General features: G+C 70.7%; 57 protein-coding genes and 9 pseudogenes (2 of these 66 only partly in view). 39 read left to right on the top strand and 27 right to left on the bottom strand.

Annotated elements, in window-relative coordinates; translation table 11 throughout:
- The 3 genes in view from MTP03_RS03610 to MTP03_RS03600 are tightly spaced (at most 1 nt apart) and all read right to left on the bottom strand, a layout consistent with a single transcriptional unit that may run on beyond the window.
- Positions 1-90, bottom strand: partial view of a molybdenum cofactor biosynthesis protein B gene (locus tag MTP03_RS03610; RefSeq protein ID WP_248490774.1) — the start only. The gene continues 411 nt to the left of window position 1, outside the view; the window shows 90 of its 501 coding nt (coding positions 1-90); its start codon is at positions 88-90; its stop codon lies beyond the left edge, outside the window.
- A complete protein-coding gene (gene moaC, locus MTP03_RS03605) occupies positions 83-553 on the bottom strand; it encodes a cyclic pyranopterin monophosphate synthase MoaC (RefSeq protein WP_248490773.1) in 471 nt (156 codons plus the stop codon). The genes MTP03_RS03610 and moaC overlap by 8 nt, the downstream gene beginning before the upstream one ends.
- Before the next feature lies 1 nt (position 554).
- Positions 555-749, bottom strand: a complete 195-nt coding sequence (locus tag MTP03_RS03600; RefSeq protein ID WP_248490772.1) for a hypothetical protein — start codon at positions 747-749, stop codon at positions 555-557.
- Between the two features lie 40 nt (positions 750-789).
- On the opposite strand from MTP03_RS03600, the gene MTP03_RS03595 reads away from it, so the two are divergent.
- Together MTP03_RS03595 and MTP03_RS03590 are read left to right on the top strand one after the other, a co-directional pair.
- Positions 790-2,772 carry a helicase-associated domain-containing protein gene (locus MTP03_RS03595; RefSeq protein WP_248490771.1) on the top strand — a complete coding sequence of 661 codons (1,983 nt, stop codon included), beginning with the start codon at positions 790-792 and terminating at the stop codon, positions 2,770-2,772.
- A complete protein-coding gene (locus tag MTP03_RS03590; protein ID WP_248490770.1) occupies positions 2,772-2,963 on the top strand; it encodes a hypothetical protein in 192 nt (63 codons plus the stop codon). Before MTP03_RS03595 ends, MTP03_RS03590 begins: the two co-directional genes overlap by 1 nt.
- 2 nt (positions 2,964-2,965) lie before the next feature.
- Here MTP03_RS03590 and MTP03_RS03585 read toward each other — a convergent pair whose 3' ends face one another.
- Positions 2,966-4,213 carry an RNA polymerase sigma factor gene (locus MTP03_RS03585; protein WP_248490769.1) on the bottom strand — a complete coding sequence of 416 codons (1,248 nt, stop codon included), beginning with the start codon at positions 4,211-4,213 and terminating at the stop codon, positions 2,966-2,968.
- A complete protein-coding gene (locus tag MTP03_RS03580) occupies positions 4,210-4,572 on the bottom strand; it encodes a YciI family protein (protein ID WP_068524718.1) in 363 nt (120 codons plus the stop codon). The genes MTP03_RS03585 and MTP03_RS03580 overlap by 4 nt, the downstream gene beginning before the upstream one ends.
- A 192-nt stretch (positions 4,573-4,764) precedes the next feature.
- On the opposite strand from MTP03_RS03580, the gene MTP03_RS03575 reads away from it, so the two are divergent.
- Genes MTP03_RS03575 through MTP03_RS03560 form a run of 4 tightly spaced genes read left to right on the top strand, consistent with a single transcriptional unit; the run spans position 4,765 to position 8,158 of the window.
- Entirely contained in the window at positions 4,765-5,184 is a 420-nt protein-coding gene (locus MTP03_RS03575) for a DUF6069 family protein (protein WP_248490768.1), read from the top strand.
- 35 nt (positions 5,185-5,219) lie between these two features.
- A complete protein-coding gene (locus MTP03_RS03570) occupies positions 5,220-5,801 on the top strand; it encodes a TetR/AcrR family transcriptional regulator (RefSeq protein ID WP_248490767.1) in 582 nt (193 codons plus the stop codon).
- Entirely contained in the window at positions 5,798-6,499 is a 702-nt protein-coding gene (locus MTP03_RS03565; RefSeq protein ID WP_248490766.1) for a hypothetical protein, read from the top strand. Before MTP03_RS03570 ends, MTP03_RS03565 begins: the two co-directional genes overlap by 4 nt.
- Positions 6,500-8,158, top strand: coding sequence for a DNA repair helicase XPB (locus MTP03_RS03560; RefSeq protein WP_248490765.1), 1,659 nt, complete (start codon positions 6,500-6,502; stop codon positions 8,156-8,158). It abuts the gene before it with no gap.
- A gap of 4 nt (positions 8,159-8,162) precedes the next feature.
- Here the strand turns inward: MTP03_RS03560 and MTP03_RS03555 are convergent, their stop codons facing one another.
- Positions 8,163-8,423: a hypothetical protein gene (locus MTP03_RS03555; RefSeq protein WP_248490764.1), complete on the bottom strand. Its 261-nt coding sequence runs from the start codon at positions 8,421-8,423 to the stop codon at positions 8,163-8,165.
- A 170-nt stretch (positions 8,424-8,593) separates the two neighbouring features.
- Between MTP03_RS03555 and MTP03_RS03550 the strand changes: the two genes are divergently transcribed.
- Complete coding sequence (locus MTP03_RS03550) at positions 8,594-9,082, top strand: hypothetical protein (protein WP_248490763.1); 489 nt, start codon at positions 8,594-8,596, stop codon at positions 9,080-9,082.
- Between the two features lie 18 nt (positions 9,083-9,100).
- On the opposite strand, the gene MTP03_RS03545 is transcribed toward MTP03_RS03550, so the two are convergent.
- Positions 9,101-10,033 (bottom strand): CdaR family transcriptional regulator, encoded by a 933-nt coding sequence (locus MTP03_RS03545; protein ID WP_248490762.1) that lies wholly within the window; start codon positions 10,031-10,033, stop codon positions 9,101-9,103.
- Positions 9,949-10,617, bottom strand: a complete 669-nt coding sequence (locus tag MTP03_RS03540; RefSeq protein ID WP_248490761.1) for a PucR family transcriptional regulator ligand-binding domain-containing protein — start codon at positions 10,615-10,617, stop codon at positions 9,949-9,951. The genes MTP03_RS03545 and MTP03_RS03540 overlap by 85 nt, the downstream gene beginning before the upstream one ends.
- 113 nt (positions 10,618-10,730) lie before the next feature.
- Between MTP03_RS03540 and gabT the strand changes: the two genes are divergently transcribed.
- Both gabT and MTP03_RS03530 read left to right on the top strand, forming a co-directional pair.
- Positions 10,731-12,095, top strand: coding sequence for a 4-aminobutyrate--2-oxoglutarate transaminase (gene gabT, locus MTP03_RS03535; protein WP_248490760.1), 1,365 nt, complete (start codon positions 10,731-10,733; stop codon positions 12,093-12,095).
- On the top strand, positions 12,092-13,549 hold the full coding sequence (locus MTP03_RS03530; protein WP_248490759.1) for an NAD-dependent succinate-semialdehyde dehydrogenase: 1,458 nt from the start codon (positions 12,092-12,094) through the stop codon (positions 13,547-13,549). Before gabT ends, MTP03_RS03530 begins: the two co-directional genes overlap by 4 nt.
- A 48-nt stretch (positions 13,550-13,597) precedes the next feature.
- On the opposite strand, the gene MTP03_RS03525 is transcribed toward MTP03_RS03530, so the two are convergent.
- The gene (locus MTP03_RS03525; protein WP_248490758.1) at positions 13,598-14,275 is read right to left on the bottom strand and encodes a hypothetical protein; all 678 of its coding nucleotides are present in this window, start codon (positions 14,273-14,275) and stop codon (positions 13,598-13,600) included.
- Positions 14,272-14,904 (bottom strand): NAD(P)/FAD-dependent oxidoreductase, encoded by a 633-nt coding sequence (locus MTP03_RS03520; RefSeq protein WP_248490757.1) that lies wholly within the window; start codon positions 14,902-14,904, stop codon positions 14,272-14,274. Before MTP03_RS03520 ends, MTP03_RS03525 begins: the two co-directional genes overlap by 4 nt.
- A gap of 39 nt (positions 14,905-14,943) precedes the next feature.
- On the opposite strand from MTP03_RS03520, the pseudogene MTP03_RS03515 reads away from it, so the two are divergent.
- Positions 14,944-16,106: pseudogene (locus MTP03_RS03515) on the top strand (pyridoxal phosphate-dependent aminotransferase).
- Positions 16,107-16,161: 55 nt separating this feature from the next.
- Here the strand turns inward: MTP03_RS03515 and MTP03_RS03510 are convergent.
- On the bottom strand, positions 16,162-17,145 hold the full coding sequence (locus MTP03_RS03510; RefSeq protein ID WP_248490756.1) for an LLM class F420-dependent oxidoreductase: 984 nt from the start codon (positions 17,143-17,145) through the stop codon (positions 16,162-16,164).
- Positions 17,146-17,206: 61 nt separating this feature from the next.
- On the opposite strand from MTP03_RS03510, the pseudogene MTP03_RS03505 reads away from it, so the two are divergent.
- Both MTP03_RS03505 and MTP03_RS03500 read left to right on the top strand, forming a co-directional pair.
- Positions 17,207-17,787 (top strand): annotated as a pseudogene (locus tag MTP03_RS03505) (alpha-ketoglutarate-dependent dioxygenase AlkB).
- A 66-nt stretch (positions 17,788-17,853) separates the two neighbouring features.
- Complete coding sequence (locus MTP03_RS03500) at positions 17,854-18,570, top strand: GntR family transcriptional regulator (RefSeq protein ID WP_248490755.1); 717 nt, start codon at positions 17,854-17,856, stop codon at positions 18,568-18,570.
- Here MTP03_RS03500 and MTP03_RS03495 read toward each other — a convergent pair whose 3' ends face one another.
- From MTP03_RS03495 to MTP03_RS03480, 4 genes are all read right to left on the bottom strand, one after another.
- Positions 18,571-19,440 carry an Abi-alpha family protein gene (locus MTP03_RS03495; protein ID WP_248490754.1) on the bottom strand — a complete coding sequence of 290 codons (870 nt, stop codon included), beginning with the start codon at positions 19,438-19,440 and terminating at the stop codon, positions 18,571-18,573.
- A 5-nt stretch (positions 19,441-19,445) separates the two neighbouring features.
- Positions 19,446-20,720 carry a hypothetical protein gene (locus tag MTP03_RS03490; protein ID WP_248490753.1) on the bottom strand — a complete coding sequence of 425 codons (1,275 nt, stop codon included), beginning with the start codon at positions 20,718-20,720 and terminating at the stop codon, positions 19,446-19,448.
- A gap of 201 nt (positions 20,721-20,921) precedes the next feature.
- A complete protein-coding gene (locus tag MTP03_RS03485; protein WP_248490752.1) occupies positions 20,922-21,377 on the bottom strand; it encodes a glucose PTS transporter subunit IIA in 456 nt (151 codons plus the stop codon).
- Positions 21,374-21,601 (bottom strand): PTS transporter subunit EIIB, encoded by a 228-nt coding sequence (locus tag MTP03_RS03480; RefSeq protein WP_248490751.1) that lies wholly within the window; start codon positions 21,599-21,601, stop codon positions 21,374-21,376. Before MTP03_RS03480 ends, MTP03_RS03485 begins: the two co-directional genes overlap by 4 nt.
- Positions 21,602-21,784: 183 nt before the next feature.
- On the opposite strand from MTP03_RS03480, the gene MTP03_RS03475 reads away from it, so the two are divergent.
- Both MTP03_RS03475 and nagA read left to right on the top strand, forming a co-directional pair.
- Complete coding sequence (locus tag MTP03_RS03475; RefSeq protein WP_248490750.1) at positions 21,785-22,942, top strand: PTS transporter subunit EIIC; 1,158 nt, start codon at positions 21,785-21,787, stop codon at positions 22,940-22,942.
- 5 nt (positions 22,943-22,947) lie between these two features.
- Positions 22,948-24,093, top strand: a complete 1,146-nt coding sequence (gene nagA / locus MTP03_RS03470) for an N-acetylglucosamine-6-phosphate deacetylase (protein WP_371820954.1) — start codon at positions 22,948-22,950, stop codon at positions 24,091-24,093.
- A 70-nt stretch (positions 24,094-24,163) separates the two neighbouring features.
- Here the strand turns inward: nagA and MTP03_RS03465 are convergent, their stop codons facing one another.
- Entirely contained in the window at positions 24,164-24,919 is a 756-nt protein-coding gene (locus MTP03_RS03465; protein ID WP_305852782.1) for an amino acid ABC transporter ATP-binding protein, read from the bottom strand.
- On the bottom strand, positions 24,916-26,382 hold the full coding sequence (locus MTP03_RS03460; protein WP_248490748.1) for an ABC transporter substrate-binding protein/permease: 1,467 nt from the start codon (positions 26,380-26,382) through the stop codon (positions 24,916-24,918). Before MTP03_RS03460 ends, MTP03_RS03465 begins: the two co-directional genes overlap by 4 nt.
- Before the next feature lie 161 nt (positions 26,383-26,543).
- Here MTP03_RS03460 and MTP03_RS03455 point away from each other — a divergent pair, with 161 nt between their 5' ends.
- Genes MTP03_RS03455 through MTP03_RS23325 form a run of 5 tightly spaced genes read left to right on the top strand, consistent with a single transcriptional unit; the run spans position 26,544 to position 29,802 of the window.
- Positions 26,544-26,888: a helix-turn-helix transcriptional regulator gene (locus MTP03_RS03455; protein WP_248492027.1), complete on the top strand. Its 345-nt coding sequence runs from the start codon at positions 26,544-26,546 to the stop codon at positions 26,886-26,888.
- Positions 26,885-27,370 carry an SRPBCC family protein gene (locus MTP03_RS03450; protein WP_248490747.1) on the top strand — a complete coding sequence of 162 codons (486 nt, stop codon included), beginning with the start codon at positions 26,885-26,887 and terminating at the stop codon, positions 27,368-27,370. Before MTP03_RS03455 ends, MTP03_RS03450 begins: the two co-directional genes overlap by 4 nt.
- A gap of 16 nt (positions 27,371-27,386) precedes the next feature.
- Positions 27,387-28,157: an enoyl-CoA hydratase gene (locus MTP03_RS03445; RefSeq protein WP_248490746.1), complete on the top strand. Its 771-nt coding sequence runs from the start codon at positions 27,387-27,389 to the stop codon at positions 28,155-28,157.
- A gap of 20 nt (positions 28,158-28,177) precedes the next feature.
- On the top strand, positions 28,178-29,497 hold the full coding sequence (locus MTP03_RS03440) for an adenylate/guanylate cyclase domain-containing protein (RefSeq protein ID WP_371820876.1): 1,320 nt from the start codon (positions 28,178-28,180) through the stop codon (positions 29,495-29,497).
- On the top strand, positions 29,482-29,802 hold the full coding sequence (locus MTP03_RS23325) for a hypothetical protein (protein WP_371820875.1): 321 nt from the start codon (positions 29,482-29,484) through the stop codon (positions 29,800-29,802). The genes MTP03_RS03440 and MTP03_RS23325 overlap by 16 nt, the downstream gene beginning before the upstream one ends.
- Here MTP03_RS23325 and MTP03_RS03435 read toward each other — a convergent pair.
- Positions 29,697-30,227 carry a GNAT family N-acetyltransferase gene (locus MTP03_RS03435; protein ID WP_248490745.1) on the bottom strand — a complete coding sequence of 177 codons (531 nt, stop codon included), beginning with the start codon at positions 30,225-30,227 and terminating at the stop codon, positions 29,697-29,699. The genes MTP03_RS23325 and MTP03_RS03435 overlap by 106 nt on opposite strands.
- Before the next feature lie 90 nt (positions 30,228-30,317).
- Between MTP03_RS03435 and MTP03_RS03430 the strand changes: the two genes are divergently transcribed.
- Positions 30,318-31,010 (top strand): GntR family transcriptional regulator, encoded by a 693-nt coding sequence (locus MTP03_RS03430; RefSeq protein ID WP_248490744.1) that lies wholly within the window; start codon positions 30,318-30,320, stop codon positions 31,008-31,010.
- A gap of 67 nt (positions 31,011-31,077) precedes the next feature.
- On the opposite strand, the gene MTP03_RS03425 is transcribed toward MTP03_RS03430, so the two are convergent.
- Entirely contained in the window at positions 31,078-31,974 is an 897-nt protein-coding gene (locus MTP03_RS03425) for a CoA ester lyase (protein WP_371820874.1), read from the bottom strand.
- Positions 31,975-32,369: 395 nt separating this feature from the next.
- Between MTP03_RS03425 and MTP03_RS03420 the strand changes: the two genes are divergently transcribed.
- From MTP03_RS03420 to MTP03_RS03410, 3 genes are read left to right on the top strand one after another with little or no spacing between them, the layout of a single operon-like run.
- Positions 32,370-32,561 carry a hypothetical protein gene (locus MTP03_RS03420; protein ID WP_248490743.1) on the top strand — a complete coding sequence of 64 codons (192 nt, stop codon included), beginning with the start codon at positions 32,370-32,372 and terminating at the stop codon, positions 32,559-32,561.
- A 2-nt stretch (positions 32,562-32,563) separates the two neighbouring features.
- Positions 32,564-32,914, top strand: coding sequence for a hypothetical protein (locus tag MTP03_RS03415; protein WP_248490742.1), 351 nt, complete (start codon positions 32,564-32,566; stop codon positions 32,912-32,914).
- 5 nt (positions 32,915-32,919) lie between these two features.
- Complete coding sequence (locus MTP03_RS03410) at positions 32,920-33,108, top strand: hypothetical protein (RefSeq protein WP_248490741.1); 189 nt, start codon at positions 32,920-32,922, stop codon at positions 33,106-33,108.
- Here the strand turns inward: MTP03_RS03410 and MTP03_RS03405 are convergent.
- Positions 33,091-33,446: pseudogene (locus MTP03_RS03405) on the bottom strand (RNA-binding S4 domain-containing protein). The gene MTP03_RS03410 and the pseudogene MTP03_RS03405 overlap by 18 nt on opposite strands.
- A 3-nt stretch (positions 33,447-33,449) precedes the next feature.
- Entirely contained in the window at positions 33,450-33,659 is a 210-nt protein-coding gene (locus tag MTP03_RS03400) for a hypothetical protein (protein ID WP_248490740.1), read from the bottom strand.
- Between the two features lie 41 nt (positions 33,660-33,700).
- Here MTP03_RS03400 and MTP03_RS03395 point away from each other — a divergent pair, with 41 nt between their 5' ends.
- From MTP03_RS03395 to MTP03_RS03385, 3 genes and pseudogenes are all read left to right on the top strand, one after another.
- Positions 33,701-34,153, top strand: coding sequence for a histidine phosphatase family protein (locus MTP03_RS03395; RefSeq protein ID WP_248490739.1), 453 nt, complete (start codon positions 33,701-33,703; stop codon positions 34,151-34,153).
- Position 34,154: 1 nt separating this feature from the next.
- Positions 34,155-34,331, top strand: a pseudogene (locus MTP03_RS03390) (histidine phosphatase family protein); the annotation flags it as partial.
- A 273-nt stretch (positions 34,332-34,604) separates the two neighbouring features.
- Positions 34,605-36,237 (top strand): annotated as a pseudogene (locus MTP03_RS03385) (dihydroxyacetone kinase family protein).
- Here MTP03_RS03385 and MTP03_RS03380 read toward each other — a convergent pair.
- The 3 genes and pseudogenes from MTP03_RS03380 to MTP03_RS03375 form a co-directional block, all read right to left on the bottom strand.
- A complete protein-coding gene (locus MTP03_RS03380) occupies positions 36,225-37,133 on the bottom strand; it encodes a CoA transferase (RefSeq protein ID WP_256465215.1) in 909 nt (302 codons plus the stop codon). The pseudogene MTP03_RS03385 and the gene MTP03_RS03380 sit on opposite strands and share 13 nt — an antisense overlap.
- Before the next feature lie 124 nt (positions 37,134-37,257).
- Positions 37,258-37,365, bottom strand: a pseudogene (locus MTP03_RS22565) (hypothetical protein); the annotation flags it as partial.
- 74 nt (positions 37,366-37,439) lie between these two features.
- A pseudogene (locus tag MTP03_RS03375) lies at positions 37,440-38,587 on the bottom strand (CaiB/BaiF CoA transferase family protein).
- 333 nt (positions 38,588-38,920) lie between these two features.
- Here MTP03_RS03375 and MTP03_RS03370 point away from each other — a divergent pair.
- From MTP03_RS03370 to MTP03_RS23315, 7 genes and pseudogenes are all read left to right on the top strand, one after another.
- Positions 38,921-40,399 (top strand): aldehyde dehydrogenase, encoded by a 1,479-nt coding sequence (locus MTP03_RS03370; RefSeq protein ID WP_248490738.1) that lies wholly within the window; start codon positions 38,921-38,923, stop codon positions 40,397-40,399.
- A 20-nt stretch (positions 40,400-40,419) separates the two neighbouring features.
- Positions 40,420-41,095, top strand: a pseudogene (locus tag MTP03_RS23320) (MmgE/PrpD family protein); the annotation flags it as partial.
- Positions 41,078-41,809, top strand: coding sequence for a hypothetical protein (locus tag MTP03_RS03360; protein ID WP_371820953.1), 732 nt, complete (start codon positions 41,078-41,080; stop codon positions 41,807-41,809). The pseudogene MTP03_RS23320 and the gene MTP03_RS03360, both read left to right, overlap by 18 nt.
- A gap of 57 nt (positions 41,810-41,866) precedes the next feature.
- A complete protein-coding gene (locus tag MTP03_RS03355) occupies positions 41,867-42,403 on the top strand; it encodes a cupin domain-containing protein (RefSeq protein WP_248490736.1) in 537 nt (178 codons plus the stop codon).
- Positions 42,403-43,473 carry a zinc-binding dehydrogenase gene (locus MTP03_RS03350; RefSeq protein WP_248490735.1) on the top strand — a complete coding sequence of 357 codons (1,071 nt, stop codon included), beginning with the start codon at positions 42,403-42,405 and terminating at the stop codon, positions 43,471-43,473. The genes MTP03_RS03355 and MTP03_RS03350 overlap by 1 nt, the downstream gene beginning before the upstream one ends.
- 107 nt (positions 43,474-43,580) lie before the next feature.
- A pseudogene (locus MTP03_RS03345) lies at positions 43,581-44,402 on the top strand (MFS transporter); the annotation flags it as partial.
- A gap of 70 nt (positions 44,403-44,472) precedes the next feature.
- A complete protein-coding gene (locus MTP03_RS23315; RefSeq protein ID WP_371820872.1) occupies positions 44,473-44,904 on the top strand; it encodes an MFS transporter in 432 nt (143 codons plus the stop codon).
- Here MTP03_RS23315 and MTP03_RS03340 read toward each other — a convergent pair.
- Both MTP03_RS03340 and MTP03_RS03335 read right to left on the bottom strand, forming a co-directional pair.
- Positions 44,802-46,067, bottom strand: coding sequence for a low temperature requirement protein A (locus MTP03_RS03340; protein ID WP_248490733.1), 1,266 nt, complete (start codon positions 46,065-46,067; stop codon positions 44,802-44,804). The two genes, MTP03_RS23315 and MTP03_RS03340, sit on opposite strands and share 103 nt — an antisense overlap.
- A gap of 90 nt (positions 46,068-46,157) precedes the next feature.
- Positions 46,158-47,141: an AraC family transcriptional regulator gene (locus tag MTP03_RS03335; protein WP_248490732.1), complete on the bottom strand. Its 984-nt coding sequence runs from the start codon at positions 47,139-47,141 to the stop codon at positions 46,158-46,160.
- Positions 47,142-47,337: 196 nt separating this feature from the next.
- On the opposite strand from MTP03_RS03335, the gene MTP03_RS03330 reads away from it, so the two are divergent.
- From MTP03_RS03330 to MTP03_RS03305, 6 genes are read left to right on the top strand one after another with little or no spacing between them, the layout of a single operon-like run.
- The gene (locus MTP03_RS03330) at positions 47,338-47,541 is read left to right on the top strand and encodes a hypothetical protein (protein WP_248490731.1); all 204 of its coding nucleotides are present in this window, start codon (positions 47,338-47,340) and stop codon (positions 47,539-47,541) included.
- A gap of 36 nt (positions 47,542-47,577) precedes the next feature.
- On the top strand, positions 47,578-48,459 hold the full coding sequence (locus MTP03_RS03325) for a hydantoinase/oxoprolinase N-terminal domain-containing protein (RefSeq protein WP_248490730.1): 882 nt from the start codon (positions 47,578-47,580) through the stop codon (positions 48,457-48,459).
- On the top strand, positions 48,396-49,613 hold the full coding sequence (locus MTP03_RS03320; protein ID WP_371820952.1) for a hydantoinase/oxoprolinase family protein: 1,218 nt from the start codon (positions 48,396-48,398) through the stop codon (positions 49,611-49,613). Before MTP03_RS03325 ends, MTP03_RS03320 begins: the two co-directional genes overlap by 64 nt.
- A gap of 4 nt (positions 49,614-49,617) precedes the next feature.
- The gene (locus MTP03_RS03315) at positions 49,618-51,501 is read left to right on the top strand and encodes a hydantoinase B/oxoprolinase family protein (RefSeq protein ID WP_248490729.1); all 1,884 of its coding nucleotides are present in this window, start codon (positions 49,618-49,620) and stop codon (positions 51,499-51,501) included.
- Positions 51,440-52,585, top strand: a complete 1,146-nt coding sequence (locus tag MTP03_RS03310) for an alcohol dehydrogenase catalytic domain-containing protein (RefSeq protein WP_371820871.1) — start codon at positions 51,440-51,442, stop codon at positions 52,583-52,585. Before MTP03_RS03315 ends, MTP03_RS03310 begins: the two co-directional genes overlap by 62 nt.
- Positions 52,586-52,603: 18 nt before the next feature.
- Positions 52,604-54,076: an aldehyde dehydrogenase gene (locus tag MTP03_RS03305; RefSeq protein WP_248490728.1), complete on the top strand. Its 1,473-nt coding sequence runs from the start codon at positions 52,604-52,606 to the stop codon at positions 54,074-54,076.
- Positions 54,077-54,139: 63 nt separating this feature from the next.
- Here MTP03_RS03305 and MTP03_RS03300 read toward each other — a convergent pair whose 3' ends face one another.
- Positions 54,140-54,741, bottom strand: the 3' portion of a protein-coding gene (locus tag MTP03_RS03300; RefSeq protein WP_248490727.1) for an SDR family NAD(P)-dependent oxidoreductase. It continues 289 nt past the right edge of the window; only the last 602 of its 891 coding nucleotides appear in the window; its start codon lies off the right edge, out of view; its stop codon occupies positions 54,140-54,142.

Genomic DNA, 54,741 nt, shown 5'->3' with positions numbered 1-54,741 from the left:
CACGTCCTCGCGTTCGCCGAGCGACGCGCGGGTCGAGGCCACGACGACCGTCGCGGCGCGGTCGCGTGAGGGTCGGACGGGTTCAGTCATCGCGGGACCACCTCCCGGTCTTGCCGCCCTCCTTGGCGAGCACTCGCACGTCCGTCATGACCGCCGCGGGATCGAGCGCCTTGACCATGTCGTGAAGAGTGAGCCCGGCCACGGAGACGGCCGTGAGTGCTTCCATCTCGACGCCGGTGCGGCCCGTGCAGCGCACGGTGGCGGTGATCGCGATCTCCGCGCCGGACGGTTCGAGGTCCACCTGTACGCCGGAGATCGGCAGTGGGTGGCAGAGCGGGATCAGATCGGACGTGCGCTTGACCGCCATGATCCCGGCGATGCGGGCGGTGGCGAGCACATCGCCCTTGGGGACCGCACCGTCGGCGATCGCGGCGATCACCGCCTCGGTGGTGCGAAAGGTCCCGGCCGCTACCGCCGTGCGGGCGGTGACGGCCTTGTCGGACACGTCGACCATGCGGGCCGCGCCCGCGTCGTCGACGTGCGTCAGGCCCACGTCAGCGATTGATCCGCGTGTTCGGGTGGACGTACGGGACGTGCTCCTGGGGGAAGTCGATCTCGCCGAACGGCGACATCGCGCCGACCACCGGGGCCGCCAGCTCGTTCACGGCGTGCGCGGCGTGGCCGTCGTCCACCTGCGGCCAGCCGTTGTCGACGTAGCCGGGCTTGTTCGCATTCGAGGTCTCAGACACGCCGCTATTCTGACATGCCGCGACATCTAGGCTGCACAAGGTGAACAGTATTCCGGCGTCGGCGGCCCTCGCCGACTGGTTGCGCAGCCGGAGCGACGCGGAGATCACCGCCCTCCTGGACGCCCGCCGCGACGTGGCGGCCCCCGTACCCGCGGGCTTTCCCGTCCTCGCGAGCCGCCTACTCACCGCGGCGTCGCTGGGGCGCGCCGCCGAGCGCCTCACGCTGCTCGACCTGGCCCTACTCGAGCTCCTCCTGGCCGAACCGCGCACCGTCGACGCCCTCGCCCGGCACCTGCGCGGCCGCGCCCTGAAGAAGCAGGTCGCGGCCTCGGCCCGGAAACTGCTCGACCTGGGGCTCGCCGTGGGGGAGGACGAGTTGCGCACGTTCCCCCAGATCCGCGAGGCCGTGCCGTGGCGCTCGACGCAGCTGCTCGCACCGCCCGACCTCGACGCCATCGACGCGGCCCTCGCCGCCACCGGACCCGACGAGCGCGCCCTGCTCGATCGCCTGGCGGAGGGCTCCCCGCTGGGCCGCACCGCCGCCGCGGGCCCCGGCACCTCGCCCGAGCATCCCGTGCAGCGCATGCTCGCCTCCGGCCTGCTCGCCCGCGTCGATCACCAGACGGTCGAGCTGCCCTGGGAGGTCCGCGCGCGGCTGCGCGGCGAACTCCCGCTCGGCGCCTCCCTCAAGCCCCCGCAGCCCGACGGTCCGCCCGTCCCCGGCGCCGACGGGGCCGGCGCGGTCGCGGCGCTGGAGCTGCTGCGGCACGCCGACGACGTGCTCGACGTGCTGGGCGCGGTCCCGGCGCAGCGGGTGAAGGCCGGCGGCATCGGCGTCCGCGAGCTGCGTCGCGTCGCCAAGGCCGCGGGCCTGACCGAGGAGCGCGCGGCCCTCCTGCTGGAACTGCTGGCGGCCGCGGGGCTGATCGCCGAGGGCGAGCTCGACGGCGAGGAGGACTCGGTGTTCGCGCCGACCGTCGCGGTCGACGAGTGGCAGCGGTCCGCGCCCGCCGAGCGCTGGGCGCTGCTCGCCCGCACCTGGCTCGAGCTGCGCCGGCAGCCGGCGCTCATCGGCACGCGCGGCGAGGAGGGCATCGTCGGGCCGCTGCACCGGGCGGCGCGCAGCACCGTCGCCCCGCAGGACCGCGCGGCCGTGCTCGACGCTCTGGCCCTCGCCCCGCCCGGCACGGCGCCGCACAGGCAGGACCTGCACGCCGCCGCGCGGTACGCGCATCCGTCCTGGTACCGCCGGCTCACGCTGGAGGCGATCGCCGGCATCGTCGAGCAGGCGCAGATCGTCGGCCTGGTGGCGGGCGGCGCCCTCACCTCCGCCGGCCGCGCGGCCCGCACCACCGACCCCGCACAGGCCATGGCCGCGGCGCTGCCGAAGCCCGTCGAGGAGTTCCTGCTCCAGGCCGATCTCACGCTGACCATCCCCGGTCCCACGACGCACGACTTCGCGGCGGCGGTCGCGCTGGTCGCGGACCTCGAGTCGGCGGGCGGCGCCGCGGTGTACCGCGTGACCGACGCGTCGGTACGGCGCGCACTGGACGCCGGCCGGACGTCGGCGGAGGTGCACGCCTTCTTCGTCGCGCACTCGGTGACGCCGGTGCCGCAGGGCCTGACGTACCTCGTGGACGACGTCGCGCGTCGGCACGGCGCTCTGCGCGCGGGCGTCGCGGCTTCCTTCCTGCGCTCCGACGATCCGGCCCTCATCGCCGCGGTCCTCGCCTCCCCCGCGGCCGAGGCGCTCGCCCTGCGCGCCGTGGCCCCGACGGTGCTGATCGCCCAGGTCCCGTTGTCGGACCTGGTGGCGGGGCTGGCGGCCGCCAGCTTCAACGCCGCCGCGGAGGACTCGCGGGGCGTCGTCGTGGACCTGCGGCCCGCCGCGATCCGGTTGCCGTCGCCGCGCCCCGTCCCCCGGCGGCGCAGCCGACGCTCGAGCAACTCGCCGATGCGGCGGTGCAGATCCGGCGGCAGGACGTCCCGTCGGACGACGGCCCCACGTCCGGCCCGGAGCTGATGGCCCTGCTGCAGGCCGCGGCCGGCGACGGCCGGACGGTACGGCTGGGCTACGTAGACGCGAACGGCGTGTACACCCGGCACGTGGTGGTGCCCGAGTCGGTGCGCCACGGCCAGCTCACCGCCGTCGACGGTGCCGCTCCCCGCCGGTTCGCCCTGCACCGGGTGACCACGGCGGAACTCGCCGACTGACGTCACACCAGCTCACCGCGCTTGCGGGTGAGATAGGCGCGTTCGGCGGTGTTGCCGGTCGCAGCGATCGCAGCGTCGTACTGGGCCTTGGCCTCGGCGGTGCGCCCGAGTTTCCGGAGCAGGTGGGCGCGGGTGGCGTGCCAGGCGTGATACCCCTCAAGCGGGAGCGGATCGACCAGCGCGAGCGCCACCTCCGGCCCGTCGAGTTCGGCGACGGCGATCGCCCGGTTGAGCGCGACGATCGGCGACGGGTCGATGGCGCGCAGCTGGTCGTACAGCGCGACGACCTGCGCGTAGTCGACGGTGTCGGCGCTGGGAGCGTCTGTGTGGACCGCGTTGATCGCCGCGAGGATCTGATACCGCCCCGGCCGGTTCTGCGCCAGGCACTCACGGACCAGACCGTGGCCCTCGGCGATCGCGGCCCGGTCCCAGCCCGCACGGTCCTGTTCATCGAGCGGGACGAGCTGCCCGCCGCGCACCCGCGCCGCACGGCGAGCCTCGGTGAGCAGCATCAACGCGAGCAGCCCGGTGACCTCGGGATCGTCGGGCAGCAACGCCCGGACGAGCCGCGCGAGCCGGATCGCCTCCGCGCTCAGCTCCTCCCGGATCGGCACCCCGCCGCCGCTGGCCAGGTATCCCTCGTTGAAGACGAGGAAGAGCACCGTCAGCACCCCGTCGACCCGGCCGGGCAGGTCGGCGGCCGCCGGCACGCGGTACGGGATGCGGGCGGCGGCGATCTTCTTCTTGGCGCGGGTGATCCGCTGCCCCATCGTGGTCTCGGCGACCAGGAAGGCGCTCGCGATCTCCGGCACCGTCAAGCCACCCAGGAGGCGCAGGGTGAGGGCGACCCGGGCCTCGGGCGCGAGCGCCGGGTGGCAGCAGGTGAAGATCAGCCGCAGCCGGTCGTCCTCGACCGCGCCGGTCGGCTCGGGGCCGGAGTCGTCGTGGATCATCTCGGCCGCCCTGTGCTTGTTCTCGCGCTGGTTCTCGCGCCGGATCCGGTCGATCGCGCGATTGCCCGCGGTAGTGGTCAGCCAGGCGCCCGGATTGGGCGGGACGCCGGACTCGGGCCACTTCTCCGCTGCGGCGAGGATCGCCTCGCCCGCCGCGTCCTCGGCGATCGTGATGTCGCCGAAGCGGCGGACGAGCGAGGCGATGACCCGGCCGTACTCCTCGCGGAAGACCCGGTCGAGCGCAGCACGGGATCCATTCGGCCCGCTCGCTCCGCTCCCGGCGCCGGTGTCGGTCACGCCAGCCCGTCGAAGGCGCGGACCTCGACGGTGCCGCCGCACGCCTTGGAGCCCTCGGCCGCGAGCCGGAGCGCGACGTCGAGGTCCGGGGCGTCGACGACCCAGAAGCCGCCGATGAGTTCCTTCGACTCGAGGTACGGGCCGTCGGTGATGATCGGCTTGTCGCCGCGGCCGTCGACGACGGTGGCGGTGGTCGCCTCGGCAAGCCCGCCCGCGAACACCCAGTAGCCGTCTGCCTTGAGCTGCTCGTTGAAGGCGTCGGTCCGCGCGAACGCCTCCTCCATCGCCTCCTTGGTGCCGTAGTCGCCGAAGTCGCCACGCTCGACGGGGCCGTGCACAGAGAGCAGGTAGTGCGTCATGTTCTCGTTCCTCTCGGTCGTCGGGCGGCCCCGGTGGCCGCCCTTCACCCTCACTACGAACGCAGGCGTACCGATACGACACCACCCCGGGAAATTCTTCGCAGCGCCGACGTCGAAATCCGTCGACCCCGTTCGTGGAAGGGGTAGGACGCGCCCACCCCGGGCACCGTCACCACCGCTGAGGAGCACGCCATGAGCACCACCGCCACCACCACCGCACCCGTCCGCACCCACCGCCTGCCCGTGTGGAGGCACGGCGTCGCGGCCGCCGTCGTCGCCTCGGTCACCACCACGGCGATCGCCGCGGTCGCCTCCGCCGCAGGCGTCACGTTCGCGGGGCCCGACGGTTCCGCCATCCCGCTGCTCGGGTTCGCCGAGCTCACGATGGTCTTCTCGCTGATCGCCGTGGGCATCGCGGCGGTGCTGGCGCGCCGTGCGCGGCACCCGCGCTCGACGTTCGTTCGCACCTGCGTGACGCTCCTCGTGCTGTCGTTCGTGCCCGACGTGACATTCGGCTTCGACGCCGCATCCGCCGCGGTCCTGATCCTCACCCACGTGGTCGCGGCCGCGATCGTGGTGCCGGCGCTCGCCCGGCGGCTCGCCGCCAATTGATTGACTGATCACTCAATTATAGATATTCTCGATGCGTGGCCCGCACTGTCGACCCCGCCCTCACCGCCCGCCGCCGCGCCGCCATCCTGGACGCGGCGGCCGCGGAGTTCTCCACCGCCGGTTTCGAGCGCGCCCGCGCCGCGGACATCGCCGCCCGCGCCGGGGTCAGCTCCGGCACCGTCTTCTACTACTTCACCGACAAGGCCGGCCTGTTCCGCGCGCTGTTCGGCACCGACATCGAGCGGAACACCGAGCTCCGGGAACGGGCCCTCGCCGAACCTGACCCGCGCGCCGGTATCGCTCTCGTGGTCGACGCGCTCGCCGAGTCCGCCGTCGATCCCGTGGCCCCCGGCCTCGTCGCCGAGGTCATTCGCCGCGTGCCGGCCGACCCCGCGCTCGCCGAGATCGTCGCCACCGCGGACGGACTGGTCCGGGATGCGCTCGCCGAGATCATCGCGCGGGGACAGGCCGACGGTGCCTTCGACCCCGGCCTCGATCCCGCGCACGCCGCCACCTTCCTCATCTCGATGACCGACGGCGCACACCTCGCGGACGGCGACGTCCGGCCCGATGTGCGCCGCGCCGCCCTCGCCTATCTACGAACGGAGAACCCGTGACCGCCACCGTCTCCCCCACCACGACGATCGGTCTCTCCCGCTGGGTGCAGGTCGGCGTGCTCCTCGTGACCACGGTCGCCGGGGCGCTGCTCGGCCTCGTCGTGCGAGGCCTCGTGAGCTGGCTCGAGCGCACCGTCGACGGCTCACCCGGCCCACTGCGCATCGCCGCGCAGTTGCCGGTCGGAGTGGCCGTCGGCGTGCTCGCCGTCGCCGGGCTCATCGGCGGCGTCGTGCTGGTCGGGGCGTGGCAGAACGAGGTCGCGGCGCTGACCGTCGCCGACGATCACGTGGAACTCGTCGTGGACGAGCACCGTCGGTGGATGGCGCGCGACGAGATCGGCGAGACGTTCCTCGGGCGCGGTGGCGAGCTCACGTTCCTGGACCGACGGGGCCGCCTCCTCGCGGCCGCCGGCACTGACGGGGTGCCCAAGGCCCGCATAGCGCGAGCGCTCACCGACACCGGCTACCCGTGGCGCGGCGCCGCGGACCCCTACGAGGCGGAGTACACGCGGTTCGTGCACGGCCGCGGCGACGTGGAGCCCGAGGTCGAGTCGCTCCTGCGCGAGCGCGCGGTGGCCCGGGCCGAGAAGCGCGCGCCCACCGCCCGCGACCTGCGGCTGCGCCTCGGCGAGGCCGGCGTCGTTGTCCGCGACCACGGCGACGAGCAGGAGTTCCGCCCGGCGCGGCACAATGGATAGATGACCGACGGACCCCTGATCGTCCAGTCCGACAAGACCCTCCTGCTGGAGGTCGACCACGAGCTGGCGGACGCCGCGCGCGCCGCAATCGCGCCCTTCGCGGAGCTCGAGCGCGCCCCGGAACACGTGCACACCTACCGCGTGACGCCGCTGGCGCTGTGGAATGCGCGCGCCGCCGGCCACGACGCGGAGCAGGTCGTCGACGCCCTCGTCAGCTTCTCCCGCTATCCCGTGCCGCAGCCCCTCCTGGTGGACGTGGTCGACACCATGAGCCGGTACGGCCGGCTGCAACTGGTGAAGAGCCCGGTGCACGGCCTGACGCTGGTCTCGCTGGATCGGGCGGTCCTGGAGGAGGTGCTGCGGCACAAGAAGATCGCGCCGATGGTGGGGGCTCGCATCGACGACGACACCGTCGTGGTGCACCCGTCCGAGCGCGGCCACCTCAAGCAGTTGCTGCTCAAGGCGGGCTGGCCGGCTGAGGACTTGGCCGGGTACGTCGACGGCGAGGCCCACCCGATCGCGCTGGACACGGCCACCGGTCCGTGGGAGCTGCGCGACTACCAGAAGACCGCCGCGGACTCGTTCTGGCTGGGCGGTTCCGGCGTGGTCGTGCTGCCCTGCGGCGCGGGCAAGACGATGGTGGGCGCGGCCGCGATGGCCCGCGCGCAGGCGACCACGCTCATCCTGGTGACGAACACGGTGGCGGGGCGGCAGTGGAAGCGGGAGCTGCTGGCGCGCACGTCGCTCACCGAGGAGGAGATCGGCGAGTACTCGGGCGAGAAGAAGGAGATCCGCCCGGTCACCATCGCCACCTACCAGGTGCTCACGCGGAAGTCGAAGGGCGAGTACAAGAATCTCGACCTGTTCGACTCGCGCGACTGGGGCCTGATGATCTACGACGAGGTGCACCTGCTGCCCGCCCCGGTGTTCCGGATGACCGCGGATCTGCAGTCCCGCCGGCGCCTCGGCCTCACGGCGACGCTCGTGCGCGAGGACGGCCGCGAGGGCGACGTGTTCTCGCTCATCGGGCCGAAACGCTATGACGCGCCGTGGAAGGACATCGAGGCGCAGGGCTGGATCGCGCCCGCCGACTGTGTGGAGGTGCGCGTCACGCTCACCGAGAACCAGCGCATGCAGTACGCCACCGCCGAGCCCGACGAGCGGTACAAGCTGGCCTCCACCGCGCCCGCGAAAACCGCCGTGGTGAAGTCGATCCTCGAGCGACACCCCGACGCCCAGACGCTGGTGATCGGCGCCTACATCGATCAGCTGGAGGAGCTCGGCGAGGCGCTGGACGCTCCGGTGATCCAGGGCTCCACCAAGACCCGTGAGCGGGAGGCGCTGTTCGAGCGGTTCCGCACCGGCGAGATCTCCACCCTCGTGGTCAGCAAGGTGGCGAACTTCTCCATCGACCTGCCGGAAGCCTCGGTGGCCGTGCAGGTCTCGGGAACCTTCGGTTCCCGGCAGGAGGAGGCCCAGCGTCTCGGCCGCCTCCTGCGGCCCAAGCACGACGGTGGCACGGCGCACTTCTACTCCGTCGTCTCGCGCGACACCGTGGACGCCGATTACGCCGCGCACCGCCAGCGGTTCCTGGCGGAGCAGGGCTACGCCTACCGCATCGTCGACGCCGACGACATCCTCGGCCCTGCGATCGGGTAGCCGGCTAACCGCACCGTCCGGCGGTGTCACGCATCTCCGGGCCCACGTCCAGCGGACGGCACGGGCACCAACCGCCGCGCGTCACGGGCGGCCGCGCCCGCTCGACGGCGACGGTGCCGTGCAGCGTCCCGTCCGCGCCCCAGTGCAGCATGTCGTGCGTCCAGGGTTCGAGCATGAGCCAGTACCGCTCGTGCATCTCGATGTGCGTACGCCGGAACTCGCCGAAGCGCGCGATCCAGGTGCGCACCGTTGCCCGGAAACCCATGATCGACCACCTCTTTCGTTCGCCGCTCGATCTCTGCATCCATCGTGGCCGCAGCCGGGTGGTGGGTCCAGCGATAATTGCTACCGCCATCCGGTGGAAACGCTGAACGTTCTGACTTGCAGTACCACAATCGGCTTCCCTGCCCAGGTCGTCCCGATTAGCCTGGCCGCATGCGCAAGATCCTCACGGCCACGGTGGGTATCGCCGCCGCCCTTGCCGTCGCCACCGGCTGTTCGGACGATTCCACCCCCGCGTCGACGAGTTCGTCGGCCCCGGCGACGAGCACGCAGTCGTCCGCCCCGAGCAGCGTCGTCCCGACCAGCGCCGCGCCGACGGCGCCCGCCCCGCCGCGAACGGGCACCGTCGCACCGACACCGCACCCGGCCACCACGAAGCCCCAGGGCCCGGACAACGGCGGCACGTACAACGTTCCGTGCACGGGCGGCCCCGATGAGGGCACCATCTGCACCAACCCGAACCACGGCGCGGGCGACAACCCCACCGAGAACGGCACCGCACCGACCTCGACCCCGCCCCGCACCTCGACGAAGGTCCGCGACGACGATCCGGGCGGCAAGCCGTGCACCACCGGCATGGGCGTGCCGGGCACGTACGTCTACTCGGAGAGCAGCGGCACCTGGGTCTGCCAGATCAGCTGAGCCACAGCGTGCTCACCGCTACTCGTCGCTGAGGATCACTGCCAGCAGGAGTTCGGCACGCACGCGCGCCGACGCGAGGTCGACGCCCAGGGCCTCCTGCGCCCGCGCCACGCGCGCCCGCGCGGTGTGCCGGTGCACCCCGAGCGCCGCAGCGGTCGCCTCCCACTGGCCGTGGTTCTCCAGGTACGCCCGGAGCGCCTCCACGAGGCCATGGTGCGCGCGCAGCGGCGCGATCAGCTCCCGGTCCAGCCTGGCGAGGGCGTCCCTGGTCGGCGGGTCGGTCAGCAGGGTGCGCCCGGCCAGGTCCGACGCGTCGACGGTGCGGCCGCCCGGCCGCGCAGCGCGGGAGGCGGATTCGGCCGCCGCGACAGCCTCCACGACGGCGCCCACGGGATGCCGCGAGCCGAGACCGAGCTGCAGCGCGGCGCGCGATCGGGCGTCGAGCCGGGTGACCAGGCGGTCCGCGAAGGCCGCATCGTCTCCGCCGCCCAGCAACGCGACGACCCCTCCAGCGGAACCGGTTTCGGCGACGAAGACGGGGCGTCCTGCGGCGTGCAGCGCCTCCCGCACCGTCGCGGTCGCCGCGTCGGGGTCGCCACCGCGGATGACGAGCGCCCGGATCCCCTCGGGGTCCGCCGCCGCCCCGACCAACTGCGCGGCGTCGCCCGGCCCCGCCGACAGCGCGAGCCGCAGGGCCGCGGCGTTCAACCGCCACTGCTCCAGCCGCAGCCGCAGGGGGCGCTCGAAGTCCAGGGCCAACAGCGAATTGGCGTGCCCGATCAGCACGTGATCGGTGGCGAGCGGATCGCGCGGCAGCAGCACGCCCAGGTACCCGTGCGCGCGATCGCCCACCCGGATCGGCTGGGTCACGATCGCCGCGGCCCCACTCCCCGTCCCGTCCGGCGGCACCGTCGCGCTCCCGACCGCCGACGCCGCGCCGTGCTCGCGCACTTGCGCCTCGGCCTCCCGGGCGTGCGCCTGGTCGAAGTCCGCGGGATGCGCCTGCACCACTCGGCCGCTGCGATCGAGCAACAGCGCCGTACCCCGCAGCCGATCGCCAACTCGCGCAACGTGCCCGACGGTCCGCCTGCCACGGCCGCCCGCGTCATCCGCTGCTGGGCACGCCCGGCTTCCACGTTCGCGGCGTTCGCGCGTCGCGCGATCTCGTCGATGACGGCGCGCGCGACGGCCACGAACGGGGTCGGCAGCGGCACGTCGACGAGGGCCAGACCGAGCTCGTCGGCCTCCGTCACCAGCGCCGACGGTGCGCTGTCCCGGGAGACGCCCACGCCGAAACCCAAAGCCGAGATCCCGCGGTCGCGCAGCCGCCGGACGTAGGCGCGGCAGCCCGCGGCGTCCGGCGGGATGCCGATGCCCGTGGTCAGCACGAGCTCGCCGCCCGCGAGCCAGGGGGTGGGATCGGTCAGCTCGGTGGTCATCACGAACGAGATCTCGGCCTCCGCGCCCGCGTCCCCTGCGCGCAGCCGAAGGCCCAGGTCGCGCTGGGCGAGCAGCCAGCGCACGGACACGGTCATCACCGCTCCATTTCGTTGATTTCATTGCGATTGATTCATCATTCTGGCAGATGCGTTGCTTCGTGGCGTGGAGCACAGTGAAAGAACCCGCCCGCGCATCCGAGGAGTCCGAGATGACCACCGCAGCCACGTCCGTGTCCTACCGCCTGCCGCAGGTCCGTTCGCTCGTCACGCCCCTGCCGGGCCCCGAGTCCGTGCGCCTCGCCGAGCGCCGTCGGGCCGCGGTGGCCGCCGGCGTCGGCTCGTCGGTCCCCGTGTACGCCATGGACGCCGACGGCGGCGTCATCGTGGACGTGGACGGCAACTCCCTCATCGACCTGGGCTCCGGCATCGCCGTCACCAGCGTCGGCGCCTCGGACCCGCGAGTGGCGGAAGCCGTTGCGGCTCAGGCGGCGCACTTCACGCACACCTGCTTCATGGTGACCCCGTACGAGGGCTACGTCACGGTGGCGGAGCGGCTCAACGCGCTCACACCGGGCGACCACGCCAAGCGCACGGTGCTGTTCAACTCCGGCGCCGAAGCCGTGGAGAACGCGGTCAAGGTGGCGCGCCTGGCCACCGGCCGCGACGCGGTGGTCGCCTTCGACCACGCCTACCACGGCCGCACCAACCTCACGATGGCGCTGACGGCGAAGACCATGCCGTACAAGAAGGACTTCGGCCCGTTCGCGCCCGAGGTGTACCGGATGCCCATGTCGTATCCGTACCGCGACGCAGCCGCCGGTCTCGAGGCCGACGGTGCCGCCGCCGCCCGTCGCGCGATCGATCAGATCGAGAAGCAGATCGGCGGCGACGCCGTGGCCGCCGTCATCCTCGAGCCGATCCAGGGCGAGGGCGGCTTCATCGTGCCCGCGCCCGGCTTCCTGCCCGCACTCGCCGCGTGGGCGAAGGACAACGGCGTCGTCTTCATCGCCGACGAGGTGCAGACCGGATTCGCCCGCACCGGAGCATGGTTCGCGTGCGAGGACGAGGGAGTGGTGCCCGACATCGTGACGCTCGCCAAGGGCATCGCGGGCGGCATGCCGCTGTCGGCGATCACCGGCCGGGCGGATCTCCTCGACGCGGTGCACCCCGGCGGGCTCGGCGGCACCTACGGCGGCAACCCGGTGGCCTGCGCCGCCGCGCTCGCCGCGCTCGACACCATGACCGAGCTGGACCTCCCGGCCCGCGCCCGCGCGATCGGCGACCGCGCCCTCCCCCGCCTGCGCGCCCTCGCCGCGGAACTGGATGTCATCGGTGACGTCCGCGGCCGTGGCGCGATGCTGGCGATCGAGCTGGTGCGGCCGGGCACCGTCGAACCCGACCCCGAGCTGACGAAGGACATCGCCGCGCGGGCCCTCGCGGCCGGGGTCGTGATCCTGACCTGCGGCACCTACGGCAACGTGATCCGCCTGCTGCCGCCGCTCGTGATCGGCGACGAGCTCCTCGACGACGCCCTCACCGTGCTCGAGACCGCGATCCGCGAGGCCGCGGCGTGAACCGCACCGCACTGCTCGACTCCGTCCCCACCGGCCTGTGGCTGGACGGTGCGTCGACGCCGAGCGAATCCGGCCGCACCTTCGAGGTGATCGACCCCGCAACGGGCGGAGCCCTCGCCTCCGTCGCGAACGCCACCCCCGCCGATGCGCGGGCCGCGCTCGACGGCGCCACCGCGGTCGCCGACGATTGGGCCGCCACCGCACCCCGCGTGCGCGCCGAGATCCTGCGCGCGGCCTTCGAGGCCGTGACCGCCCGCGCGGACGACTTCGCGCTCCTGATGACCCTGGAGATGGGCAAGGTCCTGCCCGAGAGCCGCGGCGAAGTGGCCTACGGCGCGGAGTTCCTGCGCTGGTTCTCCGAGGAGGCCGTCCGCGTCGGCGGCCGCACCGCGACTGCCCCCGCCGGGACCGGGGAGATCACTGTCGTCAAGGAGCCGGTGGGCCCGTGCCTGGCCATCACCCCGTGGAACTTCCCGCTGGCCATGGGAACCCGCAAGATCGGGCCGGCGCTCGCCGCCGGCTGCACCATGATCGTCAAGCCCGCCGAGGACACACCGCTCACGATGCTGCTGCTCGCGCAGGTCTTCGCCGAGGTCGGCCTGCCTCCCGGCGTGCTCTCGGTGCTGCCCACGCTCGATGCGTCCACCGTCGTGGGCGGGCTCATGGACGACTCGCGGCTGCGCAAGGTCTCCTTCACCGGCTCCACCGGCGTCGGCAAGATCCTCCTGGCGCAGGCGGCGAACAACGTCCTGCGCACGTCGATGGAGTTGGGCGGCAGCGCTCCGTTCCTCGTCTTCGACGATGCCGACCTCGACAAGGCCGTCGACGGCGCGATGCTCGCGAAGATGCGCAACGGCGGCGAGGCGTGCACCGCAGCGAACCGCATTCTGGTGCAGGACGGCATCCGGGAGGCGTTCACCGCGAAGCTCACCGAGCGCGTCGCCGCGATGACCGCCGGGCCCGGGTGGGAGGACACCTCCGCCATCGGCCCGATCATCAATGCCAAGCAGCGCGGCGCCATCGCCGCTCTCGTCGACGAGGCCGTTGCCGCCGGCGCCACCGTCCGCACGGGCGGCAAACCGGTCGACGGTGCCGGGTTCTTCTACGAGCCCACCGTCCTGGATGCCATTCCCGACGGTGCCCGCATCCGCCGCGAGGAGATCTTCGGCCCGGTCGCGGCGATCGTCGGATTCGACACGGAGGACGAGGGAATCGCCCTCGCCAACGACACCGAGTACGGCCTTGCCGCGTACTTCTTCACGGAGAACGTGGGCCGCGCGCAGCGGGTCGCCCGGAAGCTCCAGGCCGGCATGGTGGGCGTGAACCGCGGCGTGATCTCCGACCCCGCCGCCCCGTTCGGCGGGATCAAGCAGTCGGGCCTCGGCTCCGAGGGCGGCAGCGAGGGCATCGAGGAGTACCTGAACACCAAGTACATCGCGCTGCCCGCGATCTGACGCGACGCGATTCGCGGGCTCGCATCGGGTCTCCGGATCGGCGAGCGCTCAGAGCCGGCGCAGCGGCGCGGGCCGCGTGCCAGCCGACCATCCCGTGCACGCCCGGGCCGGGGCCGCGGCGGCGGAGCAGAGGTACACGCGGTCCGTGAGGCGGTAGGGGTCGAACAACTTCGGCCGGCGCACCAGCTGGGCGGGGGTCGCGGCGCCGGCAGCGATGTCGCCGCCCACGAGGTTGGCGTTCGTCGCCTCCAGCTGCGCCGGCCCGACCGACCTGACCTCGATGACGCGCTCGCGCACCCCAGGCGCGTGCCGATCCACCTCGGTCAGCACGGATTCGGTGAGGTCGCCGGGGAATCCGTTGGGGCAGTGCGCGTACATGGACACCGGCACGAGGGAACCGCTGCAGCGCGACCGGTCGGCCAGGTACTGCTGGGACAGGATCATCACCGGCCGCTCGGGCATCCGCCCGCGGTTGACCATGAGCTCCTTCTGGGCGATCTCCCGCGCCGTCCCGCCCAGATGGACGAAGGCGGACCGTCGTAAAGCGCTCTGGGCCCAGGGGATCCCGCGGTCCAGCACCAGATCCACCTTGAACGCCGCCGCCCCGAACCGCCAGGACCGGGAGCGCCGCCGGAGCCAGCCGGGAGCGGAGTCCCCCAACAGGTCTCGCGCGGCGGGGACGCCGGTGTCGAGGAGCACCAGGTCCGCGTCGGGGAGCGCCGTCACGCGTTCCCCGTGCGGATCGTCCCGCCGCGTTCGCGCACGAGCGCGGCCAGCCCGTCCGAGATCGCCTGTGACCCGCCGATCGGCACGGACCAGGGCCGCACGCCCGACAGGATGTAGCCGAGTGACGAGGTGAGCGGCAGGTGTTGCGGGACGATGCCGTGCGCCGCCACACCCGCGAACACCGCGCCGCCCACGCGCCCCAGCGCCGCTGCGGTCATCGCGGCCGGCAGCGTGAACCGCGGGCCCCACCGGACCGCCTCGGCCGGGTGGCGCGGCACGCCGGTCATCGGGCCGAAGAACGCCGCCATCACCTCGGGGCCGCAGTCTGGCACGTCCGCGAGGGTGCCGACGGCGTCGCCGGGCTCCGGCGAGAGCGGGTGCGCGACGTCGATCTCCGCGGTGCCCCAGGCGATGTCGAGCCCCACGTCGCGCAGCGCGGGCGAGGCGTACGCGAGCGGGTGCCCCGTCGAGAACCGGTCGACGACGGTGCCGCCCAGCTCGTCCGACCGGCAGGCCCCGCCGATCGTCGGCTCGGCCTCGAGCACCGTCACCTCGAGCCCCTCGCGGGCGAGGTACGCGGCGGCGGTGAGCCCGTTGGGTCCGGATCCGACGACGACGGCTGTGCTCATGCCACCAACCGTAGTCGCGGCGGCCACTACGCTGGGAACATGCGCACCGTCGAACGCCTCCAGCTCTTCACGTCGACGATCTTCGCGGAGATCTCGGCGCTCGCCACCGAGACGGGTGCCGTCAACCTGGGCCAGGGCTTCCCCGACAGCGACGGTCCCGTCGGCATGCTCCGGGCCGCGAAGGACGCGATCGACGGCGGCATGAACCAGTACCCGCCTGGCGACGGCCTGCCGATCCTGCGCCGCGCCGTGTCCGCGCAGGTCGAGCGCGAGTACGGGCTGCGCTACGACCCGGACGGCGAGGTGCTGATCACCGTCGGCGCGTCGGAGGGGATCGCGGCCGCGGTGCTGGGCCTCGTCGAGCCGGGACGCGAGGTGGTCCTGATCGAGCCGTTCTACGACTCGTACGCCGCGACCGTCGCGCTCGCGGGCGCCCGCCGCGTGGTGGTCCCGCTGGTGGAGACCGCGGACGGCCGCTACGGGCTCGACCCGGACCTGCTCCGCGGCGCGATCACCGAGAGGACTGCCGCGATCATGGTGAACTCGCCGCACAACCCCACCGGTACCGTGCTCTCCGACCAGGATCTGCGGCTCATCGCCGACCTCTGCGTGGAGCGCGATCTGCTCTGCTTCACCGACGAGGTGTACGAGTACCTCCTCTTCGACGGCAGGTCGCACCGCCCGCTCGCCTCGTTCGACGGAATGCGCGAGCGCACCGTGCGCATCTCGGGAGCGGCCAAGTCGTTCAACCTGACCGGCTGGAAGATCGGGTGGATCACCGCGCCCCGCGCGCTGGCGGACGCCTGCCGCTCCGCGAAGCAGTGGCTCACCTACACCGGAGCCACGCCGCTGCAGCACGCCGTCGCGCACGCCCTCGAGAACGAACGCGACTGGCTCGCAGCGCTGTCGCCCACGCTGCAACGCAGCCGCGACCTGCTGACCGCATCGCTGCGCGACGCGGGCTTCGCGATCCACCCGTCGGAGGGCACGTACTTCGTCGTGGCCGACGCGCGGCCCTCGGGTTCGACGATGCCGCCGCCCTCGCCCGGGAGCTCCCCGCGCGCGCCGGGGTGGCCGCCGTGCCCGTGAGCGCGCTCGCCGACGACCACGCCCGCTGGGGCCACCTGCTGCGGTTCGCGTTCAGCAAGCGCGCGGACGTCCTGACCGAGGGAGCGCGGCGGCTGGCGGCCCTGCGGCCTTGACTACACGGCGGGTCGCCGTCCCGGATCTCCGCGCAGAACTCCCGGCGCAGCACGATCAGGACAGGGCGGGGATCACCTCCCGCTCGAACAGCTCCAGACCCGTGGTGTCGTAGGCGATCTCGGGGAAGTAGCAGATCGCGTACGTCATCCCCTCGGCCTCGAGCCGCTGGAGGTTCGCCACGATGTCGCCCGGGGTGCCCACGCCCGGCATCCCGAGGTAGGCGCCCATCTCGGCGTCGACCGACGCCTCCGGGGCGTGCTCCAGGAGCCGGTTCCGGGTGACGTCGAGGCTGGTCTGCACGTCACGCGCGGCCTCGCCGATCACGATGTTGTAGTTGGCGGAGCGGGTGATCGCGTCGTAGTCCGTTCCCACCTCGGCGCAGTGCCGCCGCAGCACCTCCGACTTGCGGGCGAAGCCCTCGAAGGTGCCGTCGAAGTTGGTGTACTGCGCGTACTTCGCCGCGATCCGCAGCGTCTTCTTCTCGCCGCCGCCAGCGACCCAGAGCGGAATCCCGCCCTCCTGCAGCGGCTTCGGTTCACAGATCGCGCCGTCCACCCGGTAGTGCTCTCCGTCGAGGGTGGCGATGCCGTCGGTCCACGCCTGGCGCAGGATCTGCACCTCATCGAGGCGGCCCAGCCGCTCGCCGGCCGGCGGGAAGCCGTAACCGTAGGCGCGCCACTCGTGTTCGTACCATCCGGCGCCGATGCCGACCTGCGCCCGGCCGCCGGAGATCACGTCGACGGTGGCCGCGACCTTCGCCAGGTACGCGGGGTTGCGGTAGCTCACCGCGGTGCACATCTGGCCCAGCTTCACCCGGCTGGTGGTGGCCGCGAAGGCCGACATCAGCGACCACGCCTCGTGGGTCGCCTCGCGGCTCGGCACCGGGGTGGTGTGGAAGTGGTCGTACACCCACACCGAGTCCCACGGTCCGTCGTCCGCCCGCCGGGCGAGTGAGTTCATGACGGACCACTGGTCCGCCGGATCGATGCCGACGAGGTCGAATCGCCAGCCTTGCGGGATGAACAGTCCGAATCGCACGACCTCCACCCTACGGTCGCGCCGCAGAACCTGTCGGAGGTCTCGCGTACCGTCGTCGGCGATGCAGGATTCGCTGTTCGAGGTGCCCGCGCACCGTCGGGAATTGACCGACGGTGCCTGGCTCGACCTGCGCACCGGATGGCAGCGCGATCCGGACGCGCTGTTCGCGGCCCTGGAACGGGACGTGCCGTGGGTCGAGGAGCGCCGCCGCATGTACGACCGGACGCTGCCGGTGCCGCGGCTCCTGCGCTACTACGACACCGGGGCCCGGCTCCCGCATCCGCGCTACGCGCGGCGTTGACGGAGCTCAGCGAGCTGTACTGGGACGATCTGCGAGAGCCGTTCACCTCGGTGGGGCTGTGCCTGTACCGCGACGGGGCGGATTCGGTGGCCTGGCACGGCGACACCATCGGCCGCGGCGCCACGCACGACACGGTGGTCGCGATCGTCTCGCTCGGCGCGACACGTCCCTTCCTCCTGCGCCCGCGCGGCGGCGGCGCCAGCACCAAACTGCACGTCGGACACGGTGACCTGCTGGCGATGGGTGGCTCGGCACAGCGCACCTGGGAGCACGCGGTGCCGAAAGTGCCGCAGGCGGGACCGCGGATCAGCGTCCAGTTCCGCGCCGCCGGGGTCCGCTGACGCGCGGTTCGATATTCACCCTCAGTAACCCCCTACTGGTAATGACCTGTATGTCAAGATGGGGCAATGATCGCGGACGGCCCGGTACCCAAACACGAGCAGTTGCGCGCCCTCCTCGAGCAGCGGTGCGCGGACGGGCTCGAGCCCGGGGCCGCGCTGCCCAGCGAGCGGCAGCTCTGCGACGAGTACGGCGTCTCCCGGATCACGGTGCGGGAGGCGCTCCGCCAGCTGGTGGCCGAGGGCACGCTGGTGCGGATCCGCGGTAAGGGCACGTTCGTCGCCGACCGGCCCGCGCGCTCTCAGCTGCACCTCGCCTCGTTCCACGAGGACATGCGCCGGCTGGGCCGCGCACCGTCGACCGTGGTGCTGCAGACCGAGCTGCGCGTCCCGCCCCCGTCGACGACGGCGGCGCTGCAGATCCGCGCCGCCGACAAGGCCTTTCACATCAAGCGCCTCCGACTGGCCGACGGGGTGCCGATCTCCATCGACGACGCCTGGTACCCGCAGACGGTGGCTCCGGCGATGGACCGGCACGACCTGACGCAGTCGATCTACGACCTGCTGCGCACCGAGTACGGCTACGCGATCGACCACGCGGAGCAGTCGATCGGCGCGATCTCCGCCGACGGTGAACTCGCCCGCCTCCTCGGCGTCCCGGCGGGCGCGCCGATCCTCGCGTTCGACCGGACCGCGTTCGCCGGCGGCACCCGGGTCGAGCACAGCTACTCCTGGTACCGCTCGGACCGCTACCGAGTCCAGATGACGGTGACCGAGGCCGGTTGATCAGGGCTTCGGGAAGCAGGTGCCGTAGAAGTCCCGTCCGAACGGGGTGATCTCGATGCGTCGGCGGACCGTCTTCGCGTAGCGGCCGGCCCTGCTGATCGCATCGATGAGCTGCGGCTGGACCTGCAGCAGCTCGTACCGTCGCACCTCGACCTGCTCCTTCGAGAACCAGATCAGCCCCAGCCGGTGGAGGTTGCCGAGGTACTCGGCGATCCGGTCGGGGTTCCGGCAGCCGGCGACCTCGGGGATCATCGTGACGCCGGCGGCGACCGTCTCGGCGCCGACCCCGAACGGGCGGTTGGTGCGCACGTCGATCGCGGGCTGGGCACCGTCGGTGAACAGCAGTCGCAGGACGCGCGCCTCGTCCGGGCAGAGCTGCTCGAGCACGTGCGGGTACGCCGGATGCGGGGCGTCCGCGCCCGCGGGCTCGGCCGACTGGGCCAGCAGCCGCTCACCCGCGCGCCGCAGCTCCTCGGCCGTGGTGGCGGGTGTCTCGATGCGCTCGCGCTCGGGGAGTTCCTCGACCACCTCGCCGTGGACGACGACGCGCGGCGCCGTCTCGGTGGTCAGCGCCACGTCCACCAGGTGACCGGCCTCGCTGACGAACTGCTGCGTGAGCCGCTGCGCGGAGCCGCCGATCTCGCGGGTCACGTTGAACGCGGAGTTGGACACTCGGCCGATCCGGCCCAACAGTCCGCCGCCGCCGGAATCCTGCGTCGCCGGTTCAGCGCCGCCCTCGCGGACGGCGAGCTCGCGCCCGTCGTTCTCGGCCCGCGGCTCGGCGTCCTCCTCGACCCGCGCCTTCGACCGCGCCTTCCCCTGCGACCCACCCTGGTCGCGCGTCGTCCTGGAACCGGATTTGTCAGCCACGTCTGTCACACCCCGAAGATTGCTAGATGGAGGAACCCGGCGAACGAACCGAGCACGGCGCCGTGCAGGAACAGCAGCCACTCGTCCTGCTTGATCGCGGACCGCAGGAGCTCACTGAGGTCCTCGGGACTGAGCTTGCTCATCCGTTCCACCACGAACTCGCGGACCTTGGTCTGCTGCTCGGCGACGAACTGCGGCTCGCTGACCGTGGCCTCCGCGACCTTGAGCGCCTCGACGCCGACCAGCTGCGGCACCCGGTCGTAGGCCTCGGACCCCACGGACAGCTTGACGAATCCGCGGGCCCAACCCGCCGCGTTGTCGATCGAGTCGCGGAGCACGGTCTCGACAGTGGCGCGGGTGCGGTCGGACCGCGGGCCGTGCAGCAGCTCGTCGCAGATGTTCTCGATGGTGATCACCTTGTCGGCCATGACCTTGGCGTACTCCTCGGAGATCTCCTTCTTCCGCTTGAGGAACAGGCCCTGCTTCCACGGCACCCACCAGGTGGGATGGAGCGGTTCGAAGATCATCAGGATGCCGATGTAGTTCACCACGTAGCCGATCACGATCCCGCCCAGCGGCAGCAGCCACCAGTACGGGAAGAAGTGCAGCAGCGCGACGAGCAGGAAGCCCATGGGGAAACCGAAGTAGAAGCCGAAGTTCTGCATAAACTTCAGCTCCTTACGGCCCATGTTGTAGAAGATGTCCTTGAGCACCGCGGGGTTGTTCGTGAGGTACCGGATCACCAATAGCTTGGCGTCGATGTAGTCGTCGATGTTCTCGCCGATCGTGGAGGTGATCCGGCGGACGTCCTTGGGAAGCGACACCGAGACCCGCCGGTACACGAGGAGCTTCACATCCTCGGGCAGCGAGTACCACAGGCGCGGGTTCTCGCGCTGCATCACCGATTCGACGATCGACGGGATCATCGGCAACGACGCGCGGGTGAGCACCTCCGAGACGTGCTCGGGGTCCATCACCTCGTAGAACTCGGCGATGCTGCCGACTTTGTTGAGCGATTTGTCGACGGCGATGCTCGCCATCTTCTCGGCCCGGGACGGCACGATCCCCTGCCAGCCCACTCGGCCGTCCGGCTGGATCGCCGGGATCACCTGGACCCGCCGCGGGAGGAACGGGTACAGCGTGGCCATGCCCGGGATCTTGACGCCGTAGAACCGCTTGGGCTCGAACAGCATCAGGATGCCGGTCCAGTTGGTGATGTAGCCGATGATCCCGGTGAACAGCGGCACGGTGATGAGATGCTGAATCAGGTGCGCGTCCACCGAGCACCCTTCTCGTCGAAATTCCTCGCCGAGCCCACCTTGGACCTCCGTTCACGTCGCGGCGCAGCCGAATCATTCGTCCTACGAATAGTTCACGGCCCTCCGCAGCCAACATTCGCGCTCACAGTACTCAACACGGTGAGAGGATTTCGCCTCCAATCGATCACTGTGACCAGATGAACACGGTCACCGGGCGGGGCGTCACACGACGAAGATCGGATCCCCCGCCGCCACATCGGCTTCCTTCGGGTCCGCGATCGACCCCGGTTTCGAATCCATCACCACGACCGGGCAGATCGCACTGAGTCCGCGCTCGCGAATCATGCTCGGCGAGAACGCGATCAACGGATCTCCCGCGGCCACCTTCGCCTTCTCGACGGCGAGCACAGTGAACCCCTCTCCGTTGAGGTTCACGGTGTCGATCCCCACATGCACCAGAACGCCCACACCCCCGTCCCCCAGGACGATCGCGGCGTGCGGATGCAACTTGAGCACCGTGCCCGCCACGGGCGAGACGACGACGGCGTCGGCACCGTCGCCGGGAGCGGCCGGTTCGATGGCGACGCCCGAGCCCACCATCTGGCCGGCGAACACCTGATCCGGCACTGCCGACAGCGGCACGAGCCGCCCGGCGACCGGCGCGAGGACGTCGGTCACAGGAGGTCCTGCACTTCCTCGGCGAGCGCGTCGGCCGTCGGCCCGACGACGACCTGCACCGCGGAACCCGCCATCATCACGCCGTGCGAGAGCTTCTTGAGCGCGCCTTGATCGACGAGGGAGGTGTCCTTGACCTCGCAGCGCAGCCGGGTGATGCAGCCCTCGACCTCCTCGATGTTGTCCGCTCCGCCCAGCCCGTTCACGATGTCCTGCGCCTTCGACATGTCTGCCGCCTTTCGAAGAGGTTCCGGGAAATCGACTCGCGCCGACCCCAACTGGTTATAACCTGTCGTCACCCTAGTGGACTCGTCCCTCGACAGGAGCGAAAATTGAGTTCCTCATCCGGATCCGGTATATCAGCACGACGGCTCGATCTGAGCGGTCTCCAGAAACTCGGGCGCAGCCTGATGTTGCCCATCGCGGTCCTGCCCGCGGCGGGTCTGCTGCTGCGCCTCGGCCAGGACGATCTGCTCGGCCGTTTCTCCTCGATGAAGACGGTCGCCGCGGTCATCGGCGGCGCCGGCGACGCGCTGATCTCCAACCTCGCGATCCTGTTCGCGGTCGGCATCGCGATCGGCTGGGCGAAGAAGGCCGACGGTTCCACGGCGCTCGCCGCGCTCGTGGGCTACCTGTCCTTCCAGGCCGTCGAGAAGGCGATGTCGCCGGTGGTGCTGGCCGGTGAGGTCGACAAGGCCGGTGAGCCCGCGGTGGTGAACTACGGCGTGCTCGGCGGCATCGTCATCGGCATCATGTCGGCCATGCTGTGGCAGCGCTTCTACAAGACCAAACTGCCGGACTACATCGGCTTCTTCTCGGGACGCCGGCTGGTCCCCATCCTCACCGCGTCCGGCGCCATTGTCGTGGGCGTGATCATGTCGTTCATCTACCCCGCCTTCAACTGGGCGCTCACCGGTCTCGGCAACTGGGTGGCGGAGAACTCCGTCGTGGGCGGCGGCGTGTTCGGCGCCGTCAACCGCCTCCTACTCCCGCTCGGCCTGCACCACATCATCAACTCGGTCGTGTGGTTCATTCTGGGCGACTACCGGACCGCAGGCGGCGAGACCGTGCACGGCGACATCGCCCGGTTCCTGCAGGGCGACCCCACGGCCGGCACGTTCATGACCGGATTCTTCCCCATCATGATGTTCGGGCTGCCCGCCGCGGCGTTCGCCATCTACCGCTGCGCCAAGCCCGAGAACCGCAAGGTGGTCGGCGGCATCATGATGTCCGTCGCGCTCACCAGCTTCCTCACCGGCATCACCGAGCCGCTGGAGTTCTCGTTCATCTTCGTGGCCTGGCCGCTACTGCTGGTGCACGCGCTGCTCACAGGCAGTTCCCTGCTCATCGCGAACTGGTTGGACATCCACCACGGCTTCACGTTCTCCGCGGGCGCGATCGACTACGTGCTCAACTTCGGCAAGGCCACCAACCCCCTGTGGCTCATCCCGATGGGACTCGTGTACGCCGTGATCTACTACTTCACGTTCAGCTTCATCATCAAACGGCGCAACCTCAAGACCCCCGGTCGCGAGGACGAGGACCTGGAAGCGGAGGCCACGGCTTGACCGAACTGCTGCGCGGCACCGTCGTCACCCCGTCGGGGACGATCGACGACGGCGTCGTGGCCCTCGCGGACGGCCTCATCGCCGAGGTCGGCCCGGCCTCCGCGTTCCCACCCGCCGGTCTGCCGGCACCGTCGGACGACGTGTACGTCCCCGGCATGATCGACGTGCACTGCCACGGGGGCGGCGGGCACGGCTTCCCCGATTCCGACGCCGACGGTGCCCGCGCGGCCGCCGCGCACCACCTCGGTCGCGGCACCACGACGCTGCTCGCGTCGCTCGTGTCGGCGGCGCCCGAGAAGCTGCTGGAGCGAATCGCGACGCTCGCGCCGCTCGTCGACGACGGCACCGTCGCGGGCCTGCACCTCGAGGGGCCGTTCCTGGCCCAGGAGGTGTGCGGGGCGCAGGACCCGCGGTACATCATCGACGGCGACCCGGCGCTCCTGGCGACGCTCCTCGACGCCGGCGGCGGGCGGATCCGCTCGATGACGCTGGCCGCGGAGACAGCGCACTACGCCGAGCTCGCGCGGCAGTTGTCCGACGCCGGCGCCGTGGTGTCGGTGGGGCACACGGCGGGCGACTACGACACCGTCGCGGCGGCGCTCGACACCCCGGCCGGCCCCGTCAGCATCACGCATCTGTTCAACGGCATGCACCCGATGCACCACCGTCACCCCGGCGCGGTGGGCGCCGCCCTGAAGGTGGCGGGCGAGGGTCGCGCGGTAGCGGAACTGGTCGGCGACGGGATCCACCTCGCGTCGGGAACCGTCGCCATGGTCTTCGCGACCGTCGGCGCCGACCACATCGCGCTGATCTCCGACGCGATGCAGGCGGCCGGCATGCCCGACGGGCAGTACACGCTCGGCCCGCTGGAGGTCACGGTGGGCGCCGGCGTGGCCCGGCTGACCACCCCCGACGGTTCCCGCGGCGCGATCGCCGGCGGCACTTCGTCGGTGCTCGACGTGTTCGCGCGGGCCGTGCAGCACTCCGGGGTCTCGCTGGCCGACGCCGCACGCGCCGGCGCGACCACCCCGGCCCGCCTCCTGGGCCTACAGGACCGCGGCGAGCTCGCCGCCGGCCTGCGTGCCGACGTGCTGGAGCTGACCTCCGACCTGCGGCTGCAGCGGGTGATCCGGGGCGGCGTCGAGGTCTAGCACCTCAACGCCGCGTCTCCGGCGGTCTGCTCGAACGCTGCCGACCCCCGTGCGGACCATGCTCCTTCGGTCACAGCGGATGCAGGATGCGGCGCAGGAACTCGCGGGTGCGGTCCTGCTGCGGGTCGCCGATCACCTGCGCGGGCGTACCCGCTTCCAGCACGGCGCCGCGGTCGACGAACAGCACCTGGTCGGCCACGTCGCGGGCGAAGGCGATCTCGTGGGTCACGACCACCATCGTCCGACCCTCGTCCGCGAGGTCGCGCATCACGGCCAGCACGTCGCCCACCAGCTCGGGATCGAGCGCCGAGGTGGGCTCGTCGAACAGCACGACCTGCGGCCGCAGCGCCAGCGCCCGCGCGATCCCCACGCGCTGCTGCTGCCCGCCGGAGAGCTGGTGGGGGTACTTGTCGGCGTGCTCGCCCAGCCCGACCCGGGCGAGCAGTGCGCGCGCCTCCTCCTCCGCCTCGGCGGCCGGCCGTTTCTGCACCACGACGGGCCCCTCGGTCACGTTCTGCAGCGCGGTGAAGTGCGGGAACAGGTTGTGCGACTGGAACACCATCGCGCTCTGCGCCCGATACCGCTGCAGCGCAGCCTTTCCGGGTGCGCCGGCGCCGAAGTCCACGGTCTCGGACCCGACGGTGACCGTGCCCCGGTCCGGAAGCTCGAGGGCGTTGAGGGAGCGGAGCACCGTCGTCTTGCCGGATCCGGACGGCCCGATGACGACGGTGACCGTCCCCTCGGGCACGTCGAAGTCGATGCCGCGCAACACGTCCACCTCCCCGAACGACTTGGCCAGTCCGCGCACCGAGATCAGGTCGGTCATCGTGCCACGTACCTTTCGAATCGGGTCTCCAGCGACGCCTGGACCACGCTGAGCAGCTGGCAGATCACCCAGTAGTAGATCGCCGCCACGACGTACATCGCGAAGAAGTCGAAGGTCGGTGCGGCCGCGATCTGCGCCTGCCGCAACAGTTCCGTGACGAGGATCGCCGAGCACAGCGAGGTGTCCTTGACGAGCGAGATCAGGGTGTTCGCGAGCGGTGGGGTCGCGGTGCGGGCCGCCTGCGGCAGGATGATCCGCCGCAGCGCGGTGCGGTAGTCCATGCCGATCGTGGTCGCCGCCTCCCACTGCCCCCGCGGCACCGCACCGATCGAGGCGCGGATGATCTCCGCCGCGTACCCGCCCACGTTGAGCGACAACGCGATCACGGCCGCCGGGAACGGCTCGATCACCACCCCCAGCGCGGGCAGCGCGTAGAACACGATGAACAACTGCACCAGAAGCGGAGTGCCGCGGATCACCGAGATGTACACGCGCGCCGCGGCACTCAGGATCCTGCGCGCCGACATCCGGGCCAGCGCCACCGCCAGCGCGATCGCGAGGCCGAGGACGAAGGTGATCGCCGCGAGCGGGATCGTCATGGTCACCGTCGCCTTGAGGAGCGGCACGAGGTTCCGGCGGACCAGGTCCCAGGTGGTCGACCGCTCCGCGGCCCGGGGCGCGGTGCCGAAGTACTTCTGCGAGATCCGCTCGGCGGTGCCGTCGGCGCGGATCTCCGCGAGCCCGCGGTTGATCTCGGGCATCAGGCCGGATCCCTTGCGGGCTGCGAACACCGACTGCGCCTTGTCCGGCGTCTCGGCGGCGATCTTCACCTTCGCGCCGGGCGTCACGGCGAGATAGTTCCGCACGACGCCGGTGTCGTTGACCACCACGTCGACCCGCCCCTGCGCCAGCACGTTCGCGGCGTCGGTGAAGCTGTTGACCGGCTCGATCCGCGCGCCGGCCTTCTCGGCGACACCGGACCAGCTGCTGGTGATGCTCTGTGCGGCGGTCCTCCCGCGGATGTCCGCCAGCGACTTCACCGAATCGTCGCCCTCGCGCACCAGGATCGACCCGCCGGTCTGCAGGTAGGGCTCGGACACGTCGTACTTCGCCGCCCGCTCGGGGCTGGCCGTGACCTGGTTGGCCACCAGGTCGAAGCGGTTCGACTCGAGCGCGGCGAACATCGAATCCCACGGCGTCTCCACGAATTCCACGCGCAGACCGATCTTCTGCGCGATGGCCTCGATCATCTCCACGTCGTATCCGACGAGCTTCCCGGACTCGTCGTGATAGCTGTACACCTGGTACACGCCCTCGGTGCCCACCCGCAGCACGCCCGAGACCGGCAGCACCGGGTCGGCGTGCGCCGGCACCGGGCCGGCCACGAGGAGCATCGCGATCACCACGACGCCGAGACGCCGCAGCAGGGTCCGTGCACCGTCGGCGAATGCGGTCGATGACATGCGTCGTTCTTAGCACCGCCACGAGCCGAGCGGGTGGCTACGCGCCCGACGGAATCTTTTTCAACCAAAGGGTTGAACATCATTCGCGCACGGCGTACCGTCGTATTCAACAGAACGGTTGAACAACGAGGAGGTGGACCACGAACGACGACGCCGACGACCTGTCCAAGGCGTTCGCCGCACTGGCGGACCCCACGCGCCGCGACATCGTCGCCCGTCTCGCGGACGGCGACGCCACGCTCACGGAGATCGCGGAGCGCTACGACGTGAGCATCCAGGCCGTGTCCAAGCACCTCGCGGTGCTGCAGAACGCGGGCCTGATCAGCAGGACCAAGCGGGCCCAGGCCCGCCCGGCCCACCTCGAGGCCGAGGTCTTCGACCTCATGAACGGGTGGATCGAGCGGTACCGCCGCCGCGCCGAACAGCGCTACCAGCGCCTCGACGCGGTGCTCGCCGAGATGAACGCAGAAGAGAACCCCACCACCGACGAAGGAGCAGCATCATGACCGACACCCATGCCGAGGCCACCATCGAGGCCTCCGCCACCCTTCCCAGCATCACCATCACCCGCGACTTCCAGGCCACGCCGGCGCAGTTGTTCCGCGCCCACACCGACCCCGAGCTCTACGCGCGCTGGGTGGGACCGTCGGACATCGACACCGAGATCGTGCACTGGGACGCGCGCACCGGCGGCAGCTGGGCGTACCACAACACCCGCGGCGACGAGCGCTACTCGTTCCACGGCAGTTTCCACGACGTTCGGGAGGACCGGATCGTGCAGACCTTCACCTTCGACGGCTGGCCGGACTCCGTCTCGCTCGAGACCATGACCTTCGAGGACCTCGGCGACGGCCGCACGCGGATGCACTCGACCTCGCTGCTGGACAGCTTCTCCAGTCGCGACGGGATGCTGGCCAGCGGGATGGAGACCGGCATCAACGACGGCTACGCCAAGCTCGACGAACTCCTCGCGAACGGCGAGGTGTAGTCGTTACCGTCGAGGTATGACCGACGTCGCACCGATCCGCACGCACGTCGCCGACGGCCTGGGGGTGCTCACCCTCGGCGCCGCCCGGCGACGCAATCCCCTCTCGCTCGCCACGATGCGGGCGGCCACCGCCGCGCTCGAGAGCTTCGACGCCGACCCCGCGGTGCGGGTCATCGTGATCCGCGCCGAGGGGCTGGCGTTCTCGGCGGGGCACGACCTGAGCGAGATGGTCGGCCGCACCCTCGACGAGGAGCGCGAGATCTTCGCCGCCTGCACCGATCTCATGGCGGCGGTGCACCGCGCGCGACAGCCCGTGATCGCCCAGGTCCAGGGCATGGCGCTGGCGGCCGGCTGCCAACTGGTCGCGACCTGCGACCTGGCGATCGCGGCGGCCGACGCGCGGTTCTCGACGCCGGGCGTGAAGATCGGCCTGTTCTGCTCGACGCCGATGATCCTCTCCCGCGCCGTCGGCCGCAAGCGCGCCATGCAGATGCTGCTCACGGGCGAGATGATCAACGCCGAGACCGCGGTCGACTGGGGTCTGATCAACGCGGCCGTCCCCGCCGACCAGCTCGACGCGACCGTCACGGACCTCGCTCAGCGCATCGCCGCGTCCAGCCGCGCGACGCTCGCCATCGGCAAGCGCGCCTTCTACGACCAGATCGACCGGACGGAGCCCGACGCGTACGCCGCGATGTCCGAGGTGATGGCGACCAACGCGATGATCCCGGACGCGCAGGAGGGGATGTCGGCGTTCCTCGACAAACGCGCCCCCGTCTGGCAGTGACGACCCGGTAACTTAACAGCATGAAGTTGCCGGGGCTGCGCGCCGACTACGGGTCGATCCTGCTGGGATCCGCCGACGACAGTTCGCGCCTGACCCGAGTCCGAGTCCAGCTGGTGATCACCATCGGCGTGATCGTGGCCAACCTGATCGGCGTGGGCCTGGCGATCGCGCTCGCCACCGTCGGGATTCCGGCGCCCCCGATCCCGTGGGACGCCTGGTGGATGAACTACCTGGTGGTCCCGCTGTACATCGGGATCGCGTTCCTCGTGGGCACGACGATCGGAACGATCCGCCTGGTCCGGTCGCTGCGCTGGTCGATCCGCCGGGAGGAGCCGAACGCGGCCGAGGCGCAGGCCGCGCTCAGCGGGCCGTGGCGGCTCACTTTCCTGCAGGCGGTCCTGTGGGCGGTGGGCACCGTCGTCATGGCGGTGGGTTACGGCACGATCAACACCGATCTCATCTCCAAGATGGCGCTGGTCACAGGGCTGTCCGGCGTGGTCGTGTGCGCGATCTCGTACCAGATCACGGAGTTCGCGCTGCGCCCCGCCGCGGCGCAGGCACTCGAGGCCGGCTACCGCGCGCCCCGCAAGGGGCGGCTGCGGATGCGGGCGGCGACGGCGTGGGCCATCGGCTCCGGCGTGCCGATCCTCGGCATGTTCCTGGTGATGCTGATGGGCACCTTCCGTCCCGACACCACGAAGCTCGACATGTTCGTCGCGGTCACCGCACTGGCGGCGATCGCGCTGCTCACCGGGCCGCTGCTGACGCTGCTGAACACCGACACCCTGGTCGCGCCGCTGCGGGTACTCGGCGGCGCCCTCCGCCGGGTCCGCGACGGCGAGACCGACGTGGCCGTGCGCATCTTCGACGGTTCCGACATGGGCGAGTTGCAGGCCGGGTTCAACGAGATGACCACGGGCCTGGCGGAGCGCGAGCGGCTGCGCGACCTGTTCGGCCGGCACGTCGGCCGCGACGTCGCGGAGCAGGCGCTCGGCTGGGGCGTACAGCTGGGCGGCTCGGAGCAGGTGGTCGGCGTGCTGTTCGTCGACGTCGTCGGGTCCACCACCATCGCCCGGCAGCGCCCCGCCACCGAGGTCGTCGCGCTGCTCAACCGGTTCTTCGAGGTGATCGTGACCGCAGTGGAGGAGAACGACGGCCTGGTCAACAAGTTCGAGGGCGACGCGGTGCTCGCCGTGTTCGGCGCCCCGCTCCCCCACCCCGACCCCGCGGGCGGGCGCTGCGCGCGGCACGGCAGATCGCGGACCGGCTGCCCGCCGCGGTCCCGGACCTCGCCGCCGGAATCGGCGTCTCGTACGGCGTGGTGGTGGCGGGCAACGTAGGCGCGATCGAGCGCTACGAGTTCACGGTGATCGGCGATCCGGTCAACGAATCCGCGCGGCTGTCCGAGGTCGCCAAGCGCGACACCTCCCTGCCCGTCGCGTCCGAGCCCGCGGTCATGGGCGCCCGCGAGGCCGAGTCCCAGCACTGGCGGTTCACCGACGAACAGGACCTGCGCGGCCGCAACGAGATCACCCGGCTCTACGCGCCCGTGGCGGCGCCGAGCACCAGCACGTCGTCGACGAAGGTCGTGCCGCCGACGGTGAACTCCCGCACCCCCGCCACGACGAACCCCGACTTCGCGTAGAAGCGCTTCGCCCGGGCGTTGTCGGCGTTCACGCCGAGCCACACCGGCAGGCCCGCGGCGTCCGCGCGCACCGCGTCCAGCAGTGCGCGCGCGACCGCGCCGCCGTGGTGGTCCGGGTCCACGTACAGCTTGGACAGGTAGGCCGACGGTGCGCCGCGCAGCGCCTGCGGCCCCTCGTCGTGCGGGCCGTGCAACACCAGGGCGTAGCCGACGGGGCCGTCCGCGCCGTCGACCAGGAACACCCGGTGCGCGGGATCGGCCAGGTGCCGGTCGAACTCGGCCTCGGACAGGTGCGTCGCGATGAAGTCCGCGACGTGCTCGCCGGCCAGCGTCGGCGGGCACGCGAGGGGGAATGTGCGCGCGGCGAGGGCCGCCACGGGGCCCGCTTCCTCGGGGTGGGCCCGCCGGACGGATGACGACTTCATGGCGCCCACGGTAGTCGCCTCCGCACGGACGAGCCCCGGGCCGGATATTGTGTTTTAAGTTTGTGGTTTCGAAAGACGAGGAGCGCTGTTGTGGCTAGGACGGACGACCTGCCCGTACGCGGGCGCACCAAGCGTCGCCAGCTGCCGGAGGAGGTCGCGGGTTACGTCCGCGAGCAGATCATGTCCGGCAACATGCGCCCGGGCGAATTCCTGCGGATGGAGCCCATCGCGGAGGCGATCGGGGTCTCGATCACGCCCGTCCGGGAGGGCCTGCTGACGCTGCGCAGCGAGGGCTTCGTGACACTGGTCCCCCGACGTGGTTTCCAGGTGGCCGAGTTCACCCGGCAGGACGTGCGCGACCTGTTCTGGGCGCAGGGGCAGCTGGCCGGGGAGCTCGCGGCCCGCGCCGCCAAGGCTGCGACGCCGGAGCTCCTGGACCGGCTCGCGCAGATCAACGAGCGGACGATGGCGGCCGCCGCAGCGGGCGACACCCAGGCCGTCGGCGATCTGGGGCACGCCTTCCACCGCGAGATCAACCTCGCGGCCGATTCGGATCGGCTGGCGCGGCTGCTGGCCGGCGTGGTCAAGCATCTGCCGAACCAGTTCTACGCGTCGCTGGAGGCGCACGTCGAGGCGACGCGGCTGCAGCACATCGAGATCCTCGACGCGCTCAAGGCGCGCGACTCGCGCAAGGTCCGCAAGCTCATGGAGGCGCACCTCGTGGACAGCGCAGATCACGTGATCGCGCTGTTGGAACAGGCCGGGCTCTGGGTCGAGTCCTGACGTCTCGACTCGCCGGAGCCCGGCCCGGTCTCTGGCGGCGCCGTTGTCGGCGCCGGGGTGACGCGGCTCAGGCGTTGGCCGCCACCGAGTCCGCGAGCGCGATGACGCCCTCCGCGGTCTTCACGTGCGCGATGTCGATGTGCTGCTCCTCGAAGGTCGCGGCCGAGCTCCCCGCGGCCTCCGCCTCGTGGTACGCGGCGAGCAGCCGACGGTAGTAGGCCACGGTCTCCTCGTCGGGAGTGAACACCTCGTGCGCCACCGCCACGTGTGACGGGTGGATCACGACGAGGCCGCGGTAGCCGAGGCGGCGGTTGTCGAGGCAAAACGTGCGCAGGCCGTCGAGGTTCTTGATGTCCTGCCACACGCCCACCACGGGATGACTCAAACCGTTGGAAGCCGCGGCCAACACGAGGCGGCTGCGCAGGTACAGGGTCTCGAGCCCCTCGGGGGTGAACTCGATCCCCAGCGAGCGGCCGGCATCGGCGTCCGGGCCCGTGGCGCCGAGCAGGGACGCGACGCGCGGGCTGGCGGCGGCGATCTCCTCGCACTGCGCCATCGAGGTGGGCGTCTCGTACGAGACGAGCAGCTGGATCTTGCCGATCTCGCCGTCGCGACGCTCGATGTGGGTGATGATCGCATCGAGCGCGGCGATATCGGCGGCGTTGTAGACCTTGGCCAGGAACAGTCCGGTCAGGCCCGGTCGGATGACGGCTTCGAGGTCGCCGTTCAGCAGGCCCGTCTCGTCGGGATTGCAGCGCACCCACAGGTCGGGGCGGATCCCCTCGCCCGCGAGCCGGTCGATCGTGCCCGCCACCGTCACGCGCGCCTCGACCTTCTCCGCGGGAGGTACCGAGTCCTCGAGGTCGAGGATGATCGCGTCGGCGCCCGACGCGATCCCCTTGTCCGCCCAGGCCGACTTGTGGCCCGGGACGAAGAGCATGGAACGGTACGGCTTCATGGACATGTGGCTGCTCCCTTGACGGTCCTGCGTGTGACCTCAGACGCTAGCATTGAATATATTATATGCACAAGGGATTGACGGTCGCAGAGTCGCCGTCGACTCCCGTCGCGCCCGCGCCGAAAGTAGAGTGAAGTGGACGGAGAGGAGTTCGACGTGGAAGCTGCACTATCCGCCGATGCAGGTAGGATCCCCCGCGGTCTCGTGTCCTACGCAGCCCTCGCCGACGCCCTGCGCACGGATCAGGCGCTCCGCAGTGACCCGTCCCTCGCCGTCCGGGTACTCCGCGAATCAGTGCTGCAGGCACGCTCCTCGGCGACGGCCCCGCCCTGGACGCCTTCCACCGCGGGCCTCCCGCGACCGGCCTGGCGGGCTGGGATGCGGTCCTCGCGGGCGCAGCGGTGTTCACCGGCGCGGGCCGCGTCTCGGCCGGCGTCCTCGACTGGTGCTCCGAGCCGGGACGCCGATGCACGGACCTGTTCGACCCGCTCGGCGTGCCACCGAGGTACCGCCTGCTCGAGATGCTGCGCACTCCCGCGGCCCTGCGCGAGCGCAATGTGATCCTCGCGGCCGGCAACCTCGAAGGAGTCTGACCGTGGCCCTGTCACTGACCGCTGCGCAGATCGAAGAGCTGCTCGGTGCACTCGAGGCGGAGCTTCGACGGCGCGGCATCGAGGGGCGGATCTTCCTGGTGGGCGGCGCGGCGATGGCCCTCGCCTACAATGCGGGGCGGTCCACCGGCGACCTCGACGGTGTCCTGCGCCCACGGGACGAGGTTCTCGACGCCGCACACACCGTCGCGACTGAGCGAGGACTCCCTCGAACTGGCTGTCCGACGGAGTCACCCAGGCACACATGCCGCCGCACCCCGACGACCATCCCGTCACCCGCCGTATCGGACCTGCTCAGCATCGAGATCGCCTCACCGAGTACATCCTCGCGATGAAGGCGATGTCCACTCGCCTCTCGGAGGGCGACCTTCGCGATGCGGCCAGGCTGTGCCGACTCCTCGGGTACACCCGCGAGCAGCAGATCGAAGCGGTGATCCGCCGGTACTTCGGCGCCGACGCAGGAATGTTCGGGGCACAGGAACTGTGGTTCGAGCGGATCATCGATGCGGCGTCATTCGCGCCCGAGTAGCCGATCGGTTTCGCGGCGCTCGCGCTTCGTGGGGCGCCCGGCGCCGCGGTCGCGCTGCGGCATGGACATGACGATCTCGCGCGGCGGGGCGGCGGGCTGTTGTCGATGTAGCACGTGGCGGCCACGGGTGCGCCGACCCGCTTGGGGATCAACGACACCACCTCGACGATCCGTTCCCGGCCCGCGAGCCGCAGCCGCACCTCGTCGCCCGGAACGATGTGCTGCGCCGGCTTGGCGGTGGCGCCGTTGACCCGCACGTGCCCGCCGCGGCATGCGGTGGCCGCGGCCGACCGCGTCTTGGTCAGCCGCACCGCCCACAGCCAGGCGTCGACCCGCACGGCTCAGCGCCGACGCATCAGCCGGGAATACCCGACGGCGCCGAGCACACCGAAGGCCACCAGCAGCAGGAAACCGAGGCCCGTGCTGATGAAGAAGCCCACCGCGACGACCACGACCGCCGGGGCGGCCATCGCGGCGACCATTCCCGGGTGCTGCTTCACGACGTCCAGCGCGGCCTTCTTGCGCGCGGGATCGAGCTCTTTTCCAGCCATGACACCAATGTACGCATCCCGGACAGGGCAAGATCGGAACCATGACGGTGCTGGCACTCATGCGACACGGCGAGGCGGGCATGTCGATCCCCGACGAGGCCCGCCCGATCACGGAGACCGGCCGCGAGCAGGCCCTGCGCTCGGCCGGCTGGCTGCTCGAGCAGGATCTCGCGCCCACGCACGCGCTCGTCTCGGCGGCGCGGCGCACCGTCGAGACCTTCCACGCGACCGGGCTGCGCTGCCCGATGACCGCCACCGAGGAGCTCTACGAGTGCCCCGGACGCACGATCCTCGACGAGATCAACGGGCTGCCCGGCGACGTGCCGGTCCTCCTGGTGGTCGCGCACTTCCCCGGCCTTCCCGACGCGGCCGCACAGCTCGATCCGGCGGCCGAGCTGCCGGGGTTCGCGCCCGGCACCGTCGTGCTGTTCGACCTGGACGACGGGCCGGCCGCGCCCGGATCGGGGCGGCTGCGATCCTGGTTCACCCCGTAGGATGCCCGATATGGACACCCTGATCCTGCTGCGGCACGGAAAGTCCGCCTACCCGGACAAGGTGAGGGATCACGACCGGCCGCTCGCGCCCCGCGGGATCCGGCAGGCGGGCCTGGCGGGCAAGGCGATCCGCCGCTACGGATACGAGGTGGACCTCGTCCTGTGCTCGACCGCGGAACGGGCACGGGCCACCCTGGAGCAGGCTGCGGTGGAGGCGCCGGTCGAACTGGTGAAGGACCTCTACGGCGCGAGCGGCGTGGAGATCCTCGCGATCGTCGAGCGGCACGGAGGCGATGCCCGCACGGTGCTCGTCGTCGGGCACGATCCGGGCCTGGCCGAAGCCGCGCAGATCCTCGACGCCACCTTCACGCTGGGCAAGTTCCCGACCTCGGCCTTCGCGGTGGTCGAGGACGGGCACGCGGAACTGCACATCCCCGCTAACGTGGAGCGCGTGACGATCCGGCCCCGCTTCGAGAACTCCGCGCAGGCCCTGTTCACCGACGGCCTCCGCGGTCTCCTCGCCGCCCACCCCGACGCGGTGTGGAACCCCGGGGGCTTCGTCGCCCGCCGGACCCCGCGCACCTCCGGGGTGGCCCTGGTCTCCGGCGGCGGCTCCGGCCACGAACCGATGCACGCCGGGCTCGTCGGGGCCGGCATGCTCGACGCGGCATGCCCGGGCCTGATCTTCACCTCCCAACGCCGTTCAGATCGAGGCCGCCACCCGTGCGGTGGACACCGGCGCGGGCGTCCTGCACATCGTGAAGAACTACACGGGCGACGTGATGAACTTCGCGGTCGCGCGGCGGCTGGCGGGCGCTCGGGCCGGCGACCGGCCGGCGGTCGCGACCGACGTCGTGCTCGTCGACGACGACGTGGCCACGGAGGACACCGCCGGGCCGGGACGCCGGGGCACCGGAGCGACGATCGTGGTCGAGAAGCTGTGCGGCGCAGCGGCTGACGAGGGACGTCACCTGGCCGGCGTCGCGGCGCTCGGCCGCCGGGTCGCGGGTACCGCCCGCTCGATGGCCGTGTCGGTGTCGGGCTGCAACGTCCCCGGCGCGGACGCCGCGTCGTTCGAACTCGCCCCGGGGCACATGGCTTTCGGCGTCGGCATCCACGGCGAGCGCGCCCGCGAGGAGCGCCCGGTGACCGCCGCCGAGGAGATCGTCACCGATCTGCTGGCGCGGATCCTGCCCGGCACCGGCCTCGGCTCCGGCGACCGCGCGCTCGTGGTGGTCAACAACCTCGGCGCCGTCACCGACCTGGAGCTCGGGGTGCTGTTCGCGGAGACGGTCAAGCAGCTCTCCGAGCGCGGCATCGACGTGACCCGTTCTCTGGTAGGACGATTCGTGACGGCGCTCGACATGGCGGGCGCCTCGATCACGGTGATACCGCTGGACGACGAGCTGATCCGCCTCTGGGACGCGCCCACCGCCGCGCCGGGCTGGCCCACCGCGACGACGGCGCCGTCGCACCTCGACCCCCTGGACCACGCGCGCGCCGACGACTCCGCGGACACCGGCGAGCCCAACGTCTGGCTGTCGGACTTCGTCGGGAAGGTGCAGCGGTCCGTCGACGAGCTCACCGAACTCGACCGCAGGGCCGGCGACGGCGACTTCGGCACCAACATGGCGGCCGCGCTCGGCCACTTCCCGCTCCCGTTGCGCGGCAGGGACTCCGAGGTCCTCACCGCGATCGCCACCTCCTACCTGGTGCGGTCGGGCGGCACGTCCGGCGCCGTGTTCGGCACGTTCTTCACCGAGCTCGGCAGGGCGCTGCAGCCCGACGGTGCCGGCTTCGCCGCCGGCGTGCGCGCCGGGCTCGACGCCGTGGTCGAGCTGGGCGGCGCGCGGGTCGGCGACAAGACCGTGGTGGACGCGCTCTCCCCCGCCGCCGACGTGCTCGACGCCGGAGGTTCCCTCGCGGCGGCCGCGGCCGCCGCGGCGCAGGGCGTCGCGGCGACGGCGGACAGCGCCGCCTCGCGCGGCCGGGCCAGCTACCTCGGCGACGCGGTCAAGGGCGTGGCGGATCCCGGTGCGCTGGTGATGTCCTGGCTGTTCGAGGCCGCCGCTCAGTCCCGCTGAGCGAGCACCCCGGCGTCGTGCAGGCGGCCGATCTCGCCGGCCGATAGGCCGAGCACGCCGGCGAGCACCGCGTCGGTGTCGGCCCCGAGGGCCGGCGCGGCCGCGGTGGTGCCGTACTTCCCGGACTCGCGGATCGGGCTGTGCGCGGAGACGACGGGGCCGATGCCCGGCTGATCGACCTCCGCGAGCACACCCGACGCGGTCCCGGCCTCGAAGTCCGCGACCAGATCGCTCATCCGGCGGTAGCGGCTCCACAGCACGCCGGCGTCGGTGAGCGCATCACCTGCGGCCTGAAGATCGCGTTCGGCGAACCAGGGGCGCATGACGGCGGCGAGCGTCTGCCGGTGCACGTACCGTGCGGCCTCGTCGGTGAAGTCCTCCCCGACTGCCTGCTCGATGGCGGCGACCACTGCCTCGGTGCCGGTCGCGGCGAGCAGCGCCTTCCACTGGCGCGGCGTGAGCGCGACGATCATGACGCGCCCGCCGTCGGCGGTCTCGAAGTCCACGCCGAAGCTGCCGTACATGAAGTTGCCGTGGCGCGGCCGGTCGCCGCGCTCGCGCACCTCGGTGAGCCAGCCCAGGTTCGCGATACCTGTGATGGCGATGTCCTCCAGGGCGATCGCGACGTTGGAGCCCGCGCCGGTGCGGTCGCGTCGGCGCAGCGCCGCGAGCAGCGCCGTGGTCGCGGCCTGGCCGGCGATGATGTCCCACGCCGGGAGGACGTGGTTGACGGGTGTGCGGTTCTCGCCCGAGCCGGTGAGGTCGGTGACGCCGACCTCGGAGTTGACGGTGTAGTCGACGGCGGGACCGCCGTCCGCGCGGCCGCCGATGTGCACGCGGATCGCGTCGGGGCGGCGCTCGGCGAGGGCGGCGTGGGTCAGCCAGGGCCGGCCCACCTGGTTGTCGACGAGGACGCCCGCGTCGGGCCCGGCGCCGCGGCCAAGGCCAGGACCAGTTCCCGCCCTCCGGGTTGCGCACGTCGACGGTGACCGACCGCTTGCCGCGGTTGAGTGAGTTCCAGTACAGGCTGCCGCCGGTCGCCTTCGAGAGGGGCCAGCGCCCGTTGTCGGGGCCGCCGCCGAGCGGATCGACGCGGATCACGTCGGCGCCGAGCTGGGCGAGCGTCATGCCCGCCGACGGGCCCGCGACGAAGGACGCGAACTCGACGACCCGCAGGCCGTCGAGGGGGCTGTTGCCGGCGCTCACGCGGTGGCGTCCGCCCGCTCGGCCGCCGGAGCGGCCTGGGCGGCGTCCGGGGTGTCGACGAACAGCACGCCGGAGGCGATCAGACCATCGATCTGGTCCTCGGAGAGCACCTCAGCGGCCACGGCACGGCTGTCGCCGCCGACGCGGGGCGCGGTGCCGGCGCGGTCGGGTCGCTCGCCGTCGAAGGTCCACGGCGGCCGGACCAGCGGCAGTCCGTCTTCCTGGGGCTCGAACATGCCGAGGTGCTCGACCTGCGGATGCTCGCGGTAGCCGCTCATCGTGAGGACCGGCGCGAAGGGCACGTCGTTGGCAGTGAGGATCGCCTCCCACTCGGCGTACGGCCGCTTGAGGAACTCAGCGGCCACGATGGGCACCAGCTCGAAGTAGTTGGCCTCGCGCGGGCGGTACTCACCGAACCGCGGATCCTCGAGCAGGTCCATCCGGTCCATGGACTTGCACAGCGAGCCCCAGAACTTCTGCGACGAGGACAGGTGCACCGCCATCGATTCGCCCGAAGCGGTGTTGACGCAGAAGTTCTGCGCCTGCGGGTGCCGGCTGGTGCGAGTCGGGTTGTGGCCGAGTTCGAAGAGCTGCGCCATCGAGTCCGCGGTGAGCACGCTGACCGCCTCCATGATCGAGGTCTTCACGTACTGCGACTTCCCCGTGTTCTGCCGCCCGACGATCGCAGCGAGCACGCCGGTACACGTGGCCATGCCGGTGATGAGGTCGGCGGACAGACCGCCGGCCAGCTGGGGGTTTCCTCGTCGCCGAAGATGGAGTAGAGGCCGCCGAAGGCGTGGCCGATGGTGTCGTACGCCGGCCGGTCGGCCAGAGGCCCCGTCGACCCGAATCCGGTCACGGAGCCGTAGATGATGTCGGCACGCAGCGCACGGCAGTCCTCCAGGCCGAGCCCCATCGCAGCGACCTTTCCGGGGCGCAGGTTCTCGAGCACCACGTCGAAGTGCGGAATCAAGCCCTTGACCAGATCGACTCCCTCCTGCGACTTCAGGTCGACCGCGAGGCTGCGCTTGCCGGTGTTGTACTGGCGGAAGTACGGACTCTTCTCGTTCAGGTGCCGCCGGAAGTCCTCACCCACGACGGGCTTCTCGATCTTCACCACCTCGGCGCCGAGGGCGCAGAGCATCGAGGTGCCGTACGGCAGCGCGATGTATCCGCCGATCTCCAGGATGCGGATGCCTTCCAGCGGCTTGTGCTGCATGATCGCCTCTCCTTGCGTGACCCGAATCACAAATATTTTATATACGGTAGCACGACGACCCGTGGCGCGGAACCCCTGCCGCACACCCGGTGAGTCTGTGTCCCGATTCACACCGAAGGGTTCCGCTCGTCGCGCAAATATAATATAGTTTGCTGTGTCAGCGGTCACACCGGACGACGAAACATGGACCCACCTGCATGTTTCGATCTACGGAGAACGTGATCCGCACCACGCGAACCGGCAGAAGGAGAAGGCCCGATGAGCGATCAAGGGTGGCAGGCACGCTACGACAGGCTCTACATCGGCGGCGAGTGGGTGAGCCCGTCGAGCACCCGCACGTTCGACGTCATCAACCCGGCCACCGAGGAGGTCGTGGCGACGGTCCCCGAGGCCGTCGAGGCCGACGTCGACAAGGCGGTCGCGGCCGCGCGGCAGGCGTTCGACCACGGTCCGTGGCCCCGCACGCCCCTAGAGGACCGCATCGCGCTGCTGCGCAAGCTGAGCGCGAAACTGGCCGAGCATGAAGCCGACGCGGCCGCACTGGTCACCTCGGAGATGGGCGCCCCGATCACCATATCGACGAAGATGCAGTCGATCGGCCCCCGGCTCCTGCTGGACGCCTTCCTGGATCTGGCACCGCTGTACCCGTGGACGGACTTCCGCCAGTCGGTGACCGGCAACGCGATGGTCACCCGCGAGCCGGTCGGTGTCGTCGGCGCGATCGTCCCGTGGAACGCGCCGCTGCTGATCACCATGATCAAGCTCGCGCCCGCGCTGCTCGCCGGCTGCACGATGGTCATCAAGCCCACGCCCGAGACGCCCCTCGACGCCTACTTCCTGGCGCACCTGCTCGACGAGATCGGCCTCCCGCCGGGCGTCGTGAACGTGGTGCCGGCGCAGCGCGAGGTCAGTGAGTACCTGGTACGCCACAACGGCGTCGACAAGATCTCCTTCACCGGCTCCACCGGTGCGGGTCGTCGGATCGGCGCGATCTGCGGTGAGGCGCTGCGACGGTGCACGCTCGAGCTGGGCGGCAAGTCGGCGGCCGTGCTGCTCGACGATGCCGACCTCGACGCCGCCATCGCCGCCATCCGCGCCGTCTCGCTGCGCAACAGCGGACAGGTCTGCTCCAACAAGACCCGCATCGTGGTCGCGAACTCGCGCCGCGAGGAGCTCTACGACCGCCTCGTGGACCTCATGGCATCGATGCCCGTGGGCGACCCGTTCGACCCCGCCACCGAGATCGGCCCCATGGCGAGCCGGAACCACCGTTCCCGCGTCGAGGACTACATCGGCATCGGCGTCGACTCGGGGGCGAAGGTCCTCGTCGGCGGGCGCGGCGTCCCCGACGGGCTCGACCGCGGCTGGTTCGTCAATCCCACGATCTTCGCCGACGTCGATCCGAACGCGCGGATCGCGCAGGAGGAGATCTTCGGTCCGGTGCTCACGGTGCACACCTTCGACACCGAGGCCGAGGCCGTGGCGATCGCCAACAACTCCGAGTACGGGCTCAACGGCTCGGTCTTCGCCGCCGACCCGGAGCACGCGCTCGCCGTCGCCCGGCAGATCCGCACCGGCACCGTCGAGGTGAACGGCAACGGCGTCGGCTTCACCGCGCCCATCGGCGGCTTCAAGAACAGCGGCATCGGCCGCGAGGCCGGCCTCGAGGGCTTCGACGCCTACGTCGAACTCAAGTCCTACGGCCTCCCCGCCGCCACCTACGACCGCCTGTCCTGACTTCGAGGAGAACCACTTCCATGACAGACCTCACTATCGAGCAGGCCGCGGCCGCCTTCGTCACCGGCCTGACTTTCGAGACGATCAGTGCGGAGGCCCTCGCCGGCACCCGCCGCCTGATGGAGGACCAGCTTGCGCTGCAGGTGGGCTGCAGCTCGCTCCCCTGGTGCCAGGCAATCCTGGACCTGACCCGCGCCTCGCACGCCCCGGGCGTCTCCAGTGTCACCGCGTCGGACGACAGGTTCAGCGCCGCCGACGCCGCTTTCGTGAACGCGACGTTCGGCCACAGCTTCGAGTACGACGACGCGCACAGCGCCTCGCTGAGCCACCCCGGCAGCGCCGTGGTGTCCGCTGCGATCGCGATCGGCGAGGAGACCGGCGCGACGATCGAGGACGTCCTCGTCGGAATCGTCGCCGGCTACGAAATCTACACCCGGATCGGCACCCTCGCCGCGCCTATGCTGCTACAGAACGGCTTCCACCCGCACGCGGTGCTCTCCCTTCGGCGCTGCGGCCGTCGTCGCGAAGATGAAGGGCTACGACGCCGAGGCCACGCTGCACGCACTGTCCATCGCGTTCAGCCACAGTTCGGGCACCACCGAGTACACGAGCTCGGGCGGCTCGATCAAGCGGATCCACTCCGGGATCGGCACCCGTAACGGGATCCGGGCCGCGGAGATGGCGGCGGCGGGCATCACCGGACCGACGAGGTTCCTCTCGGGCGCCAAGGGCTTCTTCAACACCTTCGTCCGGCGCGAACTCACCGCGGCCGACACCGAGCGGTTCGCCCTGGACCGTCCCTTCGAGATCGCTGGCCCCCTGTTCAAGCCCTACTGCGCGTGCGGCTACAACCACGCGTTCATCGACGGTGCGCGCACCCTCTCGGGCCGCGTGGGCGAGATCGAGAAGGTGGAGCTGGCGATCCAGCCCTCGGGCGACGTGGTCGTGGGCAACAAGAACGTGAGCGCGTGGGCGCCGCAGAAGATCGAGCAGCTGCAGTACGCGCTCCCCTTCCAGTTCTCGCTGTCCGCACTCGGGATCGGCAACGGTTACCAGGTGCACAAGGCCTACCTGGACGGCCGGCTCGATCTCGGCCCGTCGAGCGAGGTCGCCGAGTTCGCCCAGCGGATCACCATCCGCCCGGAGCCGGAGCTCGACAAGGACTACGGCCGGAAGATGGTGGGCGACATCACCGTCACCTTCTCCGACGGTTCCACCGAGCACCTGTTCGTGGAGGATTCCGTGGGCTCGGCCGATAACCCGATGTCCGAGGCCGACCTCGACGCCAAATATCGCGACCTCGCCGCCGAGGAACTCGGCGACGCCCGCGCGGACGAGCTGCTCGCGGCCATCAAGGGCGCCCCGCTCGACACCCCCGCCACCGCCTTCGCAGCCCTGCTGCGCCGCTGAACGATCGATTCACCGAAATCCGACCGAAGCACCACCCTCAACCAAGGAGTCAATGATATGCCCGGAGAACACCTCAACGCACAGTCGCGCCTGATCGTCACGGGCCTCGACGACAACGGCAAGTCGACGATCGTCTCGGACGGTAACACCGAGGTCCGCGTCGCCACTCCCGGATTCACCGTGATGGAGCTGTGGCAGTTCGACTCGATCCCGAACCACATCCTCGCCCCGAACACCCTCGGCGACCAGCCCGTCATCGACCCGCCGGCCAACGGTCTCACCGTCCGCATCGCGAGCTTCCCGCCCGACAGCGAGTTCGACGCCGCGGCGTACGCCGAGTCGCTGGACGCCTTCCACGGCGGCGACAGCCACGACGGCGCCGAGGAGGGTCAGGCGGGCGGCCTCTGGCACGAGACCGACACCGTCGACGTCGTCACGCTGCTCTCGGGCGAGCTGTACGCCGTGACCGAGACCGGCGAGACGAAGATGCTGCCCGGCGACACGATCGTCAACCGCGGCATCAAGCACATCTGGAGCAATAAGACCGATCAGCCCGCCGTCGTGCTGGCCTGCATGGTTTCGGCGTCCCGCTGATGAGGGGCGTCTACTTCAAGGGCAACCGCGAGCTGGAGGTCACCGACTTCCCGGATCCCACGCCGGGTCCCGGCGAGGTCGTCGTCCGGATCAAGGCGTCCGGCCTGTGCGGCAGCGACCTGAAGTTCTACCGCGATCCCCCGGAGGAGGCCTTGAAGGCCCTGGGCTTCAAGGACTTCTCGGAGCGGGGCATCACCGAGGTCCCGAAGATCGTCGCCGGGCACGAGCCCTGCGGCGTGATCGAGGAGCTCGGCCCGGGCGTGGATCCCCGCGCCTGGAGCGTGGGCGACCGCGTGATGGTCTTCCACTACAAGGGCTGCGGTTACTGCGATTCCTGTCGCACCGGCTGGTCCCAGCTGTGCGTGCAGGGCGCCACCATCTACGGCGCCACGGCGCACGGCGGCCACGCCGAGTACATCGTCGTGCCGGCGGAGACGCTGGTGACCCTGCCGGATTCGATCAGCTTCTCGGCGGGCGCGGCGATCGCGTGCGGCACGGGCACGGCGTTCGGTGCGATCAAGCGCGGCAACATCACGGGCCACGACACCGTGCTCATCGCCGGCGCCGGACCGATCGGCCAGGCCGCCATCCAGTTCACGAAGGCGCTGGGCTGCAAGGTGATCGTCACCGACGTCACCGCGGACAAGCTGTCGACGGCGGCACGCCTGGGCGCCGACTACGTGCTCGACTCGACCAAGGTCGACGTCGTCGACGCGGTCAAGGATCTCACCAAGGGACGCGGTGCCTCCGCGGCGATCGACACCTCCGGCGTCCCCGCGGCGCGCAAGGCCGCGACGCGCGCCCTCGGCACGTGGGGCCGCATCGTCCTGGTGGGCCTGGGCGGCAACATCGACCTCGACGTCTCGCCCGACCTGGTGATCAAGCAGGTCTCGGTAATCGGCTCGTACACCTTCAACAACGTCGGAATGGGCGAGTGCGCCCGGTTCGTCGCCAACCACGGCATCGACGTCGACGCGGTCTTCAGCGACCGGTGGAGCATCGAGGACGCCGGCAAGGCGTACGTCGAGTTCGACAAGCAGACGCGCGGCAAGGCCGTCTTCGAATTCTGACCGCGAGTCCCTTCTCGCACCATCACCACACAGCGCGTGCGAGGTGTCCGACATCCGCGACACCTCGCACGCGTCTTTCGTCGTACCCTCACCGTTCGGAGAGCTCCATGCCCATACCCGGTTCCACCACCGCGCGACGCAGCGGCCTCGCCGTCGCGCTCCTGTGTTTCGTCATCATCGTCGCCGACGGCTACGACATGGTGATCTACGGCGCAGCCCTGCCCGAACTGCTCGACGAGCCGACGTGGCAGCTCTCCAAGAGCACCGCCGGGCTCATCGGCTCCTGGACCCTCGGCGGCCTGATGGTCGGCTTCCTCGGCGCCGGGCCGCTCGCCGACCGGTTCGGCCGCCGATCGGCGCTGCTCGCCGGAATCGTCCTCTTCTCCCTCGGTTCGCTGATCAGCGCCCTCGCGCCGAGCATCGCCGTCTTCGGCGTCTCCCGGTTCATCACGGGCGTGGGCATCGGCGCCGTCGTCCCCTCCGCCGTCGCCCTCACGCTCGAGTACGCCCCGCCGAAGCGGCGGCTGCTCTACAACGGCGCGATGCTCACGGGCTTCTCGTTCGGCGGCATGCTGGCGGCCTTCGTCGCGATGTGGATGCTGCCCCACTTCCACTGGCGCTCCCTGTTCTGGGTCGCGGCATGCTTCATCGTGCTTCTTCCGATCATGTACTTCCGCCTCCCCGAGTCCGTCGAGTACCTGGTCCGCCAGGGCCGCCTCGACGAGGCCCGCACCCTCGCCGCGCAGTACGGCCGGGAGGACGCGGTCGACGGTGCCCTGCTCGCGCAATCCTCCGCGCCGGCGGCCGTCGACCGGCGGGGCGGGATCCGCTCGCTGGCGACCGCCTCGATGGCGACGCGGGTCCTCGTCTTCATCCTGATCAGCGTCTGCGTCAACGTGATGGTCTACGGCCTCAACACCTGGGCGCCCGCGTTGATGCGCAGCCAGGGCTACGCACTCGGCTCGTCGCTGCAGTTCCTGCTCGCCCTGCAGGCGGGGAGTGATCGGTGCGGTGATCGGCTCGTACTTCGCCGATCGGGTCGGCCCTGGGAAGGTCGTTCCGGCCCTGTTCATCGTCGGGGTGATCGCGCTCGCAGTCCTGACCAACAAGATGGACACCGGCCTGCTCCTGGTCGCGATCGTCTTCGCGGGCATCGGTGGCACCGGCACCAATACCGTGCTGTACGGCTTCGTCGCGAACAACTTCCCGGAGAACGCCCGCGGTTCGGCGCTGGGCGTCGTCATGGGACTCGGCCGCATCGGTGCCATGCTCGGACCCGCGCTCGCCGGGTGGATCCTTGAGGCCGGTCACGGGGCCACCTGGGCCTTCTACGCGTTCATGATCCCCGGCTCCATCGGCGCCGTCCTGGCGCTCGCAGTGCCTGTCATAGTGCGCCGGCGACGCGGGACTCTCGAACCCGTCGCGGCCTGACGATCAGTCCCGGCGGCCACCGGCCGCCGCCACACCAGGACCGCCACCGTCGCAACGAGGATGACGGTGGTCAGGGCGAACGGCACCGGGATCAGCGGATCCACCAGGACCAGCAGCCCCGCCGCCGGCACCACGACGTTGACGATCCCGTCGCCGTGCGGCCGGATCGCCAACGCCCAGATCCCGAGGATGAACACCGCGAGCGGGATCGTGTAGGCGAACGACGCCCAGGGTTGATGCAGCGCGCTGTGCCCCGTCAGAACATCGATCTCGACCTCGATGCCGGCGGAGAACGCGCCTGCCGCGGCGAAGATGAAGTAGTGCCCGTAGCCGTAGGCGAGGGACCGCGAGAGGCCGTCGATGGCGCGGTGATGCGGGGCCCAGAAGTAGATCCACCACAGCGCGGCGGTCGCGATCAGCGTGAGCGCGGCGATGGAGATCAGGGGTGCCAGCGCCTCGGCCTCGTCGAGCGCCTCGATGATGGCGTTCGCGGAAGCGAGCAGGCTCTCCCCCAACAGGATCAGCGTGAACAGGCCGTACCGCTCCGTGATGTGGTGCGGATGCCAGGGCGTCGTGCCGCTGCGCTCGGCGACGATCGGCACAGCCAGCTCGGCCGCGATCAGGACGCCGAGGGCAACCGGGAAGTGCCGTTCCGGCAGCAGCAGAGAGAGCAGCCAGAGCGCCTGCACCACGGTGATTCCCACCGCGTACGTCAGCGTGGCCCGGCGGGTGGGCCCCGCGGAGCGGGAGGCACGCAGCCACTGGGCGACGAGCGCGAGCCGCATCACGACGTAGGCGATGATGAGCACCGAGAAGTCGTCGTCCTCGAAGGCGGGCTTGATCCCCGACGCAAGCACGAGCACGCCGCCCATCTGCACGATGGTCAGTACCCGATAGAGCCAGTCATCGGTGTCGAAGGACGTCGCGAACCAGGTGAAGTTCATCCACGCCCACCAGATTCCGAAGAAGACGATGGCGTAGTCGACGATCCCCGAACCGACGTGCCCCTCGGTGAGCCCGTGGTGCAGCTGCACGGCGGCGATGCTGACCGCCACGACGAAGACGAGGTCGAAGAACAGTTCCAGCGTCGACGCGGCCCGCCCGCTCTCCCCGGGATCGCGCGGTTTCATGGGCACGAGCCGGAATCGGGACTCCTCGGTCATGTCTCCCCTTCGAGGTCAGCGGCACCGGCCGGTGGCTCGGATCCTGATCGTCGGAGTCTACGACGCCACCGTCGCGAGGGCGTGGATTCCTCAGCGCGGCAGGGTTCTCGACGGCGCCTCACCGAACCGCGCCCGGTACTGCTGCGCGAACCGGCCGAGATGGAAGAAGTGCCAGCGGTTCGCCACATCGCTGACGGTGCCCGCGCTTCCGGCCAGCAGATCCGCGCGCGCGCCGTCGAGTCGGACGCTGCGCACGTACTCACTGGGCGACATGCCCGCCTCCCGCCGGAACCCCGATTGGAGCGTCCGCGCGGTGACTCCCGCCAACTGTGACAGCCGCGCCACCGACAGGTCCTCCTGCGCATGACCGCGCACGTACTCCATGAGCTCGCAGATGCGGTGATCGGAGACTTCTCCGCCCGAGCGGGTCAGCGCCGCGGTGAGATCACTGCGCGCCACCAGCAGCACCTGGGTCATGAGCGCCGACTCCAGCTCGCGCTGGACGGCTCGCATCGTGACCAGCCCGCCGTCACGCGAGAGCTGGCTGTAGTAGAAGGCCACTGCCGAGCACAACGACTGCCCCGCGGGGTTGTCCAGCGGGAACGTCAGATCGAACGCGATCGGCGAGGCGGAGGTGCGCCCGGCGAGCCGGGCGGCGTGCTCCTCCAGCGTCCGCCGTGACAGCTTCAGGTGGTACTGCGCGCAGTCCGCGCTCCAGTCGATGTACACGGGCTCGTCCGGCCCGAATACGACGCCCGACTGGTTCCGCTCGGCGGAGAACTCCGCGCGCCGCCCCGCCTGCTCGACGGTGCAGCGGCCCGAGACCAGCAGGTTGACGTGATAGCAGTCGCGCATCGCCGGGCCCACGATCCGCGCCCGCGTCCCGTACGCCATCCGCCCGACGGTGACGTCCGGCGTAACCGCGCTGTCGAGGCGGAACCGCACGGCGCCCGCCCCGGAGACGGTCATCTCGTGCTGCGCGAAAGTCCGCTCCACGTAGCCGTGCGCAACGTCCGGGTCGGTCGTCGTGAACGAACGGTGCACGGATCCGTCGACCTCCGCGAGAGCCTGCATCCTTACCTCCGATTCGTGACGCCCATCACATTCTCCAAAACATCATATATGACTGTGGTCGCATCCTTGACGGAGTCGTACCTGATGATTTCGCGTTCCGGACAGCCTTCGCATCGCGGATTGTGGCGCGGATCACTCACTCGTACCGTGGCGGCACTCCACCGAGGAGAACCCCGAACAGGTTGGGAGAGAACCCATGGACACCACCGCACCGTCGGCGGAGCGGACGCCGGTCGCGGGCACGTGCCCGCGCTGCGCGAAGAGCTCACTCGCCGAGTACGACGTCGTCGGCGAGACCGGCTGGGTCCGCGTCGTGAAGTGCCAGAACTGCCTGCACTCGCTGTCGCGGACGCCCGCGAACCGCCTCGGCCCGATCACGCTCCTCGTCGACCTGGTCTGAACAGACCCGCACCGAACCACGAAAGTAGAGACCGACATGATCGCCGTAGACGTAGGCGGAACCTTCACCGATGTCGTCGGGTGGCGCGACGGCAAGATCCTCACCACCAAGGTGTCCACCGAGTACACCGACGTGACCGCGCCCGTCCTGCGCGGGGCCGAGCGGCTCGGAGTGGACGGCTCGACCGTCTTCAACCACGCCAGCACGCACGGCCTCAACGCCGTGATCACGCGCAAGCTACCCAAGGTCGGCTTCCTCGCCACCGAGGGCCACCGCGACATCCTGGACATGGGCCGCGTGTGGCGCCCGCAGGATGCGATCCTCGATCCGAACTGGCGGCGCAGCTTCGGCGACGCGGCCCAGCCGCTGGTGGACCGGTACCTGCGCCGCGGCATCGCAGAGCGCATGCTCGCGAACGGGGAGGTGCTGTTCGAGCTCGATGAGGCGCAGGCCCGCGAGCAGATCGAGGTCCTCGGCCGCTGCGGTGTCGAAGGCGTGTCCATCTGCCTGATCAATTCGTACGTCAACCGCGCCCATGAGGAGCGGCTGCGCGAACTGGTGCTCGAGATCCTGGGCGACATCCCCGTTTCCATCTCCAGTGAGGTGTCCCCGCTGGCTAAGGAGTACGCCCGCGCCTCCACCACGGTGATCGACACCCTGATGAAGATCATCTACTCGGACTACACCGCCCGCCTGGGCTCGGGCCTGGGCGAGCTCGGCTTCACCGGCTCCCTGAACTTCGCGGACTGCGCGGCCACCCTGGTCCCGGCGGAGCACGCGATGGCCAAGCCCTTCCGCATCGTCTTCTCCGGCCCGCAGCCGGCACCGTCGCCTGCGCACACTTCGGCAAGCTCATCGGCGAGAACGACCTGCTGTGCGCGGACGTGGGCGGCACCTCGTGCGACATCAGCGTCGTGACCGCGGGCGAGCCCTTCGTCAACACCAGCTTCGAGCTCGAGCACGACCTCGTCGTCAACGCCCTGGCGAACGACATCAGCTCGATCGGTGCCGGCGGCGGCAGCATCGTGCACATCGGGGCCGACGGCGAGATCCAGGTGGGCCCGGACAGCGCCCGCGCCGAGCCCGGTCCCGCGTGCTTCGACCGCGGCGGAACGCAGCCGACCACCACCGACACGTGCCTGATGATCGGCATCCTCGATCCCGACGGCTTCGCGGGCGGCGAGGTGGCGATCGATCGCGACCTGGCGCAGCGCGCCTTCGAGAGCCTCGACACCTCGTTCACCCTGCCCGAGCGGGTGCGCTACGCCTACGAGATGGCCGTGAACAACATGGCCGAGGGCCTGTTCAACGTGGCCATCAAGAACGGCGTGGACCCGCGCGACTACAGCCTCGTCGCATTCGGCGCCGCCGGTCCGATGCTGCTGCCGGCCGTCCTGGACGCGGTCCAATGCAAGGAAGCGATCATCCCGCCGAGCCCCGGCCTGTTCTCTGCACTGGGCCTGCTGTCGGCGGACCAGGTGTTCACGGTCAACCGCAGCGCCTACCTCATGCTCGACGGGGCGAACGCCGAGCGGATCGACGCGATCTTCACCGATATGGAGCGCGAACTGCGTGAGCAGATCAGCGACGCCGACGCGCAGGTGCATCGCAGCATGGACGCCCACCTCGTGGGCCAGAGCTGGGAGACCCCGTTCGTCCCGGTGCCCGACGGCACCGTCGACGCCGACGCAGTGGCAGCCATGGTGACCTCGTTCCACGACACCTACCAGGCCCGCTCCGGGAACCGGTTCGAGGCGATGCCGGTCGAGGGCGTCACCTTCCGGGTGCGCGCGGTGCTGGCCACCGACAAGATCGAGTACCCGAAGCTCGCGGCGCGCGGAGACGAACCGCTCACCCCGACCGGCACCCGCACGCTGCGCTACTTGGGCGACATCTCCGACGGCGGCGAGGGCGCGCAGACCGCGCAGGTCTACGACCGCGAGTCCCTCCGGTTCGGCGACGTGCTCCCCGGGCCCGCGATCGTCAACGAGGGCCTGTCCACCACCCACATCGGCGCCGGCCAGACGGCGACCGTCGGCGAGTACGGCCAGATCGTGATCCGGAGGAACTGAAACCATGACCACTACCGAGAATCGCACGCCGGACATCACCCGCATCCGCGACCTGTCCGATGAGGACTTCGCCGCCGCGTACGGGAGCGACAGGTTCACCGCCTCCGTGCTCAAGAACCGGCTCGACTACGTCGTCGAACACATGTCGACCGGTTTCATGCGGGAGGCCTTCTCCCCCATCATCCGCGACTGGTACGACTTCGCCTGCACCATCAGCGGTCCGCCGGAGCAGGACTATCCGATGGCCGTCGTCTCCAACAGCCTGATGGTCTTCCTCGGCACCATGGGCGACGCGGTGCGCAACACCGTCGCCGAATACGGCCCGGAGAATCTGAAGCCCGGCGACGTGCTGATCTGCAACGACCCGTACCGGGGCGGCCGGCACGTGAACGACGTGGCCTTCATCCGCCCCGTCTTCCACGACGGCCGGATCGTGGCCTTCGTGAACATGTGCGCCCACCAGCTGGACATGGGCGGCACCGTGCCGGGGGGCTTCTCCGCCACCAAGCGCAACGTCTTCGAGAACGGTCTCGTGATCCCGCCGATGTTGCTCTGGTCCGGCGACGAGCCGGTGCGCGGGACCTTCAGCCTGATCTTCGACAACACCCGCTGGGGCGGAATGCTGTTGCCGGACTTCAAGAGCATCTTCGAGCAGCTCAAGCTCGGCGAGTCCCTGGTGCGCGCGAACATCGAACGGTACGGGATCGAATCCTTCCTCGGCACACTGACGTACGCGTGCGACAGCTCGGCCGAGCGGATGTCCGACGCCATCGCGCAGGTGCCCGACGGCGACTACACCGGCTCGGCCCTGATCGACGCCGACGGCCTGGACGACAGCCTCGAGTACCGGGTTCAGGTGCTCCTGCGTAAGCGCGGCAACGACATCGAGGTCGACCTGTCCGGCACGGCTCCGCAGGCCCGCACCGTCATCAACTGCGGTGTCCTCGACACCAAGACCTCCGTCGGGGTGGCGCTGACGATGCTGCTCGACCCGTCGATCCCGTTCACCTCCGGCACGTGGCGCAACGTCGACCTCGTCACCGCGCCGGGCTCGATCGTGTCGTCGCTGCCGCCCGACGGCGGCATCATGATGTTCTGGGAGGCCTCCGGCCCCGTGGTCTCGGCGATCTTCGACGCGCTCAACCCGGTCCTCGGCGGGCGCGGCGTGGGCGGCGACTACGGATCGACCAACACGCACAACGCCTCCGGCCTCACCGACGACGGCCGGTTCTGGACCAGCGCCACCCAGTGCGGCGGCGAGCACGGCCCGTGGGGCGCGACCGCGGCGGGCGACGGCGACAGCTACACCGTCCTGTTCACCCTCAACAACCTGGACCCGGCGACGGAGACCATCGAGCACGACTCCCCCGTCGTGCTGCTGCGCAAGGAACACGCGATCGACACGGGCGGGGCCGGCGCCTTCCGCGGCGGCGCAGCGAATCTCAAGGACACGCTGTGGCTCACCGCCGCCGAGCAGTACCTCTCGCCGTTCCGCACGAAGGAGCCGAGCGGGGTGGGCGCGAACGGCGGCGAGGCGGGACCGAACGGCGCCATGTGGCTCTTCCCGCAGTCCGACGGTGCCGCGCACCGAATGCTCCCCACCGGACCGGACGTGTACCGCGACAGCGTGCCAGTGGCCGGCGTGCTCGACCCGGAATCCAAGTGGCTCGACCCGGAATCGGGCAGCTACCACTTCTTCGCGAGCGAGCAGGTGGCGGACAGCGCCGAACACAGTGCTGCGCTGCCTGACCAACGGCGGCGGCGGGTGGGGCGATCCGCTCACCCGCGATCCGCAGGCCGTGCTCCGGGACGTGCGCAACGAGTACGTGAGCATCGACGCCGCGGCACGGCAGTACGGCGTGGTCGTCGTCGGCGATCCACAGCGTGATCCCGAGGGCCTCCGGCTCGACGAGACCGCGAACGCGCGCTCCGCGCCGCTCGGACGAAGGAGGCGAACTGACATGCAGGGCATCACGTTCCGCGGCGACGGCACCGTCGAACTGAAGGAGTTCGCCGAGCCCCGACCGGGTCACGGCGAGGTGGTGGTGAAGATCCGGGCGTCCGGCATGTGCGGATCCGACCTGCACTTCTACCACGGCAATTTCGAGTTCGACCATTCCGTGGTGCAAGGCCACGAGCCGTGCGGCGAGGTGTACGCCGTCGGCGAGGGCGTGAGCGAGGCGCAGGCGATGCCCGGAGACCGCGTCATGATCCATCACTACTTCGGCTGCGGCACCTGCCGCCGCTGTCGCGCGGGGTGGCCGCAGATGTGCGAGACGGCGCCGGGCAAGACCATGTCCATCCACGTCAACGGCGGTCACGCACCCTACGCTCTGGTCCCCGTCACTTCGCTGCTGCCCATGCCCGACGCACTGTCCTTCAAGGCGGGCGCGGCGATCGGCTGCGGCACGGGAACCGCGTGGGGCGCGATCAAGCGTCTCGGCGGCGTGGAGGACACCGTCACCGTGGTGATCGGCCAGGGGCCGGTCGGATTGTCCGCGACCATGTTCGCGGCCGCGATGGGCGCCAAGGTGATCGCCGTCGATGTCGACGACCGCCGGCTCGCGCAGACCTTCGGCGCCGACGTGGTGGTGAACTCCCGCAGCCAGGACCTCGTGGCGATCGTCTCGGAGCACACCGGCGGCCGCCTCGCCGACGTCGTCATGGAGACCTCGGGCCGCGCCACGGACGACGCGCTGTCGGTGCTCGGCACGTTCGGCCGCGTCGTCTTCACCGGGCTCCCCGGCGAGGTGGCGTTCACGACCCAGGCCGTCTACACGAAGCAGTGGACCCTGATGACCTCATGGACCATGTCGTCGATCGAGCAGGCGCGGTGCGCCGACTTCGTCGTCGCGCACGACCTCCCCGTGGACGAGTTGTACTCGCACACCTGGCGTATCGACCAGGCCGCGGAAGCGTACCAGTGGTTCGACAAGCAGGACGCCGGCAAGGGCGTCTTCGCATTCGACTAGAGATACTCGGAGTAGGACATGACAACGGTAGAGACGCCCGCCTTCATCGGGCGGAAACAGGGGAACCTGATCGGCGGCACGTGGGTTCCCGCCGCCTCGGGCGAGACGATCGAGGTGATCAACCCCGCGAACGGCGGGTCGCTCGGCACGATCGCCGCAGGCGACGCGGAGGACGTGGACGCCGCCGTCCGCGCGGCGCGGGCCGCGTTCGAGGGCGAATGGTCCCGGTGGACACCGCACGAGCGGCGCAAGCTGATCCTGCGCGTGCACGATGTGATCCTCGAGCATTTCGACGAGTTGGCACTCATCGAGACGCTGGACATGGGCGCCCCGCTGAGCCGCACCACCGGGCTGAAGGAATGGACCTCGCAGGTGCTGCAGTTCTACGCCTCGCAGACCGGCGCCGGAGGGGTGGCGGCGCAGCCGAACTCGCTCCCGGGCGATTTCCTCACGCTGAAGTACCAGCGCCCCGTCGGCGTGGTGGGCGGCATCATCCCGTGGAACGGGCCGTTGATCGGCCTGTGGTGGATCTTCGGCCCCGCACTGGCCACCGGTTGCACCGCGGTGCTCAAGCCCGCCGAGGACGCCTCGCTGTCCGTGCTCCGCGTCAGCGAACTCATGCAGGAGGCCGGCGTCCCCGACGGTGTCATCAACGTGGTCACCGGCTACGGCCGCGACGCGGGCAGCGCGCTCGCCGAGCACCACGGCGTCGATCGGATCGCCTTCACCGGCTCGGTCGGCACCGCGCAGACGATCGTCCGCGCCTCCGCGGGGAACCTGAAGCGCCTGCAGATGGAGTTGGGCGGCAAGTCTCCCGACATCGTCTTCGCCGACGCCGATCTGGACAAGGCCGTGCCGGGCGCCGCGATGGGCGTCTTCACCAACAGCGGCCAGGTCTGCGTCGCCGGAAGCCGGATCTTCGTGCAGCGCCCGATCCACGACGAGTTCGTCGCCCGGATCGGCGAGTTCACCAAGTCTGTCCGCGTGGGCGACGGCCTCGACCCCGCCACGCAGCTGGGCCCGCTCATCTCCCTGCGGCAACTGGAGCGGGTGCAGAAATACATCGAGATCGGCTCGGGCGAGGCCGAACTCGTCGCCGGCGGCGGCCGCCTCGGCGGCGACTACGCGAACGGCTTCTACGTGGAGCCGACGGTCTTCGCCGGCGCTCACAACGAGATGACCATTGCGCAGGAGGAGATCTTCGGGCCCGTGGCCACCGTCATCCCGTTCGACACGATGGAGGAGGCGATCACACTCGCCAACACCACTCCGTACGGGCTGGCGGGCGGCCTGTGGACCGAGAACCTCGGTACGGCGCACAAGGTCTCGCAGGCGATCGACGCCGGCACGGTGTGGGTGAACTGCTACGGCGTGCTCGATCCCGCGATCGGCTTCGGCGGCACGAAGATGAGCGGCTACGGCTGGAAGGGGGCGAAAGAGCACGTGGAGAGCTACCTCTACCCGAAGGCCGTGTACATGAATCTGAACTGACCAGAGGGACGAGATCCCGGTGGAGCACACGCCCCACCGGGATCTTCGGATCGCAGCGGAAGACTACTTCCCGACGGCGGAGAGGTCCTGCTTGTCGATCGTGGCGAACGGCGTGTGGGTCGAGGGGTCGAGGATCTCCTCGATGTGCTGTTGCACCAGCTCCGGCGTGAGGTCCTTGCTCGCGAAGCCCTCGTTGAAGCCGAGCACCAGACGCTGCACTTCGCCGCCCTGCGCCTGCAGTACCTCGCCGTTGACCGCACAGTCCGCGTGCGCAAGGTAGGCGACGACCGGGCTGACCAGCGACGTGGGCAGATTGTCGCGCATGAACTGCTTGAACTCCTCCGGCAGGTCCGCCTCGTCCGACATCCGGGTAGCGGCCGTAGGCGCGATCGCGTTGACCTTGATCCCCACCTCCTGTGCCTCGAAGGCCAGCGTCCGCGTGAACGCGAAGATCGCGCCCTTGGCGGACACGTACGGGGTCTGCTGCGGGAAGCCGATGAGCGTCGGCGACGTGGTGTTGACGACGCGGCCCGCACCGCTCGCCACCAGGTGCGGCCACGCCGCCGCGGTCACCCCGGCCATGCCGAAGAAGTGGACCTCCATGTGGCGCCGCAGCGAATCCATGACGCCGGGGCCGAACTCGTGGACCTGGTTGATGCCCGCGT

The organism is Tsukamurella sp. PLM1, assembly GCF_023168325.1.
In the GTDB taxonomy this organism is placed as follows: Bacteria; Actinomycetota; Actinomycetes; order Mycobacteriales; family Mycobacteriaceae; genus Tsukamurella.
This window is presented reverse-complemented; position numbering and strand designations above follow the sequence as displayed.

Bases quoted from the DNA above. Each gene is read 5' to 3' on its own strand.
- MTP03_RS03590 (WP_248490770.1), top strand. From the start codon at position 2,772: ATGGCCCTGCTGCAGGCCGCGGCCGGCGACGGCCGGACGGTACGGCTG.
- MTP03_RS03580 (WP_068524718.1), bottom strand. From the start codon at position 4,572: ATGACGCACTACCTGCTCTCTGTGCACGGCCCCGTCGAGCGTGGCGAC.
- MTP03_RS03575 (WP_248490768.1), top strand. From the start codon at position 4,765: ATGAGCACCACCGCCACCACCACCGCACCCGTCCGCACCCACCGCCTG.
- MTP03_RS03560 (WP_248490765.1), top strand. From the start codon at position 6,500: ATGACCGACGGACCCCTGATCGTCCAGTCCGACAAGACCCTCCTGCTG.
- MTP03_RS03555 (WP_248490764.1), bottom strand. From the start codon at position 8,423: ATGGGTTTCCGGGCAACGGTGCGCACCTGGATCGCGCGCTTCGGCGAG.
- MTP03_RS03550 (WP_248490763.1), top strand. From the start codon at position 8,594: ATGCGCAAGATCCTCACGGCCACGGTGGGTATCGCCGCCGCCCTTGCC.
- MTP03_RS03540 (WP_248490761.1), bottom strand. From the start codon at position 10,617: ATGACCGTGTCCGTGCGCTGGCTGCTCGCCCAGCGCGACCTGGGCCTT.
- gabT (WP_248490760.1), top strand. From the start codon at position 10,731: ATGACCACCGCAGCCACGTCCGTGTCCTACCGCCTGCCGCAGGTCCGT.
- MTP03_RS03520 (WP_248490757.1), bottom strand. From the start codon at position 14,904: ATGAGCACAGCCGTCGTCGTCGGATCCGGACCCAACGGGCTCACCGCC.
- MTP03_RS03500 (WP_248490755.1), top strand. From the start codon at position 17,854: ATGATCGCGGACGGCCCGGTACCCAAACACGAGCAGTTGCGCGCCCTC.
- MTP03_RS03480 (WP_248490751.1), bottom strand. From the start codon at position 21,601: ATGTCGAAGGCGCAGGACATCGTGAACGGGCTGGGCGGAGCGGACAAC.
- MTP03_RS03475 (WP_248490750.1), top strand. From the start codon at position 21,785: ATGTTGCCCATCGCGGTCCTGCCCGCGGCGGGTCTGCTGCTGCGCCTC.
- MTP03_RS03465 (WP_305852782.1), bottom strand. From the start codon at position 24,919: ATGACCGACCTGATCTCGGTGCGCGGACTGGCCAAGTCGTTCGGGGAG.
- MTP03_RS03460 (WP_248490748.1), bottom strand. From the start codon at position 26,382: ATGTCATCGACCGCATTCGCCGACGGTGCACGGACCCTGCTGCGGCGT.
- MTP03_RS03450 (WP_248490747.1), top strand. From the start codon at position 26,885: ATGACCGACACCCATGCCGAGGCCACCATCGAGGCCTCCGCCACCCTT.
- MTP03_RS03445 (WP_248490746.1), top strand. From the start codon at position 27,387: ATGACCGACGTCGCACCGATCCGCACGCACGTCGCCGACGGCCTGGGG.
- MTP03_RS03440 (WP_371820876.1), top strand. From the start codon at position 28,178: ATGAAGTTGCCGGGGCTGCGCGCCGACTACGGGTCGATCCTGCTGGGA.
- MTP03_RS03435 (WP_248490745.1), bottom strand. From the start codon at position 30,227: ATGAAGTCGTCATCCGTCCGGCGGGCCCACCCCGAGGAAGCGGGCCCC.
- MTP03_RS03425 (WP_371820874.1), bottom strand. From the start codon at position 31,974: ATGTCCATGAAGCCGTACCGTTCCATGCTCTTCGTCCCGGGCCACAAG.
- MTP03_RS03410 (WP_248490741.1), top strand. From the start codon at position 32,920: ATGTCCACTCGCCTCTCGGAGGGCGACCTTCGCGATGCGGCCAGGCTG.
- MTP03_RS03400 (WP_248490740.1), bottom strand. From the start codon at position 33,659: ATGGCTGGAAAAGAGCTCGATCCCGCGCGCAAGAAGGCCGCGCTGGAC.
- MTP03_RS03395 (WP_248490739.1), top strand. From the start codon at position 33,701: ATGACGGTGCTGGCACTCATGCGACACGGCGAGGCGGGCATGTCGATC.
- MTP03_RS03370 (WP_248490738.1), top strand. From the start codon at position 38,921: ATGAGCGATCAAGGGTGGCAGGCACGCTACGACAGGCTCTACATCGGC.
- MTP03_RS03360 (WP_371820953.1), top strand. From the start codon at position 41,078: ATGGCGGCGGCGGGCATCACCGGACCGACGAGGTTCCTCTCGGGCGCC.
- MTP03_RS03355 (WP_248490736.1), top strand. From the start codon at position 41,867: ATGCCCGGAGAACACCTCAACGCACAGTCGCGCCTGATCGTCACGGGC.
- MTP03_RS03350 (WP_248490735.1), top strand. From the start codon at position 42,403: ATGAGGGGCGTCTACTTCAAGGGCAACCGCGAGCTGGAGGTCACCGAC.
- MTP03_RS03340 (WP_248490733.1), bottom strand. From the start codon at position 46,067: ATGACCGAGGAGTCCCGATTCCGGCTCGTGCCCATGAAACCGCGCGAT.
- MTP03_RS03335 (WP_248490732.1), bottom strand. From the start codon at position 47,141: ATGCAGGCTCTCGCGGAGGTCGACGGATCCGTGCACCGTTCGTTCACG.
- MTP03_RS03330 (WP_248490731.1), top strand. From the start codon at position 47,338: ATGGACACCACCGCACCGTCGGCGGAGCGGACGCCGGTCGCGGGCACG.
- MTP03_RS03325 (WP_248490730.1), top strand. From the start codon at position 47,578: ATGATCGCCGTAGACGTAGGCGGAACCTTCACCGATGTCGTCGGGTGG.
- MTP03_RS03315 (WP_248490729.1), top strand. From the start codon at position 49,618: ATGACCACTACCGAGAATCGCACGCCGGACATCACCCGCATCCGCGAC.
- MTP03_RS03305 (WP_248490728.1), top strand. From the start codon at position 52,604: ATGACAACGGTAGAGACGCCCGCCTTCATCGGGCGGAAACAGGGGAAC.